Origin of the sequence: Actinocatenispora rupis (assembly GCF_016861975.1) — a bacterium.
GTDB lineage: Bacteria > Actinomycetota > Actinomycetes > Mycobacteriales > Micromonosporaceae > Actinocatenispora > Actinocatenispora rupis.
This window is the reverse complement of sequence record NZ_BOMB01000001.1, coordinates 111,756-169,426: the sequence shown is the minus strand read 5'-3', so window position 1 is coordinate 169,426 and position 57,671 is coordinate 111,756. Positions and strand designations below refer to the sequence as shown.

45 protein-coding genes (2 of these 45 cut by a window edge) are annotated in these 57,671 nt (G+C 74.3%); 21 read left to right on the top strand and 24 right to left on the bottom strand.

Annotation, left to right across the window (positions count from 1 at the left end):
* The 3 genes from Aru02nite_RS00805 to Aru02nite_RS00795 form a co-directional block, all read left to right on the top strand.
* Positions 1–627 carry the 3' portion of an AAA family ATPase gene (locus Aru02nite_RS00805; protein WP_203654563.1) on the top strand. 351 nt of this gene lie to the left of the window's left edge, so 627 of the gene's 978 nt are visible here — the last part of the coding sequence; its start codon lies off the left edge, out of view; it ends in the stop codon at positions 625–627.
* A 64-nt stretch (positions 628–691) separates the two neighbouring features.
* Positions 692–1,996 carry a DUF58 domain-containing protein gene (locus Aru02nite_RS00800; RefSeq protein ID WP_203654049.1) on the top strand — a complete coding sequence of 435 codons (1,305 nt, stop codon included), beginning with the start codon at positions 692–694 and terminating at the stop codon, positions 1,994–1,996.
* Entirely contained in the window at positions 1,993–4,467 is a 2,475-nt protein-coding gene (locus Aru02nite_RS00795) for a transglutaminase TgpA family protein (RefSeq protein WP_203654048.1), read from the top strand. Before Aru02nite_RS00800 ends, Aru02nite_RS00795 begins: the two co-directional genes overlap by 4 nt.
* A gap of 382 nt (positions 4,468–4,849) precedes the next feature.
* On the opposite strand, the gene Aru02nite_RS00790 is transcribed toward Aru02nite_RS00795, so the two are convergent.
* From Aru02nite_RS00790 to Aru02nite_RS00765, 6 genes are all read right to left on the bottom strand, one after another.
* Complete coding sequence (locus tag Aru02nite_RS00790; protein WP_203654047.1) at positions 4,850–5,254, bottom strand: SCO2097 family morphological protein; 405 nt, start codon at positions 5,252–5,254, stop codon at positions 4,850–4,852.
* Between the two features lie 358 nt (positions 5,255–5,612).
* A complete protein-coding gene (locus Aru02nite_RS00785; protein ID WP_203654046.1) occupies positions 5,613–6,887 on the bottom strand; it encodes a DNA polymerase IV in 1,275 nt (424 codons plus the stop codon).
* Positions 6,888–6,941: 54 nt separating this feature from the next.
* Positions 6,942–8,090, bottom strand: coding sequence for an alkaline phosphatase family protein (locus tag Aru02nite_RS00780; RefSeq protein WP_203654045.1), 1,149 nt, complete (start codon positions 8,088–8,090; stop codon positions 6,942–6,944).
* The gene (locus tag Aru02nite_RS00775; protein ID WP_203654044.1) at positions 8,087–8,830 is read right to left on the bottom strand and encodes a methyltransferase domain-containing protein; all 744 of its coding nucleotides are present in this window, start codon (positions 8,828–8,830) and stop codon (positions 8,087–8,089) included. Before Aru02nite_RS00775 ends, Aru02nite_RS00780 begins: the two co-directional genes overlap by 4 nt.
* 58 nt (positions 8,831–8,888) lie before the next feature.
* On the bottom strand, positions 8,889–9,950 hold the full coding sequence (locus Aru02nite_RS00770) for an NAD(P)-binding domain-containing protein (protein ID WP_203654042.1): 1,062 nt from the start codon (positions 9,948–9,950) through the stop codon (positions 8,889–8,891).
* A 57-nt stretch (positions 9,951–10,007) separates the two neighbouring features.
* The gene (locus Aru02nite_RS00765) at positions 10,008–10,790 is read right to left on the bottom strand and encodes a phosphotransferase (protein ID WP_203654040.1); all 783 of its coding nucleotides are present in this window, start codon (positions 10,788–10,790) and stop codon (positions 10,008–10,010) included.
* Between the two features lie 256 nt (positions 10,791–11,046).
* Between Aru02nite_RS00765 and Aru02nite_RS00760 the strand changes: the two genes are divergently transcribed.
* The gene (locus Aru02nite_RS00760; RefSeq protein ID WP_203654038.1) at positions 11,047–12,351 is read left to right on the top strand and encodes a cytochrome P450; all 1,305 of its coding nucleotides are present in this window, start codon (positions 11,047–11,049) and stop codon (positions 12,349–12,351) included.
* An 8-nt stretch (positions 12,352–12,359) separates the two neighbouring features.
* On the opposite strand, the gene Aru02nite_RS00755 is transcribed toward Aru02nite_RS00760, so the two are convergent.
* The 4 genes from Aru02nite_RS00755 to Aru02nite_RS00740 form a co-directional block, all read right to left on the bottom strand.
* Positions 12,360–15,710 (bottom strand): error-prone DNA polymerase, encoded by a 3,351-nt coding sequence (locus tag Aru02nite_RS00755; protein WP_203654036.1) that lies wholly within the window; start codon positions 15,708–15,710, stop codon positions 12,360–12,362.
* 21 nt (positions 15,711–15,731) lie between these two features.
* Positions 15,732–17,276, bottom strand: a complete 1,545-nt coding sequence (locus Aru02nite_RS00750; RefSeq protein WP_203654562.1) for a DNA polymerase Y family protein — start codon at positions 17,274–17,276, stop codon at positions 15,732–15,734.
* Between the two features lies 1 nt (position 17,277).
* Positions 17,278–17,985 carry a DnaE2-dependent mutagenesis accessory factor ImuA' gene (imuA', locus tag Aru02nite_RS00745; protein ID WP_203654034.1) on the bottom strand — a complete coding sequence of 236 codons (708 nt, stop codon included), beginning with the start codon at positions 17,983–17,985 and terminating at the stop codon, positions 17,278–17,280.
* A 903-nt stretch (positions 17,986–18,888) separates the two neighbouring features.
* Positions 18,889–19,356, bottom strand: a complete 468-nt coding sequence (locus tag Aru02nite_RS00740) for an SAV_6107 family HEPN domain-containing protein (RefSeq protein ID WP_203654032.1) — start codon at positions 19,354–19,356, stop codon at positions 18,889–18,891.
* 601 nt (positions 19,357–19,957) lie between these two features.
* Between Aru02nite_RS00740 and Aru02nite_RS00735 the strand changes: the two genes are divergently transcribed.
* From Aru02nite_RS00735 to Aru02nite_RS00705, 7 genes are all read left to right on the top strand, one after another.
* On the top strand, positions 19,958–21,157 hold the full coding sequence (locus Aru02nite_RS00735; RefSeq protein WP_203654030.1) for a cytochrome P450: 1,200 nt from the start codon (positions 19,958–19,960) through the stop codon (positions 21,155–21,157).
* 240 nt (positions 21,158–21,397) lie between these two features.
* Complete coding sequence (locus Aru02nite_RS00730; protein WP_203654029.1) at positions 21,398–21,781, top strand: GntR family transcriptional regulator; 384 nt, start codon at positions 21,398–21,400, stop codon at positions 21,779–21,781.
* 56 nt (positions 21,782–21,837) lie between these two features.
* Positions 21,838–22,323: a YbaK/EbsC family protein gene (locus Aru02nite_RS00725; protein WP_239076252.1), complete on the top strand. Its 486-nt coding sequence runs from the start codon at positions 21,838–21,840 to the stop codon at positions 22,321–22,323.
* Between the two features lie 208 nt (positions 22,324–22,531).
* Complete coding sequence (locus Aru02nite_RS00720; RefSeq protein ID WP_203654027.1) at positions 22,532–23,071, top strand: GNAT family N-acetyltransferase; 540 nt, start codon at positions 22,532–22,534, stop codon at positions 23,069–23,071.
* A gap of 114 nt (positions 23,072–23,185) precedes the next feature.
* Entirely contained in the window at positions 23,186–23,986 is an 801-nt protein-coding gene (locus Aru02nite_RS00715) for a hypothetical protein (RefSeq protein WP_203654026.1), read from the top strand.
* Positions 23,976–26,309 (top strand): HAD-IC family P-type ATPase, encoded by a 2,334-nt coding sequence (locus Aru02nite_RS00710; protein ID WP_203654025.1) that lies wholly within the window; start codon positions 23,976–23,978, stop codon positions 26,307–26,309. Before Aru02nite_RS00715 ends, Aru02nite_RS00710 begins: the two co-directional genes overlap by 11 nt.
* A 58-nt stretch (positions 26,310–26,367) precedes the next feature.
* The gene (locus Aru02nite_RS00705; RefSeq protein WP_203654024.1) at positions 26,368–28,065 is read left to right on the top strand and encodes an Hsp70 family protein; all 1,698 of its coding nucleotides are present in this window, start codon (positions 26,368–26,370) and stop codon (positions 28,063–28,065) included.
* Between the two features lie 43 nt (positions 28,066–28,108).
* On the opposite strand, the gene Aru02nite_RS00700 is transcribed toward Aru02nite_RS00705, so the two are convergent.
* A complete protein-coding gene (locus Aru02nite_RS00700) occupies positions 28,109–28,759 on the bottom strand; it encodes a TetR/AcrR family transcriptional regulator (RefSeq protein WP_203654023.1) in 651 nt (216 codons plus the stop codon).
* A gap of 115 nt (positions 28,760–28,874) precedes the next feature.
* Here Aru02nite_RS00700 and Aru02nite_RS00695 point away from each other — a divergent pair, with 115 nt between their 5' ends.
* Complete coding sequence (locus tag Aru02nite_RS00695) at positions 28,875–30,353, top strand: FAD-dependent monooxygenase (protein WP_203654022.1); 1,479 nt, start codon at positions 28,875–28,877, stop codon at positions 30,351–30,353.
* Positions 30,354–30,362: 9 nt separating this feature from the next.
* On the opposite strand, the gene Aru02nite_RS00690 is transcribed toward Aru02nite_RS00695, so the two are convergent.
* Both Aru02nite_RS00690 and metF read right to left on the bottom strand, forming a co-directional pair.
* Positions 30,363–31,052 (bottom strand): CDP-alcohol phosphatidyltransferase family protein, encoded by a 690-nt coding sequence (locus tag Aru02nite_RS00690; protein WP_203654021.1) that lies wholly within the window; start codon positions 31,050–31,052, stop codon positions 30,363–30,365.
* Positions 31,053–31,083: 31 nt separating this feature from the next.
* Positions 31,084–32,007 (bottom strand): methylenetetrahydrofolate reductase [NAD(P)H], encoded by a 924-nt coding sequence (gene metF / locus Aru02nite_RS00685; protein ID WP_203654020.1) that lies wholly within the window; start codon positions 32,005–32,007, stop codon positions 31,084–31,086.
* 246 nt (positions 32,008–32,253) lie between these two features.
* On the opposite strand from metF, the gene Aru02nite_RS00680 reads away from it, so the two are divergent.
* Positions 32,254–33,330: a polyprenyl synthetase family protein gene (locus Aru02nite_RS00680; protein ID WP_239076251.1), complete on the top strand. Its 1,077-nt coding sequence runs from the start codon at positions 32,254–32,256 to the stop codon at positions 33,328–33,330.
* A 15-nt stretch (positions 33,331–33,345) separates the two neighbouring features.
* Here Aru02nite_RS00680 and Aru02nite_RS00675 read toward each other — a convergent pair whose 3' ends face one another.
* On the bottom strand, positions 33,346–33,753 hold the full coding sequence (locus Aru02nite_RS00675) for a winged helix-turn-helix transcriptional regulator (RefSeq protein ID WP_239076249.1): 408 nt from the start codon (positions 33,751–33,753) through the stop codon (positions 33,346–33,348).
* Positions 33,754–34,015: 262 nt separating this feature from the next.
* Between Aru02nite_RS00675 and Aru02nite_RS00670 the strand changes: the two genes are divergently transcribed.
* A complete protein-coding gene (locus tag Aru02nite_RS00670; protein WP_203654019.1) occupies positions 34,016–34,666 on the top strand; it encodes an NAD(P)-dependent oxidoreductase in 651 nt (216 codons plus the stop codon).
* A 12-nt stretch (positions 34,667–34,678) separates the two neighbouring features.
* Here Aru02nite_RS00670 and miaB read toward each other — a convergent pair whose 3' ends face one another.
* On the bottom strand, positions 34,679–36,076 hold the full coding sequence (gene miaB / locus Aru02nite_RS00665; protein WP_239076330.1) for a tRNA (N6-isopentenyl adenosine(37)-C2)-methylthiotransferase MiaB: 1,398 nt from the start codon (positions 36,074–36,076) through the stop codon (positions 34,679–34,681).
* Positions 36,077–36,455: 379 nt separating this feature from the next.
* Here miaB and Aru02nite_RS00660 point away from each other — a divergent pair, with 379 nt between their 5' ends.
* From Aru02nite_RS00660 to Aru02nite_RS00645, 4 genes are all read left to right on the top strand, one after another.
* Entirely contained in the window at positions 36,456–37,229 is a 774-nt protein-coding gene (locus Aru02nite_RS00660) for an amino acid ABC transporter ATP-binding protein (RefSeq protein ID WP_373324833.1), read from the top strand.
* A 95-nt stretch (positions 37,230–37,324) separates the two neighbouring features.
* Positions 37,325–38,242 carry a glutamate ABC transporter substrate-binding protein gene (locus Aru02nite_RS00655; RefSeq protein ID WP_203654017.1) on the top strand — a complete coding sequence of 306 codons (918 nt, stop codon included), beginning with the start codon at positions 37,325–37,327 and terminating at the stop codon, positions 38,240–38,242.
* Between the two features lie 143 nt (positions 38,243–38,385).
* Positions 38,386–39,099 (top strand): amino acid ABC transporter permease, encoded by a 714-nt coding sequence (locus Aru02nite_RS00650; RefSeq protein WP_203654016.1) that lies wholly within the window; start codon positions 38,386–38,388, stop codon positions 39,097–39,099.
* Positions 39,096–40,034 carry an amino acid ABC transporter permease gene (locus Aru02nite_RS00645; RefSeq protein ID WP_203654015.1) on the top strand — a complete coding sequence of 313 codons (939 nt, stop codon included), beginning with the start codon at positions 39,096–39,098 and terminating at the stop codon, positions 40,032–40,034. The genes Aru02nite_RS00650 and Aru02nite_RS00645 overlap by 4 nt, the downstream gene beginning before the upstream one ends.
* A gap of 67 nt (positions 40,035–40,101) precedes the next feature.
* On the opposite strand, the gene Aru02nite_RS00640 is transcribed toward Aru02nite_RS00645, so the two are convergent.
* From Aru02nite_RS00640 to Aru02nite_RS00610, 7 genes are all read right to left on the bottom strand, one after another.
* Positions 40,102–42,249 (bottom strand): glycosyltransferase, encoded by a 2,148-nt coding sequence (locus tag Aru02nite_RS00640; RefSeq protein ID WP_203654014.1) that lies wholly within the window; start codon positions 42,247–42,249, stop codon positions 40,102–40,104.
* On the bottom strand, positions 42,250–42,912 hold the full coding sequence (locus Aru02nite_RS00635; RefSeq protein ID WP_203654013.1) for a DUF998 domain-containing protein: 663 nt from the start codon (positions 42,910–42,912) through the stop codon (positions 42,250–42,252).
* 430 nt (positions 42,913–43,342) lie between these two features.
* Positions 43,343–45,106, bottom strand: coding sequence for a ribonuclease Y (rny, locus tag Aru02nite_RS00630; protein WP_203654012.1), 1,764 nt, complete (start codon positions 45,104–45,106; stop codon positions 43,343–43,345).
* Between the two features lie 418 nt (positions 45,107–45,524).
* On the bottom strand, positions 45,525–46,196 hold the full coding sequence (locus tag Aru02nite_RS00625) for a regulatory protein RecX (protein WP_203654011.1): 672 nt from the start codon (positions 46,194–46,196) through the stop codon (positions 45,525–45,527).
* 4 nt (positions 46,197–46,200) lie between these two features.
* Positions 46,201–47,259, bottom strand: a complete 1,059-nt coding sequence (gene recA / locus Aru02nite_RS00620; RefSeq protein ID WP_203654010.1) for a recombinase RecA — start codon at positions 47,257–47,259, stop codon at positions 46,201–46,203.
* A gap of 170 nt (positions 47,260–47,429) precedes the next feature.
* Positions 47,430–47,630, bottom strand: a complete 201-nt coding sequence (locus Aru02nite_RS00615; RefSeq protein WP_203654009.1) for a DUF3046 domain-containing protein — start codon at positions 47,628–47,630, stop codon at positions 47,430–47,432.
* 61 nt (positions 47,631–47,691) lie between these two features.
* Positions 47,692–49,026: an aminotransferase class I/II-fold pyridoxal phosphate-dependent enzyme gene (locus Aru02nite_RS00610; protein ID WP_203654008.1), complete on the bottom strand. Its 1,335-nt coding sequence runs from the start codon at positions 49,024–49,026 to the stop codon at positions 47,692–47,694.
* Positions 49,027–49,075: 49 nt separating this feature from the next.
* Between Aru02nite_RS00610 and Aru02nite_RS00605 the strand changes: the two genes are divergently transcribed.
* The 3 genes from Aru02nite_RS00605 (at position 49,076) to Aru02nite_RS00595 (ending at position 55,521) form a co-directional block, all read left to right on the top strand.
* Positions 49,076–50,359: a bifunctional pyridoxamine 5'-phosphate oxidase family protein/GNAT family N-acetyltransferase gene (locus tag Aru02nite_RS00605; protein ID WP_203654007.1), complete on the top strand. Its 1,284-nt coding sequence runs from the start codon at positions 49,076–49,078 to the stop codon at positions 50,357–50,359.
* A gap of 46 nt (positions 50,360–50,405) precedes the next feature.
* Positions 50,406–55,058: an ATP-dependent helicase gene (locus Aru02nite_RS00600; protein WP_203654557.1), complete on the top strand. Its 4,653-nt coding sequence runs from the start codon at positions 50,406–50,408 to the stop codon at positions 55,056–55,058.
* 91 nt (positions 55,059–55,149) lie between these two features.
* Positions 55,150–55,521 carry a VOC family protein gene (locus tag Aru02nite_RS00595; protein WP_203654006.1) on the top strand — a complete coding sequence of 124 codons (372 nt, stop codon included), beginning with the start codon at positions 55,150–55,152 and terminating at the stop codon, positions 55,519–55,521.
* A gap of 25 nt (positions 55,522–55,546) precedes the next feature.
* Here the strand turns inward: Aru02nite_RS00595 and Aru02nite_RS00590 are convergent, their stop codons facing one another.
* The gene (locus Aru02nite_RS00590) at positions 55,547–57,361 is read right to left on the bottom strand and encodes a bifunctional metallophosphatase/5'-nucleotidase (protein WP_203654005.1); all 1,815 of its coding nucleotides are present in this window, start codon (positions 57,359–57,361) and stop codon (positions 55,547–55,549) included.
* A gap of 83 nt (positions 57,362–57,444) precedes the next feature.
* Positions 57,445–57,671 carry the 3' portion of an LLM class F420-dependent oxidoreductase gene (locus Aru02nite_RS00585; RefSeq protein ID WP_203654004.1) on the bottom strand. It continues 706 nt past the right edge of the window, so the window shows 227 of its 933 coding nt (coding positions 707–933); the start codon falls outside the window, past its right edge; it ends in the stop codon at positions 57,445–57,447.

The window sequence follows — 57,671 nt, the reverse complement described above, 5'->3', positions numbered from 1 at the left end:
CAGTCCGCGCTGCTGGAGTGCATGGAGGAACGGCAGGTCACCGTCGACGGCACGACGTACCAGTTGCAGACGCCGTTCATGGTCATCGCCACCCAGAACCCCATCGAGATGGAGGGCACGTACCCGCTGCCCGAGGCGCAGCGCGACCGGTTCACCGCGCGCATCGCCATGGGGTACCCGAACGCGCGGGCCGAGCTGGCGATGCTGGACCTGCACGGGGCGAGCGACCCGCTGGCGGCGCTGCGCCCGGTGTCCGACGCCGACACGATCCGCCGGCTGATCGCCACGGTACGGCGGGTGCACGTGGCCGAGCCGCTGAAGCAGTACGCGGTGGACATCGTGGGGACCACCCGGGAGGCGCCCGACCTGCGGCTCGGCGCGAGCCCGCGGGCCGCCCTGCAACTGCTGCGCACGGCCCGCGCGGTCGCCGCCCTGGACGGCCGGGAGTACGTGACGCCCGACGACCTGCAGGCGCTGGTGGTGCCCGTCCTGGCGCACCGGGTCATCCCGACGCCGGAGGCGCAGCTCGCCCGGCGTACGACGGACGCGATCATCGCGGACCTGGTGCACCGCATCCCGGTGCCCGGCGACCGGCACGGGGACCGGCACACGCACTGGCGCGGCTGAGCGCCCGCGACGGTCGGCCGAGGACTGCGACGGGGAGGGACACGGCGATGAACGAGGTCGGCTCGTGAGGTCCGCGTTACGTGGCCTGACCACCCGCGGCCGCTGCTTCCTGGCCGCCGCCGCGGCCGCCGCGGTGTCGGCCCTGATCCTCGGCGAGAAGGACCTGCTGCGGGTCGCCGTCCTGCTCGCCGTGGTGCCGCTGCTGTCCGCCGCGGCCGTCGCCCGTACCCGCTACCAACTGCGGTGCAGCCGGGTACTGGAGCCGCACCGGGTGTCGGTCGGCGCCACCGCGCGGATCGTCCTGCGGCTGACGAACACGTCCCGGCTGCCCACCGGCACCCTGCTGATCGAGGACCGCCTGCCGTACGCGCTGGGTAGCCGGCCCCGGCTCGTGCTGGAACGGTTGCCCGGGCACAAGGCGAGTTCGGTGGCGTACACGGTGCGCGCCGACGTGCGCGGGCGGTACGAGGTGGGGCCGCTGGTGGTGCGGCTGACCGACCCGTTCGGGCTGTGCGAGCTGACCCGGGCGTTCCCGGCGGTGGACACGCTGCGGGTGGTGCCGAAGGTGGTGCCGCTGTCCCCGGTACGGCTGGCCGGGGAGTACGCGGGGGCCGGCGAGAGTCACGCCCGGTCGGTGGCGGTGCACGGCGAGGACGACGTCGCGACCCGGGAGTACCGGTACGGCGACGACCTGCGCCGGGTGCACTGGCGGTCCACCGCGAAGGCCGGCGAGCTGATGGTGCGGCGCGAGGAGCAGCCGTGGGAGAGCCGGGCGACGATGGTGCTCGACACCCGGCTGCGCGCGCACCGCGGCGAGGGGCCGACGGCGAGCTTCGAGTGGGCGGTGTCCGCGGCGGCGAGCATGGCGGTGCACCTGCGGCACGGCGGGTACCGGCTGCGGCTGGTGACCGAGACCGGCACGGACATCGACACCGGTGAGGGCGACGGCAGTTCGGTGGGCGAGCTGCTCGACCACCTGGCCGAGGTGAAGCTGTCCCAGCGCGGGGACCTGACCCGGATGGTCCGCCAGGTGCGTACCCGGGAGGACGGCGGGCTGGTCATCGCGCTGCTCGGGATGCTCACGCCGGAGGAGGCCGAGGCGGTCGCCGCGTTGCGTACGTCCGGGACCACCTGCATCGGGTTCCTGCTCGACACGTCCACCTGGCTGCACCTGCCCGAGGCGCAGCGAGCCCGGCACGACCGGGAGTACCAGGCGAGCGCGTTGGCGTTGCTGCGCGGCGGCTGGCGCGTCATCCACGTACCGCACGGGAGTGCGCTGGGGCCGCTGTGGCCGCAGGCGGCGCGGGGTTCGCGGGGCTTCGCGGTGCGCGCCACGTTGGCCGACACCGTGACCGGGAGGGTGCGATGAGCCAGCGGCGCGGGGTCGCGCTCGTGGCGGCGGCGGCCACCTTCCTCGCCACCTCGGTGCTGTCCACGATCTTCCAGCTGTACAGCTGGGTGCTCTACTCGTTCCTCGCGATCGCGGTCGTCGTGGTCGTCGCGATCCTCGCCCGGACGGTACGGATCCCGGTGTGGGGTCAGGTGCTGGCCATGCTCGGCGGGCTGCTGCTGCTCGTCACCTGGACGTTCCCGTCCGGGCACGAGCTGCTCGGGTTCCTGCCCACCGGGCACACGTTCCGCCACTTCCACAGCCTGCTCACCGCGGCCGGGCAGGACATCCAGACCCTGTCGGTGCCCGTACCGGAGCGGGTGTCGCTGGACTTCCTGACCACGGTCGGCGTCGGCCTGGTCGCCGTGGCCGTCGACGTCCTCGCCGTCGGCATGCGGCACCCGGCGCTCGCCGGCCTGCCCCTGCTCGCGCTCTACTCGGTGCCCGTCGCCGTACAGAACGGCAGCGTGTCGTGGCTGCCGTTCGTGCTCGGCGCCGCCGGGTACCTGTGGCTGCTGATGACCGACCACATCGAACAGGTGCGCCGGTGGGGCCGCCGGTTCACCGGCGACGGGCGCGACATCGACACGTGGGAGCCGTCGCCGCTGGCCGCCGCCGGCCGCCGGGTCGGCTTCGCCGCGCTGGTGCTCGCCGTCGTCGTACCGCTGGCGGTGCCCGGCTTCTCCAGCAACCTGCTCAGCCGGATCGCCGGGTACAACAACGGGACCACGACCGGGACGGGCACCGGCACCCAGCTCGGTACCAGCATCAACCCGATCTCCACGCTGCGCGGCAACCTCACCCAGGGCCAGCCGATCAACCTGTTCACCGTCGAGACCGACGACCCGGACCCCGGCTACCTGCGGACCGCGGTCGCCGACCAGATCACCGACAACGGGTTCCAGCCGAGCCCGCCGCCGCACCCGCAGCCGCTCACCGCCGGGCTCGACGCGCCGACCACCGGCGTGTCCGTCTCCCTCAAGTACGACCGGTACACCGCGTCGGTGAAGGCGCAGCGCCTCAACGACCGGTACCTGCCGCTGTTCGCGGGGCCGACCCAGGTGCGCGCGCCCGGCGGCACCGACTGGCGGTACGAGCCGTCCACCGGCGTCGTGTACACCGACCATCCGGCGACCGCCGGGGCGAACTGGTCGGTCGGCTACGACAGCTTCCGGTACCAGCCCGCGCAGCTCCGGCAGGCGCCCGAGCTGCAGCCCGGCGACCCGATCGTGCGGGACAACACCGAGGTCCGGCACATCGCGCAGATCAGCGACCAGGTCGACGCGCTCACCGCCGGCAAGGCCACCGAGTACGACCGGGTCCGGGCGATCCTCGACTTCTTCTCGCCGAAGAACCACTTCAAGTACAGCCTGCAGACGAAGGCGGGCACGAGCGGCAGCGCGATCGTCGACTTCCTCAAGGGCCGCCAAGGCTACTGCGAGCAGTACGCGTCGGCGATGGCCTGGATGACCCGCGAGGCCGGCATCCCGGCCCGCGTCGTCGTCGGGTACACGCACGGCACCCGGCTCGGCAACTCCGCCACCTGGCAGGTCACCAGCCACGAGGCGCACGCCTGGGTCGAGGTCTGGTTCCCCGCGTTCGGCTGGGTGCCGTTCGACCCGACGCCGTCGACCGAGATCACCGGCGCCGCGGTGTTCGGCTGGGCGCCGAACCCGAGCACCCCCGACACGTCCAGCGGCCCCGCCGACAACGGCAAGGACAAGCCCGGCAGGTCCGCCGGCAAATCCGCCGACCAGGGCCAGCACGGCGGCCCCGGCCTGGCCCGCTCGGCCGCCGCGCACAAGACCCGGACCACCACCTGGCAGTACTGGGTGCTCGGCGTGCTCGTGCTGCTCGTCCTGCTCGCCGTACCGGCCGGGCGGCGCGGGCTGCTGCGGCGCCGCCGGGACCGTACCGAGGTCCGCGCGGTCACCGGGTTGACCGTCGACCCGGCGGGCGGTCCGCCGGACGTGACCGTCGACGGCGGCGACACCGCCCGCAGTGCCGCCGCCCGCAGCGCCGCGCACGCCGCCTGGGACGAACTGGTCGACAGCCTCGTCGACTTCCGGTACGAGGTGATCGGCTCGGAGACACCGCGCGGCACCGCCGAACGGCTCATCCGCACGCCCGGACTGACCGGCGACGCCGCCGACTCGGTACGACGGCTCGCCGAAGCCGAGGAACGCGCCCGGTACGCGCCGACCCCCGCCGACCCGACCGGCCTGCGCGCCGCGTCCCGGGACGTCCGCACCGGCCTGTCCGCCGGCGTACCCCGGCACCGCCGGATCGCCGCCGTACTCCTGCCCCGCTCCGTACTCCGCCGCTGGCGTGGCGCCGTCGCGGACAGCGCCACGGGCCTCACCGGCCGGCTCGGCGCGGCCCGGGACCGGGCGTACCGGACGGTCGTGCCGCGCCGGCTCTTCGGCCCCCGTACCGACCGCTCCGCCTGACCGCCCGCACGGCAGCGTCGCCGAGCACCGCGGCCGAGCGCGCAACAGGACCGGGACCGCGCCGCGCTGGCCTCCTCGAAGGCGCCGGGACCTGAGCAGACCCTGACGCAGGACGCGCGCCGGGCCGGGCGCAGGGCGGCTGCACACGCCGGGCGGGCGCCAGACCCCCGGGCGGACCGGGACGCGGGGCCGGCGCAGGACACCAAGGCGCGGAGCGGGAGCACGCTGCCGAGCCGGGGTGGGCCCGGCGGCAGGGCCGTTCGAACACGTGCACCGCTGGTCCGCCTACCCGGTACGACAGGGCGCGGATCGGTGGGGACAGCACGATCGGGCCGGACGTGCCGGCCCGATCGTCGTCACGTACGGACGAGCGAGGTACGCGTCAGCGGTGGCCTTCGGGCCGGTTGCGCCACCGGTCTTCGAGACGGTCGATGACGGAGTTGCGGCCGCCGCGGGTGCGGGTGCGGCGGCTCCGGCGGGTCTTGGGTGCCGACGCCCCGCCGACGACGTGCAGGCGCGGGGAACGCCGACGCCGGGACTGGAGTGCGAAGGCCGGGCCGCCGAGCATGATCACGAAACCGATCACGCCGAGGACGGTGCTGTGCCGCATCACGCCGGCGACGAGCACACCCAGGCCCACGACGAGAATCACCGCGGCGATCAGCAGCCGACGGCGCGCATGATGCCGCGGATCGTTCGCGCGCACGGCCGAAGCGAACTTGGGATCGTCAGCAAGCGACTTCTCGATCTCCTCGAACAGTCGCTGCTCGTGCTCGGAGAGCGGCACGGCACTCCTCCCGGTCGACGCGGCCGGCGCACGGCCGGCTGGACCGAGCAGCCAACCGGCTGCCTACTGGCCAGTCTACGAGGGGGTCAACGCCGCGGAAAGCGGGAGTTGGCCCGGCGGTGTGAAGGTTGTCGCCCTCACGCCTCACATGCTCTCACCGGCGCGGGGTGTGCGCCCACTTTCCCTGCGGACCTGCCCGATTCGTCCGCCAACGGAGCGACCGCGACACCCCTGCACCGCCCTGACCCGACGCGGACGGCACTGCCGGGCACCGCGGCACAGCACCGGGAGCCGCCCCGAACCGCCATCGACACGCCCGAAGCCGCCCGGGACGCGACGCGGACGCCGCCCGGGCGGTTCAGCTGCCGGGCCGGGTGGGCCCGGGACGGTCGGTCGGGGTGTCCGGGTGCAGCAGGCTCGCCGGCCGAACCGCGGCGGACCCGAACCGCTCGGCCGCGGCGTCCATCGCCCGCTCGGCGTCCCGCCAGCCGTGCTCCCGCTCGCCGAGCATGAGCTGGCGCGGCGCCCCGCCCTCGGTGTCGAGGCCCTCCAGCCGCAACCCGACCAGGCGTACCTGCTCGTCGGTGGCGAGGGCGGTGAACAGCGACCAGGCGGTCTCGAACATCTCGCGGGCGACGTCGGTCGCGGCCGGCAACGTACGCGAGCGGTTGATGGTGCGGAAGTCGGCGAACCGGACCTTGATCGTCACGGTACGGCCGACGACGCCGGCGCGGCGGGCGCGGGCGGCGCACCGGCCGGCCAGGCCCAGCATCGCCCGGCGGATCACGTCCGGGTCGGCGACGTCGGTGTCGAACGTGGTCTCCGCGCCGACCGACTTCTCCGCCACCCGGGGCGTCACGGCGCGCGGGTCGCGGCCCCAGGACAGCTCGTGGATGTGCGTACCGGCGGCCTCGCCGAGCGCGGCGACCAGCGTGGCGGGCCGGGTGTGCGCGATGTCGGCGACGGTGGCCAGGCCGAGCCGGTGCAGCAGCGCCGCCGTACGCTCCCCCACGCCCCACAGCGCCGACACCGGCAGCCGGTGCAGGTACTCCACGACGCGGTCGGCGGGGACGACGAGCAGACCGTCCGGTTTCGCCCGGCCGGACGCCAGCTTCGCCACGAACTTCGTCGGCGCCACCCCCACCGAGCAGGTCAGCCGCAGCTCGTCGCGGACCCGGGCGCGGATCAGCCGGGCCACCGCCGCGGCACTGCCGAGCCGCCGCCGGGCGCCCGACACGTCCAGGAACGCCTCGTCCAGCGACAGCGGCTCGACCAGCGGGGTGATCTCACCGAAGATCGCCATCACCGCGCGCGATGCCGTCGAGTACTCCTCGAAGTCGGGTGGGAGGAAGACGGCCTGCGGGCAGAGGCGGCGGGCGCGAACGGTCGGCATCGCGGAGTGCACCCCGAACCGGCGCGCCTCGTAGCTCGCGGAACTGACCACGCCGCGGCCGCCGACGCCGCCGACGATCACCGGGCGGCCGCGCAGCTCGGGACGGTTGCGCACCTCGACGGAGGCGAAGAACGCGTCCATGTCCACGTGCAGGATGCCGCAGCCGGTGTCGTCGGCGTCCGGTCCGAACCCGTCGGCGCCGCCCGGCCCCTCGCCCTGCTCCAGTTGCTGCCGTCCCATGCACCGCCCCCGTGTCGTACTCCGAGGCTAGCGGCGGGGTGTGACAGCGCCCGGTCAGGTACGCAGCAGGAGCAGCGGGACGGCCAGCTCGGCGGCGGTGAGCGAGCCGTGGTAGCCGAGGAACGCCGACTCGACGGGTTCGGCGACGCTGCGGACGAGCACGTACCGGTCGGCGCAGACGGCGACGACGTCGCCGATGCGGGACGCGGCGGCCGGCGTGGTCGGGCCGTACCAGCCGGCGGTGACCGCCTCGTCGCGGGTGACGACCAGGGCGCGGTCGCCGAGCGTCCCGCGCCAGGCGGCGAGGACGTCGGCGAGCGCGCCGGGCTGGGTGTGCACGTACCGGACGCGGGACTCACCGGTGACGAGCGTGGTACCGGCGAGCAGGTCGGGTGCGGTGTCCACGTCGATCCGGTCGGCGTCGTCGACGCGGACCGCACCGTGGTCGGCGGTGACCAGCAGCGCCGCGTCCGGCGGCAGCCCGGCGGCGATGCCCGCGACCAGCCGGTCGGTCTCGGCGACCGCGGCGAGCCACTCCGCCGAGCCGGGTCCGTGCAGGTGGGCGGCCCGGTCCACCTCCGACCGGTACGCGTAGACCAGCGTGCGGTCCGCGGCGCCCAGCGCGGCCAGTACCGCCGCGGCCGTGGCCTCGACGTCCGCCGCCGGCCGGTACGCACCGCCCCGGTACGCGGCGACGGTCAGGCCGGACTCCGCGAACTGCGGCTGCCCCACCACGTACGGGTGGACGCCCGCGGCGGCGGCCCGGTCGAACTGCGTGTCCAGCGGCTGCCACACCCGCGGGTCGACGTCGGCGTTCCAGGTGATGTGCGTGAACGTCCGGTCCGTACCGGGAAGTCGGACGGTGAAGCCGACGACGCCGTGCGCGCCGGGCGGCGCCCCGGTGCCGAGCGACACCAGGCTGGTCGGCGTCGTCGACGGGAACCCCGCGGTCAGCACCGGCAGCCGGGGCGCGGCGGCGATCGCCGGCGCGACCGGCGCGGCGAGCGGCAGCAGATGGTGGCCGAGACCGTCGACCAGCAGTACGGCGACGCGGCGTGTCCCGGCCAGCCGGTCGGTCAGCCCGAGCGGATCGGTCCCGCCGGCGCCGAGCGCGCACAGTACCGAGGGGAGGACGTCGGCGAGGCTGCCCGACCCGTACCGCGGGGCGGTGAAGGGGCCGGGCTCGGTCGCCGTCGGCGTCATACCGGCCGGCGGGCGAGCAGGTGCAGCTGCGTGGCGATGTCCCGGTACGGCGGGAGCCCGGCGGCGGCCAGCTCGAACGCGGCCAGCGCCTCCGTCGACCCCGGCTCGGCGTCCAGCAGCGCGCCCGGTACCAGGTCGGCGACCACCCGGACGCCGTGCACGCTCTCCACCACCAGGCCCGCCGCGGCGAGCAGGTCGGTGGCCGAGCCCGTGTCGTACCGGCGCTGGAGGGTGTCGCGGGGGCCGGCGATGCCGTCCGGGTCGGCAAGCAGGGCGGTGGCCGCGCCGAGGTGCCCGCCGACGGCGCGGGACAGCACCGCCGCGGCCCGGTTCGCCACCAGGACGCTCGCCGCGCCGCCCGGCCGCAGCGCGCCGGCGAGCGCGGACGCCACCCACTCCGGCGCGTCCACCACCTCCAGCAGGCTGTGGCACAGCACCACGTCGACGCTGCCGGGCGGTACGAGGCTGGGCAGGTCGCTCGCGTCACCCTGCTGGGCGTCGACCCGGTCGGCGACCCCGGCGTCCGCGGCGCGCCGGGTCAGCGCGGCCAGCGCGTCCGGACTCGCGTCGACGACCGTCACCCGGTGCCCGGACTGCGCCAGCGGTACGGCGAAGCCACCGGTGCCGCCGCCGACGTCCACCACCGACAGGGGCGCGCCGTCGCGGCGGGCCAGCTCGGCCCGCAGTACCTGCCAGACCACCGCGGTCCGCGCAGTGCCGTACGCCTGGCTGCGCTCCACCCACGCCCCCTCGATCTCCGCGGGGCCCGACCGGTGCGCGAACGGTCCCCGTGCTCGATCATGAGCCTACCGGGGTGGCCGGACGCACCAGGTCACGGACACCACGGGCGGCGAGCCGGCCGGCCCGGTTCGCGCCGATCGTGCTGGCCGACGGGCCGTACCCGACGAGGAACAGCCGCGGCTCCGCGACCACCCGGGTGTCGACGACGCGGATCCCGCCGGACGGTGCGCGCAGGCCCAGCGGCGCCAGGTGGTCCAGCGCCGGCCGGAACCCGGTGCACCACAGGATCACGTCCGCGGCCACCGCCCGGCCGTCCGCCCACTCGACGCCCGTCGGCGTGATCCGCCGGAACATCGGGTACCGGTGCAGCACGCCGCGCGCCATCGCGGCACGTACCGCGGGGGTGGGCACCAGGCCCGTCGCACTCACCACGCTGCCCGGCGGCAGTCCCGCGCGGACCCGGCGGTCCACCTCGGCCACCACCGACCGGCCCAGTTCCTCGGTGAACGGGCCCTCCCGGAACTCCGGCGGCCGGCGCGTCACCCACGTCGTGGTGGCCACCTGCGAGATCTCAGCCAGCAGCTGCGTGGCCGACGCGCCGCCGCCGACCACCACCACGTGCCGCCCCGCGAACTCCGCCGCGCTCCGGTAGTCCGCCGTGTGCAGCTGCCGCCCACGGAACGTCTCCCGCCCCGGGTACCACGGCCAGAAGGGTCGCTCCCAGGTACCGGTCGCGTTGACCACCGCGCGCGCCGCGTACGCACCGGCGGAGGTGTCGACCAGCAGCCGGTCGTCCGGGCCGCGCCGTACGGCGGTGACGTCGACGGGGCGGCGGACCGGCAGCGCGAACGCCCGCTCGTACCGGTCGAAGTACGCGGGCACGGCCACCGACGCGGGCAGCTCCGGATCCGGCGTACCGAACGGCAGGCCCGGCAGGTCGTGGATCCGGTGCGTACGGCCCAGCACCAGTGAGTCCCAGCGCTGCCGCCACGCGCCGCCCGGCCCGTCCCCGTGGTCCAGCAGCTCGAACGGCACCCCGTAGCCACGCAGGTGGTACGCGGCCGACAACCCCGCCTGCCCGCCGCCGATCACCAGCGCGTCGATCTCCCGGTACGTCACGACCGGTGCAACGCGCCACCCCGTACGGCCCTTCCGTCTGGTTGCCCACACGCCGGGTCAGGCCAGCGCGTTCGCCAGTACGCGACGGTGCCGTACCAGGAAGTTGGCGGCCCGGGCCCGCCACGCCATCCCCCACAGCGCCACCGGATGCGCCGTCACCTCCGGCGAGGTGACGCCGGCGTCGTCCGCCTCCCACGCCACCTCCGACACCACGAACTCGATCATCGTCTCGACCAGCCGGTGCCGACCGGCCGCCGCCAGCCGGTACCCCTCGGCGAACGCCCGCAGCTGCCGGGCCCGCTCGGCCAATGGCGGCAGTCCCTCGCGGGCGGCGACCAGGTCGTCGTGCAGCTTCACGTGCAGCCAGGCGGCCTGCGCCACGGCGACCAGTTCGTCGGTCGGGCCGGCGAACTCCCAGTCGATCAGCGCGACCGGCAGCCCGTCGCGGGCCACCACGTTCCACGGCGCGGCGTCGCAGTGGCTGATCACGCGCGGTCCGTCGCCGAGCCCGCGGGCATGCCAGTCGTACCAGCGCGCGTCCGGCGGCGGGCGGAAGTCCGCGGTGGCATCGTGCAGGTCGCGCAGCAGCGCCCCGACGGCCGTGACGCCGTCGAGACTCCACGGGCCGGGATGCGTGAACCCGCCCGGCACGTACGTCAGGGTCTCGCGGCCGTCGGTGGCGAACCCGGTGCCGACAAGCCTTGGGGCGCCGGCGAACCCGGCCGCGGCCAGGTGCCGCAGCAGGGCGTGCACGGCGGGCGTCGCCGGCGTCGGCCGCCGGTACACGACGTCGCCGTCGAGGTGCACGACGGACCGTCCACCGCCGGTGAGCTTGCGCATGGCACCGATCCTCCGGGTACGGCCGCCGCGACCCAACCGGTTTGTACGCGTTGTTCCGGGGACGCCCGGCCACGGATCGATTGTGGCGGGGACGGCCGGCCACGGATTGACTGTGCGGCGAGATCTCGGTACGAAGGGGCATCTCCTCGCACGGAGGTACGCCGGAGACGATCCGGTGGCGCGTGGGGCGCGTCGCCGCCGGGCACGACGACGGCGACGGCGGAATCCGGCGCGGATGGAGGCGAAGGGGGTGGCCGTGGCGACGACGAGGGCCCTGCCGGGGCCGCGCGGCAGCGCGTTGGCCGGCAACGAGCCGGCGTACCGGCGCGACCGGATCGGGTTCCTGCGTCGGTGCCAGCGGCAGTACGGCGACGTGTTCCGGCTGGACGCCACCGCGGTCGCGGTGTGCGACCCGGACCTCGCCCGCCGGGTACTGACCGACGACGGTGAGGAGTTCCGGGCGGAGGGCACGCTGCTGGCCGGGGCGCGACCGACGGCCGGGCTGGTCGACTGGCCCGCCGCGGGTGACGTGGTCGACCGGGGGCCGTCCGCGGCGCTGTTCACCGGGCACGCGGAACGGTTCACCGCCGCGCTGCCGGCGCTGCTCGGGGCGCTCGCCGGCCGCATCCTGCCGGGCGTGTCGGCGCTGCAACGGCTGTCCGCGGCCGCGGTCGCCGACTTCTGCCTCGGCCGGCCGGCGGGGCCCGACCCCGACCTGGCCGACGCGATCGGCGAGTCGGCGCTCGCGCTGCTCGCGGTCCTCGACTCGGGCGCCCGGCTGCCCCGCTGGGTGCCGGATCCGCGCCGCCGACGGCTGCGGGCCGCGGACCGGGCGCTGTCCGGCCGGCTGACCGCGGCGGTGACCGCGCGGCTCGACGCGCCCGCCCCGGACGGCCCCGGCGACCTGCTCGACCAGGTGCTCGCCGAGGGCGCCGGGCGGGGCAGCGCGACCCGGGCGCTGGTCACCACGCTCGCCGGCCTGCACGCCGTACCGGGTGTGGCGTTGTGCTGGTTGCTCGCCACCGTCGCCGAGCACCCCGAGACGTACGAGCGGATCCGGGCCGAGGCGGTGGAGGGGCTGGACCGGGCCGTCGCGGGCGCCGACCCCGACCGGCTGCGGTACACGGCGGCGACGGTGCGCGAGGTGCTCCGGCTGTACCCGCCGACCTGGTTGCTGTCCCGGCAGGTCGCCACCTCCGTCGTACTCGACGGGTGGCGGCTGCGGCCGGGCGAGCAGGTCCTCGTCAGCCCGTACCTGATCCACCGGGATCCGCGGCGCTGGGACGACCCCGACACGTTCTCCCCCGAGCGTTTCCTCGGCCCGGGTACGCACGGCCACGCGTACCTGCCGTTCGGGGGCGTGCCGCACCGGCGCGCCACCGGCGGCCGTACGTCGGGCGGGTTGCTCGGCGCCCGGCTGGCGATGCTGCAACTGACGCTGATCGTCGCGGTGATCGCCCGGGACTACGAGCTGACCACCCGGCCGCGGCCGGTGGTCCCCCGGTTCAGCACCCTGCTGACCCCGACGGAGTTGCGGCTGCGCCTCACCGCCCGGCCCTGACCCCGGCGTCACCGGAAGTCGCGGGAGGCGGTGCGGACGGCGAGGGTCAGCGGCTCGATCCGTTGCGCGACAAGGTTCGTGACCCCGTCGGCGCGTTCCAGCCGGCCGCGGACCAGCAGCGCCGCCGACGTGCGGGCGGCGCGGCGGTGCCGCTGCCACACCCCGGCCGTACAGATCACGTTGAGCATCCCGGTCTCGTCCTCCAGGTTGACGAACGTGATGCCGCCCGCGGTCGCCGGCCGCTGCCGGTGCGTCACCACGCCGCCGACCAGCACCCGGTCCCCGTCGTCGTGCCGGGCCAGCTCCGCGATCCGGACCGCGCCCGCCGCGTCGAGCCGATCCCGGGCGAACTCGGCGGCGTGGCTGTCCGTGGACAGGCCGACCGCCCAGACGTCCGCGGCGATCCGCTCCACCGCGTCCATCCCGGGCAGGGTCGGCGCGCGGGCACCGCTGCCGGTACCGGGGATCCGGTCGACGCGTTCGGTCGCCGCGGCGCCCGCCGCCCACAGCGCCTGCCGCCGGGTCAACCCCAGCGAGTCGAACGCGCCGGCCGTGGCCAGCGCCTCCAGCGGCGCCGCGGTCAGCTCCGCCCGGCGCGCCAGATCCGGCAGGTCCCGGTACGGGCCGCCCTCCTCGCGCGCGGCCACGATCCGTTCCGCCAGGTCGTCGCCGACGAGCCGGACACCGGACAACCCCAGCCGTACGGCGGGACCGGGTGCGCCCCAGCGGTCCGGCGGCGCCTCCCGGGCGGCACCGGGCGCACCCGCCCGCCCCTCCAGTACGGCGTCGGCGGCGGACCGGTTGATGTCGGGGCGCAGCACCGTGACGCCGTGCCGGCGGGCGTCGGCGACGAGGGTCTGCGGCGAGTAGAACCCCATCGGCTGCGCGTTGAGCAGGGCGGCGCAGAACGCGGCCGGGTAGTACCGCTTGAGGTAGGAGCTGGCGTACACCAGGTAGGCGAAGCTGATCGCGTGGCTCTCCGGGAAGCCGAAGCTGGCGAACGCGGACAGCTTGGCGAAGATGTCGTCGGCGAGCGCGCCGGTGATGCCGTTGGCCCGCATCCCCGCGTACAGCCGGTCGCGCAGTTCGGCCATCCGGCGGGTGGACCGCTTCGCGCCCATCGCCCGGCGCAGCTGGTCGGCCTCCGCGCCGGTGAACCCGGCCACGTCGATGGCGAGCTGCATGAGCTGCTCCTGGAACAGCGGTACGCCGAGCGTCTTGCCCAGCGCGTTGACCATCGACGGGTGCGGGATGTCGGCCCGTTCCCGCCCGTTCGCCCGCTCGATGTACGGGTGCACCGAGCCGCCCTGGATCGGCCCCGGCCGGATCAGCGCCACCTCCACGACCAGGTCGTAGAACTCCTTGGGCTTGAGCCGGGGCAGGGTGGCCATCTGCGCCCGGCTCTCCACCTGGAACACGCCCACCGAGTCGGCCCGCCGCAGCATCGCGTAGACCTCCTCGTCCGCCTTCGGCAACGTGTCCAGCGTGTACTGCCGGCCGTGGTGGTCGGCGACCATCCGCAGCGCGCCGCTCAGCGCGGTCAGCATCCCCAGCCCCAGCAGGTCGAACTTGACCAGCCCGACCGACGCGCAGCCCTCCTTGTCCCACTGGAGCACCGTGCGGCCCGGCATCCGGGCGTGCTCGACCGGGCAGACCTCGCTCACCGGCCGCTCGCAGATCACCATCCCGCCGGAGTGGATGCCCAGGTGGCGCGGGAAGTCCTGGACCGCGCCGGCCAGCTCCGCCACCTGCTCCGGTACGCCCTCCGCGTCGGCGACCGACGCCGACCAGCCGTCGAGCTGCTTGCTCCACGCGTCCTGCTGGCCCGGCGAGTATCCGAGGGCGCGGGCCATGTCGCGCACCGCCGACCGCGGCCGGTACGAGATGACGTTGGCGACCTGCGCGGCGTGCCGCCGGCCGTGCTTGTCGTACACGTACTGGATGACCTCCTCGCGGCGGTCCGACTGGATGTCCACGTCGATGTCCGGCGGCCCGTCGCGCTCCGGCGCCAGGAACCGCTCGAACAGCAGCGTGTGGAAGACCGGGTCGGCGTTGGTGATGCCGAGCGCGAAGCAGACCGCCGAGTTGGCCGCCGACCCCCTGCCCTGGCACAGGATCCCGTGCTCGGTGCAGAACCGGACGATGTCCCACACGACCAGGAAGTATCCCGGGAAGCCCAGCCGGCCGATGATCTCCAGCTCGTGCTCGATCTGTTGGTACGCCTGCGGGTTGTCCGCGCGCGTGCCGTACCGCGTGGCGGCCCCCGCGTACGTGAGGGCGCGCAGGTACGACAGCTCCGTGTCGTACTCCGGGGGCAGGTCGAAGTCCGGCAGCCGCGGTGCCACCAGCCGCAGGTCGAACGCGCAGTCCCCGGCAATGTCCACAGTGGACTCCACCGCCCCCGGGTACGCCCCGAACCGGGCGGCCATCTCCGCACCCGACCGCAGGTACGCGGAGCCCGCCGCGGGCAGCCAGCCGGCCAGCTCGTCCAGCGAGCTGCGCGCCCGTACCGCCGCCAGCGCCGTCGCCAGCCGCCGCCGCGCCGGCTGGTGGTAGTGCACGTTGTTCGTCGCCACCACCGGCAGCCCGGCCCGCGCCGCCAGCGCCGCCAGCTCGTCGTTGCGCTCGTCGTCGTCCGGCTGGTCGTGGTCGGTCAGCTCCACCGCGACGTGCTCGCCGAACAGCTCGACCAGCGTCGCCAGCTCCCGGGCCGCCGCGTCCGGCCCGCCCGCGGCCAGCGCCGCCGGCACCGCGCCCTTCCGGCACCCGGTCAGCACCCACCAGTGCCCGCGGCCCAGCCGGGACAGCTCGGCCATGTCGTACACCGGGTTGCCCTTCCGGCCGCCGCGCAGGTGCGCCTCGCTGATCGCGGACGCGAGGCGCGCGTACCCCTCGGCGCCGCGGGCCAGCACCACCAGGTGCCGCCCCACCGGATCCGGCCGCGGTACGGCACCGCGCGAGGACGGGCCCGGCGCCAGATCCAGCGTCAGCTCCGCCCCGAACACCGTCGGCAGCGCCACCTCGCCGGCCGCCTCCGCGAACTCGACCACCCCGTAGAACCCGTCGTGGTCGGTCACCGCGAGCCCGGCCAGCCCCAGCCCCGCCGCCTGCTCCACCAGTTCCCCCGGAGTACTCGCCCCGTCCAGGAAGCTGAAGTTGGTGTGGCAGTGCAGCTCCGCGTACGGCACGCGGTCCGCCGGCGGAGTCCACTGTGGACTGTTCGACGCCGACGGCGGCGGCACCGCCCGCATCCCGTGTCGTACCACGGGATCCGGGTGGTCGGGATCGGGTGGGAGCGGACGGCCGGACAGGTGCCGGTGGTACTCCGACCACGGCACCGGCGGATTGTTCCACCCCATCAGCGGCCTCCCCCCGGTACGTCAGTCATAGGTCGCCTCCACCCGCCAGTGGCCCGCCTCCAGGGCGAGCAGCAGGGTGCGCGTGTCGGCGAGCACCACCTGGATCCGGGCCAGCCGGCGCGACTCCCCCGCGCTCCACCAGCGCTCCTCCACCGGCCACGGCCCGGCCCAGCGCACGACCTCCACCGGCGCGGCCGTACCGGTGGCGACGGTCGCGGGCGGCGCGGTGATCTCGTGGCGGCCCGTGACGCCGACGGCGGCACCGTCCGCGGCACGTACCACGGCGTGGACGGGCGGGGCCGCCGCCGCGACCGGCACCGGGACCGGCACCGGCAGATGCCCCGGCCACGGCGCGTCGACCGGCAGCGTCGGGATCCGCTCGTCACCCCACGGCACCGGCCGGATCCGGTCCCCCTCGGTACGGCCACCGCTCGGCACGGCGGTGAACACCTGCTCCGGGCCCAGCAGCCCCTGTACCCGGGTCATCGACCGGTGCGCCCGGTCGGCGTCCTCCCCGGTGTCGCCCCACAGCCGGCGCTGGAACCCGGCGTGCGCCACCAGACCCTCCGGTACCAGCCGGAGCGTCTGGATCCCGGCGGTGGGCCGGCGCGCGCCGGTCAGCCAGCCCTCCAACTGCCAGCGCACCCGGTCGGCGACCTCGGCCGGGCCGAGCACCCCGTCGTGCCGCCAGGTGCGGGTCAGCTCCTCGGCGTGCCCGGTGACCGCCGTGATGGTCAACCGGGTGCAGCCCGTCGCGTGCCGCAGCAGCAGCTCGTGCAGCTCCTCGGCCAACGTCCGGGCGGTGAACGCGGCCGTGTCCACCCGCTCGACCGGCGGATCGTACTCCGCGGACACGGTCAGGTCGGGCGGCAGCGAACGCGGCGCCAGCAGCCGCTCGTCCAGGCCGCCGGCCAGCCGGTGCGCCAGCGCCGCGTCGAACCCGAACCGGGCCAGCACGTCACCCGGCGGCAGCGCCGCGAACGCGCCGAGCGTACGGATGCCGAGCCGGCGCAACAGACCCACCAGCTCCGGACGGCCCAGCACCCGGACGTCCAACCCCGCCAGGAACGCCGGCGTACGCCCCGGCTCGACCAGGACGCCGGCGCGCGCGGCGAGCACCGCACCGAACATCCCGTCCGCCACGCCCACCTGCGCCTCCACCGCGCACGACTCGGCGATCCGGTCCACGATCCGCTCCGCCGCCGCGGCCTCGCCACCCACATGCCCCGCCGGGCCGCGCGCGGCCGTCGCGCAGACACCCGGCCGCAGCACCTCCACCCCGGCCGCGACGTCGGCCACCGCGTCCACCACCGGATCGAACACCCGCACGTCCCGGACCGGGTCGTACGGCACGACGACCAGCTCGGGGCAGGCGGCCTGCGCGTCCCGGCGCCGCTGCCCGCGTCGTACCCCCTCGGCGCGCGCCGGCTCGGAGCACGCGTACACCGTGCCGGCGTCGAGAACGGCGATCGGCAGATGTTCGGGCAGCTCGCCGTCGGCGTCCCGGACCGCCGCCGTGACCGGCCAGTCCGGGCACCAGACCACCAGGGTGCGCACCGGATCCACGTCACCCCACCGCCTCGTCCGCCGCACCGAACCCTTCCGGAACGGTGACCTCCGGCGCCGCGGCCGGCAGCGGCGCGACCGACCCCGGACCCGTCCGCCCCGACGGCAGCAGCACCCGGGTCGACCGGGGCCGGGCGGCCGCACCACGCCCCGTCGCCTCGATCGTCAACGCGCGCCGCCGCAACCGGCCCCGCCCCGCGTCGAGCCCCTCCCACACCGGATCCGAACACCGCATCGCCACGTCCGCACCGGGCCAGTCGCCGTGCACCAGCAGGACCGCACCCCGCTGCCGGGTACGCGCCGCCAACCGCCGCGCCAGCACCGGCGACACCGGCCCGGCCGGACGGGCCACCACCAGACCGAACCCGTCCAGCAGCGCGGCCACCACCGTCCACCACTCCGGCCCCGGGTACGGCACCAGCGCGAACCGCTCCGGCACCACCCCGTACTCCGCCGCCGACAGCACACCCACCTCCGGTACGCCCGCCATCGCGCACCACTCCCCGCCGCTCGACGCCGCCCCCAGCAGCGCGAACAGCAGCGACATCCCGCCCGTCGCGGCCGCCACCGACACCGTCGCGCCCCGCCGCAGCCCGCCCTCCGGCAGCAGCGACCGCAACTCCCCGTGTACCGGCAGCAGCCGGTCGACGCCGTCCCGCAGCGCCGACCCCGCCCGTACCCCACCGGAACGCACCAGGTGCGCCGGCACCGGTCCCCGGCCGGTACCCCGGTCCGCCGGGCCACCGTCCACCGTTGCGGCCCCGCCCGGGTACGCCGGTCGCAACCCCGCAACGGCGCGCGTGCCGTCCGCATCCGGCGACGCTTCCGGTACGGGTTCCGCCAAGCGGCCACGCCGGGGCCCAGCCGGCAGCACGGCCAACGATCCCCGCGCAGGGGCCGCGGCACTGGAATCCTCGGGCAGGGCCCCCTGCGCCGGGGTGCCCGCGTCGGCATCCCTGGTCAGAGTCCCTTGCGCCGGGCGAACGGGGCTGGCGCTCCGGGAACGAGGTCCCCGCGCAGGGGCCGCGGCACTGGAATCCCCGGGCAGGACGCCTTGCACGGGAACGCCCGGGCCAACGTCCCCGAGGGATCCCTGCGCTGGGCGGCCGGGGCTGGTGTCCCGGGAAGGAGGTCCCTGCACAGGAAGCGCGTGGCTGGCGCCCCGTCCCCGCGCAGGGGGTACGGAGCTGGCGTCCCGGGGCGGCGCGATCGGGAGCGGCTCGGGAGGAAGCGGCATGCCCGGAAGCGGCGCAGGAGGGAGCGACCCGGACGGTAGCGGCATGTCCGGGAGCGGCTCGGGAGGGAGCGGCGCGGTCGGGAGCGGCGGGGGTGGAATGTCTTGCGGGGCAAGGGATCGGGAGGTGGCGGGGCGGGGGTCGGTGACCGGTCCGTCGGCGACCGTACGGTCACTGTCGCGCACCCGGCCGCGGGTCGGCCGGGTGGCGCGTCCCGCCCGTCCCGACCGGACCAGCCGTACGGCTGTGCCCCCCATGAGTGTCGTCCCCCCGCTGCGCTGTGCCCTCCCCGACGGTGCGTACGCCTCGGGAAGGTGGATCCACCGACCGCGCCGGCCCGGTCCGTACCCCGTGGTGACGGACCGGCGGCGGTCGGGTCAGCTCGCTCTGGTGGTGAGCAGGGGCTGGTGGGGCAGGCCGAGGGAGATCTCCACCGCGGCGACGAACCGTTCGGCGTCGCGGCACAGGTCGTCGGCCTGCCGGGGGGTGACCACGCGCAGGATGCCGGCCTCGGCGGCGGACCGCTTGGCGGCGCCGGCCGCGAACCGGTCGGCCCATTCGGTCATCTCCGGCGCGACGCTGCTCAGCAGCGCCCACACGCTGGTCGGGCGGCCGCGGCGGGACGACACGGGTCGGGCCCGGGCGACCAGTACGGCAGCGGCGGCGCGCAGCGCGGCGAGGTGGGCCGTGGCGTACCGCTGGCCCTCGGCGCGGGTGCCGGCCGCCTCGATCAGGCCGTGTCGGGCGAGCGCCAGCAGCTCCCGGGGCGACCGGTGCGGCAGCGCGTGCGCCGGCACGGTGGGCTTGTCGGCCCGCTGCTGGCCGGGCGTCAGAACCTTCGGCATCTCGGTCGTCCCCTCCGCCTGCGGTGGCGCCAGGCAGCTCAGTTGCGATCCAACGTCGCCGTACGCCCACCGCCGCAGGGGAAGAACCAGCGGGAGGCGCCAGCCGGCCGGGCGGGATGCTTCCCCTCACCTCGTCCGGCCGACCGGCCGGCAACGGCCCCGCCCACCTACCTGGGGGTCAGCCGGCAGGCGGGCGGAAGCCGCAACCAACCCGGAACGATGCCGCGATTCACCATTCCGGGCCAGTTCGAACATACGTTCGAACCGAGTCCCAGTAAAGCGCGTTTCCCGGCCGAGCGCAACAACCGGCCCCGCGCCGTGTCCCGGAGCACCACCCCGGCCCACCGCGACCACCGCCCGGCGACACACCCCGACCGTTCGGAACGGTCCGGCCGCGCACCGTGGCCGCCAGGGCGTGTCTGTACAGGTTGCCGGCCGGCTGCGCCGGGCCCCTTCGCCGCGTTGTCGGCGCGAGCGCAGACCACACCGGTACCTCCGCCTTGCGAGACAACGAACGGACTCCGGCTCGCTCGACCGAACCTGTGCAGACACGCCCTAGGCTCGGAAACCGGTCGACCGAGCCGAAACCGGGAGTGGCCACATGAGCTGTCCGTACGAACACGGGGCCGACGACGTGCCCGACATCCCGTTCCCGGACGCCTTCCGGTTCGACCCCGGGCCGCGCTGGGCGCACCTGCGCGACGAGGCACCCCTCACCCGGGTACGGACGCCCGCCGGTGACGTGGTCTGGCTGGTCACCCGGTACGACGACGTGCGCACGGTCCTGACCGACCCGCGCTTCTCCCGCGCCGGTACGGTCGCGCCCGGCGCGCCCCGGGTGGCGGTGTCGAGCCCGCTGCCGGGCACCCTGCCGACCACCGACCCGCCGGAGCACACCCGGCTACGGCGACTGGTGTCGGCCGCCTTCGCGTACCGGCGGGTGGAGACCTACCGGCCGTGGATCCGGGAGCTGGCCGGGCAGCTGGCCGACGGGCTCGCCGCGGACGGGTCGCCGGCGGACCTGCGGGCCGCGCTGGCGTTGCCGCTGCCGATCCGGGTGATCTGCCGGCTGCTCGGCGTCCCGTACGAGGACCGGGACAGGTTCCGGGAGTGGACGGAGCTGGCGTACAGCATGGTGCCGGCGGAGGCGGACCGGGTGCACGCCGCGATGGCCGCGCTGACCGACTACCTGGCCGGGCTGGTGGCGGCGAAGCGGGCCGACCCGGGCGACGACATCCTGTCCGAGCTGGCCGCCGACCCGGCCGGACTGAGCCCCGGCGAACTGACCGCGTTCGGGCTGAACCTGCTGGTCGCCGGGCACGAGACGTCCGCGAACCAGATCACCGGATTCGTCGCCGCGCTGCTGCGCGACCCGGCGCTGTGGGACCGCCTCGTCGCCGAACCCGCGCTCGTCGGTACCGCCGTCGAGGAGCTGCTGCGGCACACCCGGCTCAGCGAGACGGGCCAGCTGCGGGTGGCCGTCAAGGACGTCCCCCTCGCCGGCGGTACGGTCCGCGCCGGTGACGGCGTGATGGCCGCGATCGCCGCCGCCAACCGGGATCCCCGCGCGTTCGACCGGCCGGACGAGATCGTGCTGGACCGGGAACCGGGGCGGCACCTGGCGTTCGGGGTGGGGCCGCACTTCTGCCTCGGCGCGCACCTGGCCCGGGTCGAGCTGCAGGAGGCGCTGACCGCACTGACCTCCCGGTACCCGGGGCTGCGGTTGGCGGTGCCGGCCGACGACCTGCGCTGGCGCCGCGTACTGGTCAGCGGCGTCGACGCGCTCCCCGTCCGCTGGTGAGCCACTGTGCCGGGACGCGACTCCGGTCGGAGCTGGCGGGACGCGCTCCCGGTCCGCGGGCGAGGGGCGTTCCCGTGCGCCGGTGCGGGGCGCTCCCGTCCGGCACGGTCCGTTGGCGGTCGCGGCCGGGGCTGCCGGGCCAGATGACGGGACGGTCACGCGGGCCCGGACGGATCGCCGAAACCCTGTGGTACTGCCAGAATTGGCGGCACGGCCTGCCTCAGCGACGGGAGTGCAACGATGCGGCTGCGGGTGGAATCGTCCTCGTCGGTACCGCCCTACGAACAGTTGCGGCGGCAGCTCGCGCAGCTCGCCGGCAGCGGTGAGCTGCCCGCGGGCACCCGGCTGCCGACCGTACGGCAGCTGGCGGCGGAGCTGGGGCTGGCGGTGAACACCGTGGCCCGGGCGTACCGGGAGCTGGAGTCGTCGGGGCTGGTGGAGACGCGCGGCCGGGGCGGGACGTACGTGGCGGCCGGTGCGGACCTGACCGCGCAGCGGGCCCGCGAGCTGGCCGACCACTACGCCGAGCAGACCCGCCGGTTGGGCCTGTCCCCCGACGTCTCCCTGCGGTACGTGCGGGCGGCGCTCGGCCTGATCGAGGTCACCGCCGCCGACCGCACCTGACCACCGCGGGTACCCCGGCGTCGGGTGCGCCGCGGGGCGCGTCGAAGATGGAACGCGTGAGCGCCGAACACCCCAACGTCCTCGCCGTCCGTGCCGCGTTGCGCGATGCGGGCGCGACCGGTGACGTCGTGATCCTGCCCGACGCCGTACACACCGCCGCCGCGGCGGCCGCGGCGCTGGACGTCCAGGTCGGCCAGATCGCGAACTCGCTGATCTTCGCCGCCGAGCTGGCCGACGGCCCGGAGCCGCTGCTGGTCCTCACGTCCGGCGCGCACCGCGTCGACACCGACCGGGTACGCGAGCGGCTCGGTGCGACGGCGCTGCGTCGCGCCACGCCGGAGTTCGTGCGGACGCACACCGGGCAGCCGATCGGCGGGGTGGCGCCGGTCGGTCACCCGGCGCCGGTCCGCACCCTGGTCGACTCGGCGCTCGCCACCTACGACGTGGTGTGGGCGGCGGGCGGGGTGCCGCGTGCGGTGTTCCCGACGACGTTCGCGGAGCTGGTACGGATCACCGGCGGCGAGCCCGCGGACGTGGCGTGACGGGCGACGCGCCGACCGTACGTGGCGTGAACCGGCCCGGTCGTTGATCGCTTCGCGTACCGTCCTGGCAAGACCGGTCGCGCCCGCGAGGGTTGCGACGCGCTGATCGACCTGCGGGCCGACGGTCGGGTCCGAGTTCTCGGCGGGCAGCCAGCCGAGGGGTCGGTGCCCGGCGCCGGCCCCGACCGGAAGGAAACCCCCTGTCGCAATGACGCTCGTGCACTGGGCCCCGGAGGACCTGCTCGCCCGACTCGACGACGTGCTGACCGTGTACGCCGAGGCCATGGAGTACCCGGCGGATCTGGTCGCCGCGCGTCGCGGGTTCGTCGCCGCGCACACGCACTACCAGGGTTTCCGGGCGGTGGCGACGCTGGACAACGACGACCGGCTGCTCGGCTTCAGCTACGGCTACCTGTCGTCACCCGGCCAGTGGTGGCACGAGCAGGTGCGGTCCGGGCTGTCCCGCGGCGACGCGCGGCGCTGGCTGTCCGACTGCTTCGAGCTGGTCGAGCTGCACGTCCGGCCGGACGCGCAGGGCCACGGCCTGGGGTACACGCAGCTCGGCGCGCTGTTGGAGGGGGCGACGGAGGCGACGGTGCTGCTGTCCACCCCGGAGGCGCCGCAGGAGGACTCGCGGGCCTGGCGGCTCTACCGGCGTACCGGGTTCACCGACGTGCTGCGGCACTTCCACTTCCCCGGCGACGACCGGCCGTTCGCGGTGCTCGGCCGGGCCCTGCCGCTGGACTGATTCTCGCGATTCGCCCGGCCGGCCGGCCCGGTGGCGGTATGAAACACCTGTCAGGCCGCCGCCGGAGGGAGCGCCATGTCGTACCGCGGGCTCCGTCGTCCCGGGTGACGGGGCATGGGGCGCTGGTTCCACGACACGGTCATCGCGACCGGCCGACTGCCGCTGTTCTGCTTCTTCTGCGGTTTCGTCGTCGCGTTCGTGTTCATCCGGTTCAGCGTGCGGATGATCCGGGCGCAGGTGAGGTGGTGGCCGGGCAACGTGTCGTCCGGCGGTACGCACATCCACCATGTCGTGTTCGGGGTGGTGTTCATGCTCGTCGGCGGCGTACTCGGGCTGGCCGTACCGGACGATCTGGTGGGGTGGTCGTCCGGGTTCGCCGCGCTGTTCGGTGTCGGCGCCGCCCTGGTACTCGACGAGTTCGCGCTGATCCTGCACCTGGACGACGTGTACTGGAAGGAGGCGGGGCGCACCTCGATCGACGCGGTGTTCGCGGCGATCGCGCTGACCGGGCTGATCCTGCTGCGGATCACGCCGATCGGGGTGTCGGACGTCGCCGACGCGCGGAGCCAGTACCCGGGGGTGGCGGGGTGGGTGGTCGGCGCGGGGTACACGGTGCTGAACCTGGGGCTGGTGGTGGTCACGCTGCTCAAGGGCAAGATCTGGACCGGGCTGGTCGGCATCTTCGTACCGGTGCTGACGATGATCGGAGCGATCCGGCTGAGCCGGCCGGAGGCGCCGTGGGCCCGCTGGCGGTACCGGAACCGGCCGAAGAAGCTGGCGCGCGCCCGCCGCCGGGAGGAGCGCATCCGCCGGCCGCTGATCCGCGGCAAGATCGCGTTGCAGGAGTTCGTCGCGGGGCGGCCGGACCGCGACCCGGCGCCCCCGGCGGAACGGGAGGGCCCGGGTGACGACTGACCTGGCGGTGGGGCTGAGCGACGCCGAGGTGGCACGGCGGCGGGCCGCCGGCGAGGGCAACGTACGGCCGGATCCGACGGGGCGGACCGTCGCGCAGATCGTCCGGGCCAACGTGGTCACCCTGTTCAACGTGCTGCTCGGTTCGCTGGCCGTACTGATGCTGGTGGTGGGGCCGTGGCAGGACGCGCTGTTCGGGCTGACCGTGGTCGCCAACACCGGCATCGGGATCGTCCAGGAACTGCGCGCCCGGCGTACGCTGGCGCGGCTGAGTCTGTTGGCGCGCAACGACATCCGGGTACGCCGGGGCGGCGCGGAGCGGGCCGTGCCGGCGGACGAGCTGGTGCGCGGCGACGTGGTGCTGCTGGCGACGGGCGACACCGTACCGGTGGACGGCACGGTCCTGTCGGCGGACGGGCTGGAGATCGACGAGTCGCTGCTGACCGGCGAGACCGACCCGGTGGCGAAGCAGCCGGACGCCGAGGTGCTGTCCGGGTCGTTCGCGGTGGCCGGCTCCGGGGCGTACCTGGCGACGAAGGTCGGCGCGGACGCGTACGCGGCGCGGCTGGCGGCGGAGGCCGGCCGGTTCCGGCTCACCGACTCGGAACTGCGGCTGGGCATCAACCGGCTGCTGCGCATCATCGTCTGGCTGCTCGTACCGATCGGGCTGCTGCTGGTGGTCAGCCAGCTCCTCGCGCACACCGGGTTCCGCGGCGCGGTGTCCGGTTCGGTCGCCGGCGTGGTCACCATGGTCCCCGAGGGTCTGGTACTGCTGACCAGCGTGGCGTTCGCGGTCGGCGTCATCCGGCTCGGCCGCCGCCGCTGCCTGGTGCAGGAGCTGGCCGCGATCGAGGGCCTGGCCCGGGTGGACGTGGTGTGCCTGGACAAGACCGGCACGCTCACCGACCCGGCGATGCGCCTCGGCGAGATCCGGCCGTACGGGCTGGCGCCCGAGCGGGCCGCCGAGGTACTCGGCGCGCTGTCCCGGGCGGAGCCGCGGCCGAACCCGAGTACCCGGGCGATCGCGGCGGGCACCGGCGACCCGGGCTGGCGCGCCACCGACACGGTGCCGTTCTCCTCGGCCCGCAAGTACTCCGGCGCCGACTTCGGTACGGCCGGGCGGTTCCTGCTGGGCGCGCCGGAGATCCTGCTCGCGGCGGACGACCCGGCGCGGGTCGACGCGGACGGGCTGGCCGGCGCCGGTTCCCGGGTACTCGCGGTCGTCCCTGCGGTCGCCGGGCTCGCCGCGCCGGACGACGGGCACCGGGCCGTCGCGCTCGTCGTGCTGGCGCAGGCGATCCGGCCGGAGGCCCGCGCCACCCTCGCGTACTTCGCGGCGCAGGGTGTCGGGATCCGGGTGATCTCCGGCGACAACCCGGCGACGGTCGGCGCGATCGCCGGACGCCTCGGCGTACCCGGGGCGGACGAGCCGGTCGACGCGCGGACGCTGCCCGCCGATCCGGCAGTGCTCGCCGACACGCTGTCCGCCCGCACCTGTTTCGGCCGTACGACGCCGCACCAGAAGCGGGACTTCGTCGGGGCGCTGCACGCCCGGCGGCACGTGGTGGCGATGACCGGCGACGGCGTCAACGACGTGCTGGCGCTGTCCGACGCGGACATCGGCGTGGCGATGGGGTCCGGATCGGAGGCGGCGAAGTCGGTCGCGCAGGTCGTCCTGCTGGACGACTCGTTCGCGACGCTGCCGCACGTGGTCGCCGAGGGCCGCCGGGTACTCGCCAACATCGAACGCGTCGCCAGCCTGTTCCTCACCAAGACCTGCTACGCGATGCTGCTGGCCGTACTCGTCGGCATCGCCGGCCTGCCGTTCCCGTTCCTGCCGCGGCACCTGACGCTGATCGGCGCGCTGACCATCGGCATCCCGTCGTTCCTGCTGGCGCTGGCGCCGAACACGCGGCGGGCCCGGCCCGGCTTCGTACCGCGGGTGCTGCGCTTCGCGGTCCCGGCCGGGGTGGTCGCGGCCGGCTGCTCGTTCGCCGCGTACGCGCTGGCCCGGACGGACGACGGCACCGACCTGACCGCCGACCGTACGTCCGCGGCGCTGGCGCTGTTCGTGGTGACGTTGGGGGCGCTGGCGTTCGTGGCACGGCCGTTGCGGGGCTGGCGGCTCGCGCTGGTCGCCACCATGGGCGGGCTGTTCGTGCTGACCCTCGCCGTACCGGCCGGGCGGACGTTCTTCGCGCTGTCGCCGGTGAGTACGGTCGGGGACGTGGCCGGCGTGGCGATCGGGGCGGCCGGGCTGGTCGTCCTGGCGGGGCTGCTGCGGCTGACGCACGGCTGGCCGTCGGCGGCACAGACCGTACGGTGACGGACGTACCGGGCGTGGCTTCCCCCTCACTGGCCGGGACTTTGTACGCTCTGCGGCCGTGAACGGTTTCCGCCTGTCGATCGACTACGGCACCTCCAACACGGTCGCGGTGCTGCGCGGCCCGGACGGTCGCGCCACCCCGCTCGTGTTCGACGGGGCTCCCCTGCTGCCGTCCGCGGTCTACCTCGGTACCGACGGGCAACTCGGCACCGGACGGGACGCGGCACGCAGCGCCCGGCTCGACCCGGGCCGGTACGAGCCGCATCCCAAGCGCCGCATCGACGACGGCGAGGTACTGCTCGCCGACCGTGCCGTACCGGTGGCGGAGCTGGCGGCGGCGACGCTGCGGCGGGTCGCTGCCGAGGCCCGGCGCGTCGCCGGCGGCCCGGTCGCCTCGCTGGTGATGACCTGCCCGGTGGCGTGGGGGCCCACCCGGCGCGCGATGCTGTCCGACGCCGCGGCCCGCGCCGGCCTGCCCGCGCCGACGCTGGTACCGGAGCCGGTCGCCGCCGCCACGTACTTCGTGTCCGCGCTCGGCCACCAGGTCCCGCCCGGCCGCTCCGTCGTCGTGTACGACCTGGGTGGCGGCACGTTCGACGCCTGCGTGGTGCGGCGTACGGCGACCGGCTTCGAGCCGCTGGCGTACCTGGGGCTGGACGACGTGGGCGGGGTCGACCTCGACGGGCTGGTCCTCGACCAGGTGGGCCGGTCGGTGTCGGCGGCGGCGCCGGACGCGTGGCGGCGGCTGAGCCAGCCGGCCGACCAGACCGACCGGCGCGCGTTCCGCACGCTGTGGGACGACGCGCGCACCGCCAAGGAGGGGCTGTCCCGCCAGCCGTCCGTGACCCTGTTCGTACCGCTGGTCGAGCGGGACGTGCACGTGGCCCGGGAGGAGTTCGAGCGGGCCGCCCGGCCGATGCTGGCCCGTACGGTCGAGACCACGATGGACACGATCCGCGCCGCCCGGGTCCAGCCCGCCGACGTCGCCGGGATCTTCCTGGTCGGCGGCTCCACCCGGGTACCGATGGTCGCGACGATGCTGCACCAGGCGACCGGCCGCGCCCCGGCCGTACTGGAGCAGCCGGAGATCGTCGTCGCCGAGGGCGGCCTGCACGCCACCGCCCCGGCCGCCCCCGCGCAGCGCCCGACCTCCCCGCCGACCGGCCCACCCATGTCCGGGGCACCGATGTCGGGGGTACCGATGTCCGGGGCGCCGGTGTCCGCGCATCCCGCCGCGGTCGCGCCGTACTCGGCGGTCCCCGGCCCGCCTACGGCTCCCGGCCCGAGGACGGCGCCGGTGACCGCGCCGTACGCGCCGCCGGGGCCGAAGCGGCGGATGACCCCGCAGATCCGCAAGTTCCTCATCGCGGGGGTGGCCGCGGCGCTGCTCATCGTCGTCGGCACGGTCGGCGTGATCCTGCTGAACCAGAACGGCAAGCGCAACGACACCCTCGCCCTGTACCACAAGGTCGGGCTGCCGGCCGGGTTCAGCGAGCAGGGCGACCCGACGATGAAGAGCAACACCTGGCTGACCGCGAAGGCGACCAGTTCCTCGTCGGATGCGGCGGCGAAGACGCACGACTGGCTGACCGGCGTCATGGACAACGCGCCGAGCACCGAGGACCTGGAGAAGAACTACTACGGTCGGACGCCGCCGCAGTTCGTCGCGGCGGGCAGGTTCGAGCCGCACTCGGTGTCGTTCCACCTGAGCAAGTCGGGCTCCACGTACGTGATCGAGACCGAGATCATCTACTGACCGTCCACAGTGGACGCCCGCGTGGTCGGCCCGCGGCGGCCGGCTAGCGGGCCGACGCCGCCGGCTGTCCGAAGTGGACGGACAGGCCGCCGGCCAGCAGCGCGAACGCGTGGTCGGCCGCGGCGGCGGCCTCCGCGTGCAGGTCGTCGGCCCGGCCGCCGCCGGCGACCCGCCGCCAGTTGTCCTCCGCCAGCGCCAGCAGTACGACGGTGATCTGGGCGGCGGCGAGCCGGCAGGTGAGCGGGTCTGCCCCGGTCTCGGCGAGCGCCTCGGCGAGCGCCGCCTCGCTGGCCCCCGCGTACCGCATGAGGTGGGCGGCGAGGCTGGGCGTGCCGTACAGGATGTCGCGCAGGGCGATGGTCTCGGGCGCGTCGTTGAGCCCGGTGACCGGGTCGCGGTCGGCGAGCCGGTCCCGGAAGTGCCGGTGCAGCGCGTCGAGCGGGTCGACGCCGGCGGGCCGGTCGCGCACCACCCGGGCGGTCTCCTCGCGGTGGTCGGCGATGCGGTCGAGGAGCAGGTCCTCCTTGGTCGCGAAGTACTTGAAGAGGGTCGGCTTGGACACCTCGGCCGCGGCGGCGATGTCGGCCACCGAGACCTGCCGGAAGCCGCGCGCCAGGAACAGGTCCATCGCCGCGTCGGAGATGGCCTGCCGGGTGCGCCGCTTCTTCCGTTCCCGCAGTCCCTCGTCCGTCATGCCGCCAGCCTAACTCATCCTTGACCGGGAAAGTATCTTGTCCAGAACAAAAACTTGACTCGGTTAACTCTTAGCTGGCACGGTGTCCCCGACACCGACCGAAGGAGTACGTCCGATGGACGCCGACGTGATCATCGTGGGAGCCGGGCCGACCGGCCTCACCCTCGCCGCCGAACTGGGCCTCGCCGGGGTCCGCACCCTGCTGCTCGACGCCGCCACCGAACGCAGCCGCCAGTCCCGCGCCGGCAGCATCCAGCCGCGCACCGCCGAGGTGTTCGCCTCGCGCGGCCTCCTCGCGCCGATGCTGGCCGGTCGACCGCCCCGCGGCACCGTCGGCGGGCACTTCGCCGGCCTGCCCGTCCCGCTCACCGCGGACGGCTGGCGCACCCGCTTCCCCCACCCCGTCTCGATCCCCCAGTACGAGCTGGAGACGTTCCTCGCGGGGCACCTGGCACGCTTCCGCACCGTCGCCGTACGCACCGGATGCGCGGTGATCGCGCTGGAGTCCGACGACGACGGCGTCACCGCGACACTCGCCGACGGCGGTACGGTCCGCGGCCGGTGGCTCGTCGGCTGCGACGGCGGGCACAGCACCGTACGGCGGCTCACCGGGGTGGACTTCCCCGGCCGCTCCGGCCGGTACGGGATGGTCGCCAGCGACATCACCCTGACCGGCCCCGGCGCCGCCGAACTGCCCGCCACGCTGCGCCACTTCAGCCAGGCCGTACGCGGTGACGCGGAGCAACAGGCGCTGCTGTCCCCGCTCGGCGACGGGGTGTACCGGTTCATGTTCGGCGGTCGCGACCAGCTCGGCGTACCGCGGGACGCGCCGGTCACCGCCGACGAGATCTCCCGCGCGCTGACCGCCGCGTGCGGCACCGACGTCCGCCTCGACACCGTCCGGTACGCGTCGCGCTTCTCCGACGCCACCCGGCAGGCCGCCGCGTACCGGACGGGTCGGGTGCTGCTGGCCGGCGACGCCGCGCACATCCACCTGCCCGCCGGCGGTCAGGGCATCAACCTCGGCGTACAGGACGCGGCGAACCTCGGCTGGAAGCTCGCCGCCCGGGTGCACGGCCACACCGACCTGCTCGACACGTACCACGACGAGCGGCACCCGGTCGCCGCCCGCGTCCTCGCCAACACCCGCGCCCAGGGCGTACTGATGGGACCGGGCGACCCGGACGTCGGCGCGCTGCGCGACCTGCTCACCGACCTGCTGCGACTGCCCGCCGCGAACCACGCGGTCACCGGGATGATCAGCGGCCTCGACGTCCGGTACGCGCTGGCCGGAAAACCGCACCCGCTGCTCGGCGCCCGGATGCCCGACCTCGACCTCGACACCACCACCGGCCCGGTACGCCTCAGCACGCTCCAGCACGACGGCCGCGGCATCCTGCTCGACCACACCGGTCGGCTGGCCGCGACCGCGCGCCCCTGGTCCACCCGCATCCGGTACGTCGCGGCCCAGGTCGCCGAGCCCGACGCCGACGCGCTGCTGATCCGCCCGGACGGGCACGTCTGCTGGACCGCGGCGGACGACGACCCCACCGACGCCCTCACGTACTGGTTCGGCGCGCCCGACCCGGCCTGACCGGCGCGGCTACCGCAGGTCGCGGTGGATCGCGGCGAACAGCTGGACGAAGCCGGTCAGCCCGAGCAGCAGCCAGATCGACACGGCGAGGGTGCCGGCGCCGGCCGCGAACGTCGGCGACAGCAGCCCGCACACCCCGGCCAGGGCCAGGCCGAACGCACAGATCAGCACCCGGACGGGACGCTCGGCCACGCTCACCACGGCCAGCCCGGACAGCCCCGCCGCGACTGCCCGCGCCCGCAGGTACTCGTGCAGGTACGCCAGGCAGGCGGTCAGCGCGACCAGCCAGCCCGGCACGCCCACCAGCCAGAACGCCACCAGCCACGCGGCTTCACCGAGCCGGTCGACGACCGCGTCGTACACGTAGCCGAAGCGGGTGACGCGGCGGGAGACGACGGCGACCGCGCCGTCGAGGCTGTCGAACAGGCCGGCGAGCACCACCAGGACGCCGGCGGTCACCGGCCACAGTCCGCCCTGCGCCGCCACCGCCGGTACGAACAGGCAGGTCACCAGGCCGATCGCGGTGACCGTGCCGGGCGAGACGTGCACCCGGGTCAACCCGCGGGCCAGCTGGTAGACGAGTTTCAGCCAGACCCGGACCGGCACCGCCGCCGTGTCCGGGTCGAAGCCGCCGTGCAGTGCCTTCCACCGGGTCGCGTACGCACCCCAGTCGCTCTGGATCCCCCCGCTCGCCACCATGGCGGTGACTACCCCCCGGCCATGGCGGTGACTACCCGCCGACCGGCGTGGGCAGGGTGAGGTTGCGCCAGACCTCCCGCGTCGCGGTGGAGCGGTTGAACGTGATGAAGTGGATGCCGGGCACCCCGCCGTCGAGCAGCGTCTGGCACAGCTCGCTGGCCTGCTCGATGCCGAGCCGCCGCACCGCCTCCGGGTCGTCGGCCACCCGCTCGAACTGGGCGGCCAGCGCCGGCGGGAACGGCGCCCCGGACAGCTGCTCCGACCGCTCCAGCGTGCTCATCTTGGTGACCGGCATGATGCCCGCGACGATCGGTACGTCGCAGCCGAGCGCGGCCACCCGGTCGCGGAGCCGGAAGTAGTCGTCGGCGTCGAAGAACATCTGCGTGATCGCGAAGTCGGCACCGGCCCGGCACTTGCGCACGAAGTGGCGGGTGTCGCTGTCCACATCGGACGACCGCGGATGCTTGTACGGGAAGGCGGCCACACCGACGGAGAAGTCGCCGGACTCGCGGATCAGCCGCACCAGGTCCGCCGCGTACGACACGCCCTCGGGGTGCTTGACCCACTCACCCATCGGGTTGCCGGGCGGGTCGCCGCGCACCGCGAGCAGGTTACGGATGCCCGCCGCGGCCATCCGGCCGACCAGGTTGCGCAGCTCCGCGTTCGAGTGGTTGACGGCGGTCAGGTGCGCCATCGCGGTCAGCGTCGTCTCCGTCGCGATCCGCTCCACCACGTCGACGGTCCGGTCGCGGGTGCCGCCACCCGCCCCGTACGTCACGGAGACGAACGACGGGTGTAAGACCTCCAACTCCCGGATCGCCTGCCACAGCAGGCGGTCACCCTGCTCGGTCTTGGGCGGGAAGAACTCGAACGAGAACGTCGGCGCCGAGTCGCGCACCAACTGCCCGATGGACGGGTCGCCACCGGGCATCACCGAAGGGGTACCGAGAGCCACCCGGACACTGTACCGGCCACACCTTCAGGTTCGCTCGTGTTGGCACGCCCGGGATGTCGGGTACGGCGGCGGCAGGACGTTTCGGCGGCTTTCGCGCGGTCGGTACCCCGGCGCGACGGTGATACCGGCGACAACGGACGCCGGGCGGGACGCCGCGACAGCCGGTGGGGCGACTACTTTCGAAGGCAGGACGGCCCCCGCCGGAGGTGGCCGAATCGACCAGGGAGACCAGCGCAGGTGCCGACCGTGCCCGCCACCGTACCCACCGACCAGGCCGCGTTGCGGACGGTGGTGGAGGCAGCCCTCGACCGGTTCCTCGCCCGGCAGCGGGACCGGCTGGCCGACATCGACGCCGACCTGGCGCCCGTCGCCGCGGCCCTGCGCGACTTCGTCCTGAACGGTGGGAAGCGGCTGCGCCCCGCCTTCGCGTACTGGGGGCACCGGGGTGCCGGCGGCGCGCACTCGGACCAGCTCGTCGGCGCGGTCGCGTCGCTGGAGCTGCTGCAGGCGTGCGCGCTGATCCACGACGACGTGATGGACGCGTCCGACACCCGCCGCGGCGAGCCGGCCGTGCACCGCCGGTTCGCCGGGCTGCACGCGGCCCGCGACTGGACCGGCGACCCGGACGCCTTCGGTACCGGGGCGGCGATCCTGCTCGGCGACCTGTGCCTCGGCTGGTCCGCCGAGATGTACGACGCGTCCGGGCTGCCGCCCGCGGTGCTCGCCGCCGCGCGCCGCGAGTACGACCTGATGCGGACCGAGGTGATGGCCGGGCAGTACCTGGATCTGCTGGCGCAGGCCGACGTGCGGCACTCGTCCCGGGAACGCGCCGGCAAGGTCGCCCGGTACAAGAGCGCGAAGTACACGGTGGAGCGGCCGTTGCTGCTGGGCGGCCGGCTGGCCGGGGCGACGCCGGACGTTCTCGCCGCCTACTCGGCGTACGGGCTGCCGCTGGGCGAGGCGTTCCAGCTGCGCGACGACGTGCTCGGGGTGTTCGGCGACCCGTCGTCGACGGGCAAGCCGGCCGGCGACGACCTGCGCGAGGGCAAGCGGACCTACCTGGTGGCCGCGGCGTACGAGACGGCGACGCCGACCGGGCGCGCGTTGCTCGACGCGCGGCTCGGCGACCGGGCGCTGACCGCCGCGGGCGTGGCCGAACTGCGGTCGCTGATCATCGACACCGGCGCGCTGTCGGACACCGAGTCGCGGATCGCCACGCTGACGGCCGCCGCGTTGGACGCGCTGACCGGCGCCGCGATCGAACCGGCGGCGGCCGAGGTCCTGACCCGGCTCGCCGCCGCCGCCACGAACCGCGCCTTCTGACGACCGCGGGCGTCGTCAGGCCGGCCCGCGGCCGGGGCCGGGCGAGGCAGCTGCCGGGCTCCGTCGACCGGACACGCCGGCCTCGCGGGCGTCGAGCAGCTCCTCCCAGTGCTCGGCCGCCCACGCGCACGCGGCGTCCAGCGGCCCCAGCAGGCTCCGCCCCAACGGCGTCAGCTCGTACTCGACGGTCCGGTCCGGGTGCGCGGTGCGCCGGACGAACCCGTCGCGTTCCAGTCCACGCAGCGAAGCGGTCAGGACTTTCGCGGTCACGCCGCGCAGCGGTACGCGCAGCTCGGAGAACCGGCGCGGGCCGCCCTCCAGGCAGCGGACGACCATGCCGGCCCACTTGTCACCGAACCGGATCGGGGTCAGGTCGGACGGGCACACCTCGTCGAACATGTCGACCGGAAGCGGAGTACGCACCCGGTCGAGTCTAGGGCGTGTCTGTACAGGTTCGGTCGAGCGAGCCGGAGTCCGTTCGTTGTCTCGCAAGGCGGAGGTGCGAGTGCATACCGGTGTCGTATGCGCTCGTGCCGACAACGCGGCGAGGCGGCGAAGGGGCCCGGCGCAGCCGGCCAGCAACCTGTGCAGACACGCCCTGGCCGGTATCCGACCGGAAACCACCTGCCCGGCTACGGTTCCGCCGCGACGCACGGTGACCGGCACCGGCCGCGGAAGGGGAGCGATGAACGGGATCGGGCAGGACGGGATCGTCGTGTACGGAGCGGGCGGCCGCGCCGGGCGCGCGGTGGTGGCGGAGGCGCGGCGGCGCGGGCGGCCCGTCACCGCGGTGGTACGGGTGCCGGACCGGCACGCCGACCTGGCCGCCGCGGGCGTACGGCTGGTCGCCGGGGACGTCGGCGACGCGGACGCGGTCGCCACGACGGCGGCCGGACACGCCGCGGCCGTCAGCGCCGTGTACGACGGCGGCGCCGACCAGTCGACGTTCTTCGCCGCGGCGGCCCACGCGCTGGTCGAGGGCCTGACGGCGGCGGGCGTACCGAGGCTCGTCGGGGTCGGACTCGCCGCCGTACTGCCGGATCCGGCCGGCGTGCCGCTGATGGACACGGCCGGCTACCCGCGGGAGTACCGGGAGTTCTTCCTGGGGCACGCGGCCGGGACCGACGCGCTGCACGCCGCCGGGCCGGCGCTGGACTGGGTGGTGCTCAGCCCGTCCGGCGACTTCGACCACGACGGAGTACGCATCGGCCGCTACCGGGTGGCGCCGGGCGACGCCACCGCGCGCATCTCGTACGCCGACTTCGCGGTCGCCGTACTGGACGAGGTGGAGACGCCGGCGCACCACCGCACGCACGTGGGCGTCACGGGGGTGTGACCGCCGGTCGGCTCAGCGGGCGGCCGGCGCGCCGACGCCCGGCATGCCCAGCAGGACGCCCGGGGTGGTCGGGGTACGCCCGGCCGCCCAGGCGTCACCCGCCGCGGTACGCCGGTGCGCGCGGACCGGGCCGTCGGCGACGAGGTGGTGCGGCGCCCCGTACGTCACCTCGGTGGTGACGATGTCGCCGGGCCGGATGCCGTCGGCGCCGGTGAAGTGCACCAGCCGGCCGTCCCGGGCGCGGCCGGACAGCCGGCCGGTGGCGTCGTCCTTGCGGCCCTCACCGAGCGCGACCAGCACCTCGACCTCGCGGCCCTCGATCGCGCGGTTCTCCTGCCAGGAGATCTCGTCCTGCAACGCGACCAGCCGCTCGTACCGCTCCTGCACGACCGCCTTCGGCACCTGGCCGTCCATCGTCGCGGCGGGAGTGCCGGGCCGGATCGAGTACTGGAAGGTGAAGGCGGAGGCGAAGCGCGCCTCGCGGACGACGTCGAGGGTGGCGGCGAAGTCGTCCTCGGTCTCGCCGGGGAAGCCGACGATGATGTCGGTGGTGATCGCCGCGTCCGGCATCGACTCGCGCACCCGGCGCAGGATGTCCAGGTAGCGCCCCGACCGGTACGAGCGGCGCATCGCCTTGAGCACCGCGTCCGACCCGGACTGCAGCGGCATGTGCAACTGATGGCAGACATTGGGTGTCTCGGCCATCGCGGCGATCACGTCGTCGGTGAAGTCGCGCGGGTGCGGGCTGGTGAAGCGCACCCGCTCCAGCCCGTCGATCTCGCCGCACGCCCGCAGCAGCTTCCCGAACGCCTGCCGGTCACCGAACTCCACCCCGTACGAGTTGACGTTCTGCCCGAGCAGCGTCACCTCCAGCACGCCCTCCGCGACCAGCGCGCGGACCTCGGCGAGGATGTCGCCGGGCCGGCGGTCGGTCTCCTTGCCGCGCAGCGACGGCACGATGCAGAAGGTGCAGGTGTTGTTGCAGCCGACCGAGATCGACACCCATCCCGCGTACGCCGACTCGCGCTTGGCCGGCAGCGTGGAGGGGAAGACCTCCAACGACTCCAGGATCTCCACCTCGGCCTGCTGGTTGTGCCGGGCCCGCTCCAGCAGCGTCGGCAGCGACCCGACGTTGTGCGTGCCGAAGACGACGTCGACCCAGGGGGCCCGCTTGACGATCTCGCCGCGGTCCTTCTGCGCCAGGCAGCCGCCGACGGCGATCTGCATGCCCGGGTGCGCGTCCTTGGTGGGGCGCAGGTGGCCGAGGTTGCCGTACAGCCGGTTGTCGGCGTTCTCCCGGACCGCGCAGGTGTTGAACACGACCAGGTCGGGCGACTGCTCGTCGTCGGCCCGGACGTAACCGGCCGATTCGAGCAGCCCGGCGATCCGCTCGGAGTCGTGCACGTTCATCTGGCAGCCGTACGTCCGGACCTGGTACGTGCGGCCAGCGGAGGCTGGGGTACTCACGGGTGCGCTCATGTCAACTCACCAGGGTAGCCGCCACGGTGCGTACGCTCCGCACCGCCCGCCGGGCGACCCGCTCCCCCATCGTCCCCCGCCGGAACGTCACCCGCGTACCGCGGACGTACCGGAAGTCCGGGCGCCTGGTGGCTTTTGCACGATTGGCCGCGACACGTTCCGAGGCCGTTACCGCCCCGTGACTGCGGTCACCGCCCGCGATCATGACAGCTACCGTTACAGTGGCCGCCACGGTGCGCAACGGGCGTCGCCGATCCCCCAGGCTTCCAGCAGGAGCGAGGACGAAGCAGTGGCAACCGAGACCGAGCCCATGGCGTCGGAGCCGACGAACCCGGCCGCGGCGACGGGCGACCCCCTGGTCGTGTTGGAGAACGTCAACAAGCACTTCGGCCCGCTGCACGTGCTCCAGGACATCAACCTCTCCGTCCGGACCGGCGAGGTCGTCGTGGTGATCGGCCCGTCCGGCTCGGGCAAGTCCACCCTCTGCCGCACCATCAACCGGCTGGAGCCGATCGACTCGGGCACCATCACCGTGTCCGGCGAGGTGCTGCCCGAGGAGGGCAAGGGGCTGGCCCGGCTGCGCAGCGAGGTCGGCATGGTCTTCCAGTCGTTCAACCTGTTCGCGCACAAGACGATCCTGGAAAACGTCATGCTCGGGCCGATCAAGGTCCGCAAGGAGAAGTCGGCCGTGGTCCGGGAACGGGCGATGGCCCTGCTGACCCGGGTCGGCGTCGCCAACCAGGCCGACAAGTACCCGGCGCAGCTGTCCGGTGGGCAGCAGCAACGTGTCGCGATCGCCCGGGCGCTCGCGATGCAGCCGAAGGTGATGCTCTTCGACGAGCCGACCAGCGCGCTCGACCCGGAGATGATCAACGAGGTACTGGACGTCATGACCTCGCTGGCCGGCGACGGCATGACGATGATCGTGGTGACGCACGAGATGGGCTTCGCCCGCCGTGCCGCCAACCGGGTGGTGTTCATGGCCGACGGCCAGATCGTCGAGCAGAACACGCCCGAGGAGTTCTTCACCAACCCGCAGTCCGAGCGGGCGCAGGACTTCCTCTCCAAGATCCTCACGCACTGATCCGACCCCCCGGCACCGGCCCGACCGTGCCGTCGTACATCCGCGCGCCCCGAGCTGTCGGCCCGGGGCGGCACGTCATCACGAAAGAGGCACTGATGAAGCTCAAGCGACTCCTCGCGGTCGCCGCCATCGGCGCGCTCGCCCTGGGCGGGTCCGCCGCCTGCGGCAAGAGCAAGCTGGACGAGAAGGCCAAGGACGACGCGAAGAACGCCGGCGCGTACACCATCGTCAAGAACCCGAAGTTCGCCGCGGGCTCGACGATGGAGAAGCTGTACAAGGCCAAGCACATCAAGATCGGCGTCAAGTTCGACCAGCCGGGCATCGGGTACAAGAACCCGACCAGCGGCAAGATCGAGGGCTTCGACGTCGAGGTCGGCAAGTACGTGGCCGGTCAGCTCGGGCTCGACTACAACAACCAGAAGCAGGTCGAGTTCGTCGAGACCGTGTCGAAGAACCGGGAGACGTTCCTGGAGAACGGCACCGTCGACCTGGTCATCGCGTCGTACTCGATCACGCCGGAGCGCAAGCAGCTCGTCGGCTTCGCCGGGCCGTACTACGAGACCGGTCAGGACCTGCTGATCCGCAAGGCGGACAAGGACAAGATCAAGAGCCCGCAGGACCTGGCCGGCAAGAAGGTCTGTTCGGTCACCGGCTCGACCCCGCTGGCCAACATCGAGAAGAACTACCCGAAGGCCAAGCCGGTCGCGCTCGCGCAGTACTCCGACTGCGTGACCCAGCTGCAGAACTCCACGGTCGACGTGCTCACCACCGACGGCGCGATCCTGCTGGGCTACGCCGCCTCCGACCCGGAGCACCTGATGGTGGTCGGCAAGCCGTTCTCCACCGAGAAGTACGGCATCGGCATGGCCAAGGACCGCAACGACCTGCGCGGCTTCGTCAACGACAAGCTGGACGCCGCGTTCAAGGACGGGCACTGGAAGAAGGCGTACGACCTGACCCTCGGCAAGTCCGGGTCGGACGCGCCGAACCCGCCCACCCTGGACCGCTACTAAGAACCGGCCGGGTGCCGGCCTGACCCCGTCGGGCCGGCACCCGCGTCCCATCCGGCGGCGTGTGCCGCCGCTGTCCCCATCCGGGTCCCCGGCCGGCGCGGAACGCAGCACCGATCCGCGGTCCGGCGTCATGTGGAGGAGACGTGGCTCTCGCCGAATCCGGCAACCTCGCGGTTGGCGGCGTGCAGTACCTGTGGCAGGAACACAACGCGTTCCTCGACGGCCTGCTCGGTACCGTCAAGCTGTCGCTGATCGCGGGCATCCTGTCGACCATTCTCGGGCTGATCGTGGCCGCGATGCGGGTGTCCCCGATCCCCGCGCTGCGGATCGCCGGCACAGCCTGGTCGGGGTTCTTCCGCAACACCCCGCTCACCCTGGTCTTTCTCGGTACCTCCGTGGTCCTGCCGATCGTCGGCATCCGGTTCGCCTGGGCCGACGCGATCGGGCTCGACACGTTCTTCATCTTCGCGGTCATCGCGCTGTCGACGTACACGTCGTGCTTCGTCGCCGACGCGATCCGGTCCGGCTTCAACTCCGTACCGGTGGGGCAGGCGGAGGCGGCGCGGGCGGTCGGCATGACGTTCGGCCAGACCCTGCGGCTCGTCGTACTGCCGCAGGCGCTGCGTACCGTGCTGCCGCCGCTGGCCAGCATGTACATCGCGATGATCAAGAACTCGGCGATCGCGGAGTTCTTCAACGTGGGTGAGCTGACCAAGTTCTTCGACGACTCGGTCCGCGACCACCCCGAGCACCTGTACGCCGAGTTCATCGCGGTGGCGCTCGGGTACATCGTGCTGACGCTGCTGGTGTCCGCGGCGTTCAACCTGGCCGAGCGGAAACTGGCGGTGACCCGATGACGAGCGTGCTGTACGACAACCCGGGGCCGAAGACGCGCCGGCGGATCCGCTTCTGGACCGCGGTCAGCGTCGTCGCCCTCGCCGCGATCGTCGGGTTCGCGATCTGGCAGGTGGCCCGCAAGGGTCAGATCTCCGCCGACATGTGGACCCCGTTCGCGGACTCCGGCCTGTGGAACCAGCTGTTCAGCGCGCTGTTCTCGACGATCAAGGCGGCGCTGCTGTCGATCGTGCTCGCGCTGGTGCTCGGTGCGGTGCTCGCCGCGGGGCGGCTGTCCAACCGCGGTTGGCTGCGCTGGCCGGCGTTCGTGGTCATCGAGTTCTTCCGGGCCGTACCGCTGCTGCTGCTGATCCTGTTCGGCCTGTTCACCTGGGGCCAGCCGCTGGCGTTCATCGGCGAGGCGATCGGCGCGAGCCCGCCCGACGCGTTCGCCGCGCTGGTCGTCGGCCTGACCCTGTACAACGGGTCGGTGCTCGCCGAGGTGTTCCGTGCCGGCATCAACGCGGTGCCGCGCGGCCAGTCCGAGGCGGCGTACGCGCTGGGCATGCGCAAGACCGCGGTGATGCGGATGATCCTTGCGCCGCAGGCGATCCGGATGATGCTGCCGGCGATCGTCGCGCAGTGCGTGGTCGCGCTGAAGGACTCGGCGCTCGGCTTCATCGTCGGGTACCAGGAGCTGTTGAGCTTCGGCAAGCGCATCTACCAGGGTGCCGCCGAGATCTGGCAGCTGTCCCAGCCGCCGGTGGTCACCACCCTGGTCGTCATCGGCGCGATCTACATCGCCATCAACCTGGTGCTGTCCTGGTTCGCCGGCTGGTTGGAGCGGCGGATGTCCCGGTCCACCAAGCTCGCCGGCAAGCCGCTGACCGCGGCGCAGACCGGGGACGAGGTCGCCGCGGCCGATGCCGTGCCGGCCGGTGTCGAGCCGCCGAACTGACGAGACCCGCCACCACGACGGCCCGACGGAGTGCGCTCCGTCGGGCCGTTCGTCGTTCACGGGGTTCTCAGGCCGCCGCGGCCAGGACCGGCTCGGCGCCCGCCACCGGCACACCCAGTACCTCGCCGTAGATCTCCTCGTACCGGCGGAGCGTGGTCGTGACGCCGTGCTCGGCGATCCGCCGCCGACCCGCCTCGCCCATGCGTACGCGCAGGTCGGGGTCGGTGAGCAGGGCGGCGAGGCGGTCGGCGAGGCCGGGCACGTCGCCCGGGGTGTACAGCCAGCCGTTCTCGCCGTGGTGGACCAGGTGCGGCAGCGCCATCGCGTCGGCGGCGACGACGGGGCGGCCGGCGGCCATCGCCTCCATCGTCACCAGGCTCTGGAGTTCGGCGACGCCGGGGATGCAGAACACGTCGCACCCCTCGTACGCGGCGGGCAGGTCCTCGTCCGGTACGAAGCCGCGGAACGTGATCCGCTCGGTGACCCCGACGGACGCGGCCAGCCGCTCCCACTCGGCGCGTCGGGAGCCGGTGCCGATCAGTTCGATCCGGAACGGCAGCGACGGCGGCAGCATCGACGCCGCGCGGATCAGTTCGTCGACCCGCTTCTCCGCGTCCAGCCGACCCACGAACAGCACCGTCGGTACGTGCGCGTCCGGTGCGCGCCGCGCGCCGAAGCGCTCCAGGTCGATCCCGCACGACACCGCCTCACCGTGCTCGATTCCGTTGGCCTGCAACAGATCCACCGCACGCTGGGTCGGCGCGGTGACCGCCTTCGCCCGGCCGAACACGCGGGCCGCGTCGCGCCAGGCGGCGTCCCGCGCGGCGCGGTGCAGCGGCCCGGGGAGCCGGACGTACCCGAAGAGGTTCTCGGGCATGAAGTGGTTGGTGGCCACCAGCGGGATGTCGTGCGCGACGGCCGCCTTGGACAGCGCCCGGCCGACGAGGAAGTGCGACTGGATGTGCACCAGGTCCGGCGCCAGCTCGGTGAGCAGGTCGTCGGCGGCGCGCGCGGCCTGCCACGGCGTGCAGAACCGGAACGTCGGGTGGAACGGCGTGCGCCGGGCACGTACCCGGTGCACCGTGACACCGTCCATCATGGACACTCCGGGCGCGCCGTCCGGGGACGGGGCGAGCACGTGCACGTCGTGGCCCCGGGCCGCCAGCCCCGTCGCCAGCCGGTACGAGAAGCGTGCCGCGCCGTTGACGTCCGGCGGGAACGTGTCCGCGCCCACCACGATCCGCAGCCGACCGTCGCCGAGCCTGTCCGAAACCTTCACCGTGTTCTCCTCCGTCGAGGCGACCCCCGCGGCCGCCGGATGCGTCAGTACGTCGTGCTCGTCGTGCGTCCGACCGCGGCCCGGCCCACCCCGCCGGGTCGTCGCGTCCGGATGGAACCTGGCCAGCAGCGCCACCCCGGCCGCCGCGACACCGGCGAGACCGAGCTGGCCGGCGGCCACCGGCAGCGGCGTCGTCGCGCCCTCGCCCAGCAGCAGCGCGCCCACCGCGACCGCGAAGAACGGATCGGCCATCGTCAAGCAGGCGACCACCACCGTCGGCGGGCCGCTGGCGTACGCGAGCTGGATGGCGGTGCCGCCGACCGCCAACGCCACCCCGATGCCGAGTACGGTCGCGAGCGGCACCGCGCCGAGCCCGCCCGTCGTCAGCCGCTGCACCACGACCCGCGTCGACACCGACACGAAGCCGTACGCCACGCCGCCGGCCGTGGCCAGCAGCAGGCACCGCGGCCGGCCACGCCACAGCAGCGCCGCGGCCCCGAGTACGGCGACGGCCGCCGCCGCCAACACCGCCGTACGGCCCTGCGCCGCGTCCGAGATCAGCGTCGACCGCGCGTCGCCCGCCGCCACCGCCACGAACCCGCCGACCGACAGCGTCGTCGCCGCGATCGCCAGTACGGTGCGGCGCCCCAGACCCGACCGGTGCGACCGGGCCTGCAACACCGCCACCAGCACCACCGCCAGCACCCCGACCGGCTGTACGACGGTCAGCGGGGCCAGCCCCAGCGCGGCGGCATGCAGCCCCGCGCCCGTACCGATCAGGGCCAGTCCCGCCAACCAGCGCCGCTGCCGGAGCAGCCGGGCCACCGGCCGCGCCCCGCGGTCCAACGCGGTCCGTACCGCGCCGTGCTGCAGCTGCGCGGCCAGCGCGTACGCCACCGCGCCGAGTACCGCCAGGCCGATCGCCAGCGCCGTCACTCAGACCACCTCCCGTGTCGGTGTGCGCCAGACCGGAACCGGGCGCGTCAGCCGCACCGCGACCAGGACCACCAGCGCCAGTTCCGGCAGCAGGACCAGCCGCTCGGCCAGCCCCTGCACGTCCACCAGCGCCGTACCGCCGGGCAGCGGAACCCCGAACAGCGGCAGGTACGTCACCAGGAACAGCGCGAACAGACCACCCGCGACCACCGCCAGCCGGCGTACCCGGGTGGCGAGCGGACGCCAGCCGTACCGGTCGGCGAACCGGCGCGCGAGCAACCAGCCCGCCACCGGCATCGACCCGAACAGCAGCCCACCCGCCGCCTTGTGCACCAGCCCGGTGGCCGTCGGCGCCGCGCCCGCCGGATCCGCCCGGAAGAACGCGATCAGCGCCGCACCGAGCGCCGCCGTCAGGAGCAACCAGCCGGTACCGCGGCACGACACGCCCGTGGCCGCCAACCCGCGCCGCAACACCATCAGCCCGCCCGCCAGCGCCAGTACCGCGACCGGCAGCAGGACCGCGCCGACGTGCGTGAACACGTAGTCGCTGATCATGCCGCTGACCGGGCTGATGCCGGTGGTCAGATGCAGGTAGCCGATGACGGCCACCGCGACGGCCAGCAGCGACAGCGACACCACCGCCGCTCCCCTGACCGACCGCACGCCGACCTCCGATGTCCCGACAGGGGCGGTCCCGCCGCCCACTTCACGGTCACATCGCGACGGCTCGTACACACTGCCGTGCGCCCCCGGATCCGAGGTGGTGCTGTCCCCACCGCGGGCCTGGCGCCGGCCGCTCCGTGGCTCTCGGTGATCAACTGGCATAACGCTGAGCCTGCCGGCCCGGCGGATGCCGCACATCGGGGACGCGGCCCCGGTTCGCCCCCGTACCGGTCCCCGGGCGGGGCTCGGGGTTACCCCCTAGCCGCGCCGCCGGTCACGACCCCGTACTCGCCGGCCGGGTCGTCGACGCGATCGTGCACCGTCCACCCGGACGGCCGGTCACGACCGTCGCCCCTCGCCCGACCCGCCCCGGACACGACGAACGGATCCGTTGCGGCACAACGGATCCGCTCGTACCCCTCGGCTGTCGTCAGCGGGCGATCTCGGTGGCGCGCGACTCCCGCACCACCGTCACCCGGATCTGCCCCGGGTACGTCAGCTCCTCCTCGATCTGCTTGGCCACGTCCCGGGCCAGCACCGCGGAGCCGATCTCGTCCACCTCCTCCGGGCGCACCATCACCCGGATCTCCCTACCCGCCTGCATGGCGAACACCTTGTCCACGCCCGCCTTGCCGCCGGCGATCTCCTCGATCCGCTCCAGCCGCTTGACGTACGCCTCCAGGCTCTCCCGCCGGGCACCCGGCCGCCCGCCCGAACACGCGTCCGCGGCCTGCGTCAGCACCGCCTCGATGGTCTGCGGGGCGACCTCGTTGTGGTGCGCCTCGATCGCGTGCACCACCCCCTCGTCCTCCCCGTACTTCCGGGCCAGGTCGGCGCCGATCAGCGCGTGGCTGCCCTCCACCTCGTGCGTCAGGGCCTTGCCCACGTCGTGCAGGAACGCGCAGCGCTTGATGAGCACCGGGTCGAGCCGCAGCTCGGCCGCCATGATGCCGGCGATGTGCGCCGTCTCCACCAGATGCTTCAGTACGTTCTGCCCGTAGCTGGTTCGGTAGCGCAGCCGGCCCAGGTGCGTCACGAGTTCCGGATGGATCTCGGTGATGCCGACCTCGACCAGCGCGTCCTCCGCCGCCCGGATGCACAGCCGCTGCACCTCCTGGCGCGCCGACTCGTGTACCTCCTCGATCCGGTGCGGGTGGATCCGGCCGTCCAGGACCAGCTTCTCCAACGTCAGCCGGCCGATCTCCCGCCGTACCGGATCGAAGCAGGAGAGCAGGACCGCCTCGGGCGTGTCGTCGATGATGAGGTTGACCCCGGTCACCGACTCGAACGCCCGGATGTTGCGGCCCTCGCGGCCGATGATGCGGCCCTTCATCTCGTCCGACGGCAGGTGCAGCACGCTGACCACGCTCTCCGCGGTCTGCTCGCTCGCCACCCGCTGGATCGCGTCCACCACCAGGGACCGGGCCCGCTGCTCCGCGGTCGACCGCGCGTCCGACTCGATGTCGCGGACCAGGATCGCCGCCTCGCGCTTCGCCTGCGTCTCGATCGACTCCACCAGCTCGGCCTTCGCCGCCTCGGCGGTCAGGCCGGCCACCCGCTCCAGCTCCCGCTGCCGGGCCTCGGCGACCTCCGCCACCGCCGACGCCCGCTCGGCCAGTTCAGCCTCGGCGGCCACCAACCGGCGGTCCCGGTCGGCGAGCCGCTCCGCCTCCTCCGACAGCCGCTGCTCACGCTCGTCCGTACGCTGCTCGCGGCGCTCCAGGTCGGTGATGCGGTCCTTCGCCGACGCGAGGATCTGCGCCTGCTCCTGCTCCCCGGTACGCCGAGCCGCGGCAACGGTCTGCTCGGCCTCCTGCTCCGACCGCCGTCGGGCCCGGTCCAGCAGATCGTCGGCCTCCTTGCGCGCCGCGCCGAGCACCCGCTCCGCCTCCGTACGCGCCGCCGTCACCTCGGCGCGCGCCGCCGCCACATCCGCCTGTACGGCCACGGTCTGTGACCGGATGCGCTCCAGTTCCTCGGCCGCGTCGTCCGCCGCCTTGCGCACCGACGCCAGCGCCGCCTCGTGCCGCTTGCGCTCCGCGGCGACCGCCGGGTCCTCCTCCGGCAGGGTCGCCGGCGTGGTCCGGACCGACGTCTGCATGCGGCGCACCAGGACGACGGCGACCACGACCGCGACAACCGCAACGACGACGAGGACCAGCGCGATCAGCACCAGCAACTCGTTCGCGGTCATGACCGCCTCCTCCCTTCGGCGCCGTGGCACAGCACGGCGTGCGGAAAGGAGAGTCCGGCCATGAGCACGCGGCCAGTGGCGCCCCGCAGCGCCGTGCTGGACGGAGGGTAGCCAACACTCGCGCGCTACCCGCGGTTGCTCCTGCTCTTTCCGGACGTATGACGTTGTGTCGCTGCTCTATGGCGCGGGCCCGTTGCCCGCATGGTTCGGACTGCTCCTTTGGTACGGCTGAGGCTAAGTCCCCGTACCGGCCCGGTCAAGGATCCACGATTCGCGCCTCACGGCACGTACCGCCCGGACCGTGCGGCGCGGTCACGCCCGGCGCACGACCCGCCGGTCGGGCCCCTCGACTCCGGGCCGGACCGGAACCGCTGGTCGATGGGGCGGCGCGTCACCCGATCGGGGCGCTCCGCCAGCCTCAGCCCGGACCGCCGGACCCCGACTCCTCGGTACTGTCCGTGAGCGCGTCGACGTCGAGTCCGTCGGCGAACTCGGCGGCGTCGGCACGCTCGGCCAACAGGTCCCGCACCGTACGCATGGCCAGCCCCGGCGCGTATCCCTTGCGGGCGAGCATGCCGACCACGCGCCGGAACGCCACGTCCGGCGGCACCGACGACATCGACCGGAGCCGACGCTCCGCCAGGCTGCGCGCCGTGGCGGCTTCGGTGTCGCCGTCCAGCTCGGTCAGCGCGTCGCCGATCGTCTCGCCGTCCACGCCGCGCTGCCGCAGCTCACGGGCCAGCGCGCCGCGAGCCAGGCCGCGCCCGGTGTGCCGGGACGTCACCCAGGCCCGCGCGAACGCCTCGTCGTCGATCATGCCGACCTCGCCGTACCGCTCCAGTACGGCGGTCGCGTCCTCATCGGCGATTCCCTTGCGGGCCAGCGCCCGCGCCAGCTCCAGCCGGGTACGCGGGCGCACGGCCAGCAACCGCAGGCAGATGTCGCGTGCCTGCTGACGGGGGTCGGGCGGTGGGCCGCCCCGGCCGCCCTCCCCCGCCTGCCGACCGGACCCGTCGGCCCGGTCGCCGGAACGGTCGGCCCGAGACGAACCCGACCGGTACGCCCGGCGGCCCTGCTGCCGCTCCGTCATCGGCTCAGAAGTCCACCGGCTCGGCCGCCGCGTCGACGGGGGCCTCGGCATCCAGGGCCGGACCGATGCTCATCTTCTCCTTGATCCGCTTCTCCACCTCGTTGGCCACGTCCGGGTTGTCCCGCATGAACTGCCGGGCGTTCTCCTTGCCCTGGCCGAGCTGGTCACCCTCGTACGTGTACCAGGCGCCGGACTTGCGGATGATCCCCTGCTCGACGCCGACGTCGATCAGCGAGCCCTCGCGGCTGATGCCCTTGCCGTACATGATGTCGAACTCGGCCTGCTTGAACGGCGAGGCGACCTTGTTCTTGACGACCTTGACGCGGGTACGGTTACCGACCACGTCGCCGGCGTCCTTCAGCGACTCGATGCGGCGCACGTCGAGGCGGACCGACGCGTAGAACTTCAGCGCCTTACCGCCGGTCGTGGTCTCCGGCGAGCCGAACATGACGCCGATCTTCTCGCGCAGCTGGTTGATGAAGATCGCGGTGGTGCCGGCGTTGTTGAGCGCGCTGGTCACCTTGCGCAGCGCCTGGCTCATCAGCCGGGCCTGCAGACCGACGTGGCTGTCTCCCATCTCGCCCTCGATCTCGGCGCGCGGCACCAGGGCGGCCACCGAGTCGATCACGACGATGTCGATCGCGCCGGAGCGGATCAGCATGTCCATGATCTCCAGCGCCTGCTCACCGGTGTCCGGCTGGGACACCAGCAGGGCGTCGGTGTCGACCCCGATGGCCTTCGCGTACTCCGGGTCGAGGGCGTGCTCGGCGTCGATGAACGCCGCGATGCCGCCGGCCGCCTGCGCGTTGGCCACCGCGTGCAGCGCGACGGTGGTCTTACCCGAGGACTCCGGGCCGTAGATCTCGATGATCCGGCCGCGCGGGTAGCCCCCGATGCCGAGCGCCACGTCGAGCGCGATGGACCCGGTCTGGATCGCGGAGATCGGCTGGGCGGCGCGGTCACCGAGCCGCATCACCGAGCCCTTGCCGAACTGCTTGTCGATCTGGGCGAGCGCCATATCCAGCGCCTTCGCCCGGTCGGGGCTTGCTCCCCCTGCTGCCATGCCTGCCACCCCTACTGCTGCCTTGGCGTTCGATCGCTTGGTCACGGCTGACACGCTATGCGCCGGGTCCGACAGAAACGACCCGACGCCCCGCGCCTGTGGACGACGACCTGTCGCTGTGGACAGTACCCGAACGTCTGTTCGAACGTGGTAGACACGCGCGGGATGATTCAGCGCAGCCGCGAAGGCACCCGATCGGAGTACGCCCGGCAGACCGCGCGCCAGACCGTCACGGTGTCCTCGCCGCCGGCGAGCGCCTCGTCGACGGTCCGCCCGGACAGCTCCGGCAGCGTCTGGTCGGCGGCGACGCTCGCGGCGTACGCCGGGCCGAAGACCTGCTCCATCCGGCTCCAGAAATCGGTCCGCCGCACCGGGTCCTCCCGTCCTCGCAACGCGTCGCCATCGACGGTATCCCGTCGCCGCGGCGGTCCGTCAGGCGCCGTACCGCGCCGGGCGGTGGGTGAGCGCGGCCGCGACCGCGTCGGCCAGCGGTACCAGGTCCGTGTCGTCCAGCCCGCTCACCGTCAGCCGGATCGCCGGCCCACTGACCAGCCGGTACGCCGCGCCCGGTGCCGCGACCCAGCCGGCGTCGCGGAGCCGGGTCAGCGCGGCGGTCTCGTCCGTGACCGGGATCCACACGTTGATGCCGCTCCGCCCGTACCCGGTGACGCCGCGGTCGGCGAGCGCGGCGACCAGGCCGTCCCGGCGTGCCGCGTACTGCTCGCGGGCGTGCCGGATGCCGCGCGCGACGTCGGGGTCGGACCACAGTTCGCAGACGAGCCGTTGCAGCACGGTGGAGACCCAGCCGGCGCCGAGCCGCTGCCGGCCGACGATCCGGTCGACGGTCGCCTCGTCCCCGGCGACCACCGCGAGCCGCAGGTCCGGACCGTACGGCTTGGAGACGGAGCGGACGAACACCCACGCGGCCGTACCGCCGACCACGGGGGTGAGCGGTTGCTCGGACAGCTCGGCGGCGTGGTCGTCCTCGATCACGAGTACGTCGGGGCGGTCGGCCAGGACGGCGCGCAGGGCGGCGGCCCGGTCGGCGGAGACGGCGGCGCCGGTCGGGTTCTGCGCCCGGCTGGTGACGACGACGGCGCGGGCCCCGGCGGCGAGCGCGGACCGGAGCCCGTCGACGGTCGGGCCGTCCCGGTCGAGCGGGACCGGCACCGGGGTCAGGCGCAGCGCGGCGAGCAGGTCGAGCAGGTTGGCCCAGCCGGGGTCCTCGACGGCGACCCGGTCACCGGGGCCGAGGTGGGTGGCGAGAGCGCGCTCGATGCCGTCGAGGGCGCCGCTGGTGACGGTGAGCGCGGGGGCGTCGACCCCGTCGGCGGCGAGCCGGTCGCGGGCGGCGGTGAGCAGCTCGGGCAGCGCTCCGGCGCGGTCGTACCCGGTGGTGGGGGTGTGCCAGACGGGGCTGGCGGCGAGACGCGCGAGGGGGCCGTCGAGCCGGGGCAGCAGGCGAGGGTCGGGGCCGCCCTCGGCGAGGTCGCGGGCGCCGGCAGGTACGTCGAGCCGCAGCGCCATCCGCCCCACGGTGGGCCGGGCGCGGATCCGGGTGCCGGCCCGCCCGGCGGTCTCGATCACCGCCCGGTGCCGCAGTTCCCGGTACGCCGAGGCGACGGTGGCGGCGCTGACGGACAGCTCCGCGGCGAGCGTACGGACGGGGGGCAGGGGGTCGCCGGGGCCGAGCCGACCGGCGCGCAGGTGTTCCTCGACGCCGGCGACGATCTCCGCCGCGGTCTTCCCGTGATAACGTACTGGCACAGTTGAAAGACTGTACTAGAACAAAACCCCTGCGGCAAGGACGACACCCATGAGCTACCCCGCCACCCCGGTGACCACCCCGACCCGGTACCCGGACCGGATGCGCCGCGACGCCGACACCGTGCACGCGATCCTCGACGAGGCGCTGTACTGCCACCTGTCGTTCGTGGTCGACGGCCGCCCGCGGGTCCTGCCCACGCTGCACGTCCGGATCGGCGACACGCTCTACGTGCACGGCTCCACCGGCTCCCGGCCGATGCTCGCCGGCCGACGCACTCCGCTCCGCGAAGGCCGCGGAGAAACCGGCCGCGCCGCCGGCATCCCGGTGAGCGTCGCCGTCACGCTGCTCGACGGGCTGGTGTTCGCGCGGTCCCAGTTCCACCACTCGGCGAACTACCGGTCCGTGGTCGCGCACGGCACCGCCGTACCGGTGGCGGACGAGGACACCCGGCGGCGGGTGCTCGCCGCGCTCGTGGACAAGATCGCCGCCGGTCGCGCCGCCGACAGCCGCCCGCCGACCCGGCAGGAACTCGCCGCGACCGCGGTGCTCGCGCTGCCGCTGACCGACGCCGCCGCCAAGGTACGGTCCGGCGGCGCCAACGACGACGAGGCCGACCTGGCCCTGCCGTACTGGGCGGGGGTGTTGCCGCTGCGCACCACCGCGGGCGCACCGGAACCGACCGACGAGGGCACCGTGCTCCCGGCGTACCTGCACGGCTGGCGGCGGGGCGACGCGGGCGAGCGTTCCCCGTGGTACGAGGCGGCGCCGATGGCCGGGCGGCTGGTGCGGCTGGAGCCGCTGTCCACCGCGCACGTCGACGACCTGTACGCGGCGAGCCGGGACCGCGAGGTGTGGCGGCACCTGACCGGCCCGTGGCCCGAGACGACCGCGGACATGGCGCGGGAGGTGGACACCGCGCTGCGCGCGCAGGCCGCCGGCAGCCGCGTCACGTGGGCACAGATCGACCGGGCGACCGGCCGCGCCGTCGGCATGACCTCGTACTACGACATCGCGCCGGACTCGCGCCGGGTGGAGATCGGGTACACGTGGCTGGGGCGGGCCGCGTGGCGGACGGGGATCAACACCGAGGCGAAGCTGATGCTGCTGACCCGGGCGTTCGAGGAGCTGGGCGCGATCCGCGTGAGCCTGCGTACGGACACGGCGAACGAGCGGTCGCAGCGCGCGATCGAACGGCTCGGCATGAAGCGCGACGGAGTGTTCCGCAACTACGTGATCCGGGCCGACGGGACGCCACGCGACAGGGTGGTCTATTCCATGACGGACGTCGAGTGGCCGGACGCCCGGGACCGGCTGCGCGGCCTGCTGCGCTAGCCGTACCCGGCGGGAGCGGCGACGGGTGTCGGACCCCCGCGGCAGGATGGTCGTCGTGGACACCGAGGAGGGGCTGGCCGGGTTCGGGCCGGCGACGCGGGCGTGGTTCGGCGGGGCGTTCGCCGGGCCGACCGCGGCCCAGGCCGGCGCGTGGGCGTCGATCCGGACCGGGACGAACACGCTGGTCGTGGCGCCGACCGGGTCGGGCAAGACGCTGGCCGCGTTCCTCTGGTCGCTGGACCGGATCGCGGCCGAGCCGGCGCCCGACCCGGCCCGCCGCTGCCGCGTGCTGTACGTGAGCCCGTTGAAGGCGCTGGCCGTCGACATCGAGCGCAACCTGCGGGCGCCGCTGGCCGGGATCGGGCAGGCGGCGCAGCGGCTGGGCGCGGAGCGGCCGGACATCACCGTCGGGATGCGTACCGGGGACACGCCGGCGGCGGAGCGGCGCGGGTTCGCCCGCCGGCCGCCGGACATCCTGATCACCACGCCGGAGTCGCTGTTCCTGCTGCTCACCTCGGCGGCGCGGGAGTCGCTGCGCGGGGTCGAGACGGTCATCGTCGACGAGGTGCACGCGGTCTGCGCGACGAAACGCGGCGCGCACCTCGCGCTCTCCCTGGAACGGCTGGACGAGCTGCTGGAGCGCCCGGCGCAGCGCATCGGCCTGTCCGCCACCATACGGCCGGTCGAGGAGACGGCGCGGTTCCTCGCCGGCAGCCGGCCCGTCGCGGTGGTGGCGCCGCCGGCGGAGAAGACCGTCGAGCTGTCCGTACAGGTGCCGGTGGAGGACATGACGGCGCTGGACGAGCTGCCCGCCGAGGACCCCGACGAGTCGTACGATCCGGCCGCCGCGCCGACGCGCCGCCCGTCGATCTGGCCGGCGGTGGAGAGCCGGGTGCTGGACCTGATCCTGGCGCACCGGTCCACGATCGTCTTCGCGAACTCGCGGCGCCTGGCGGAGCGGCTGTGCGCCCGGCTCAACGAGCTGCACGCCGAGCGGCTGGCGGGCGGTCCGCTGCCCGATCCGGCGAAGGTTCCGAGTCCCGGGCGTGATGCATCAAGGGAGTCGGGACCTTCGTTCGTGTTCCCGGCGGAGGCGATCGCCGAGTCGGGGGTGGCGGCGGGCGCGGAGGCGGTGATCGCCCGCGCGCACCACGGTTCGGTGTCCCGGGAGGAACGCAAGCACATCGAGGAGGAGCTGAAGTCGGGCCGGCTTCCCGCCGTGGTCGCCACGTCGAGCCTGGAGCTGGGCATCGACATGGGCGCGGTCGACCTGGTCGTACAGGTGGAGGCGCCGCCGAGCGTGGCGTCCGGGCTGCAGCGGGTCGGCCGGGCCGGGCACCAGGTGGGCGCGCCGAGCGTCGGCGTGGTGTTTCCCAAGCACCGCGGGGACCTCGCGCCGTGCACGGTGGTCGCGACCCGGATGCGCGCGGGCGCGATCGAGGAGCTGCACTATCCGCGCAACCCGCTCGACGTGCTCGCGCAGCAGATCGTCGCGATGGTCGCGCTGGACGACTGGTCCGTGCCGGAGCTCGCCACTCTGGTACGCCGGGCCGCGCCGTTCGCGGAGCTGCCCGCCTCCGCGCTGTCCGGGGTACTCGACATGCTGGCCGGCCGGTACCCGTCGCAGGCGTTCGCGGAGCTGCGGCCCCGACTGGTCTGGGACCGTACGGCGGACCGGATCTCGGGCCGGCCCGGCGCCCAGCGGCTCGCCGTGATCTCCGGCGGCACCATCCCCGACCGCGGCCTGTTCGGGGTGTACCTGGCGGGTGCGGAGAAGGCCGCCCGGGTCGGCGAGCTCGACGAGGAGATGGTGTACGAGTCGCGCGTCGGCGACGTGTTCCTGCTGGGTTCGACGAGTTGGCGGATCGAGGACATCACGCCGGACCGGGTGCTGGTGTCCCCGGCGCCGGGTGCCGCGGCCCGGATGCCGTTCTGGAAGGGCGACACGGTGGGGCGGCCGGCGGAGCTGGGCAAGGCGATCGGCGGGCTGCTGCGCGGCCTGTCGCGCGCCGACGACGAGCAGGCCGGTGCCCGGCTGCGCGACGCGGGCCTGGACGACTGGGCCACCGGCAACCTCCTGCGGTACGTGGCGGAGCAGCGGGAGTCCGCGCGGCACGTACCGGACGACCGGACGGTGCTGGTGGAGCGGTTCCGGGACGAGCTGGGCGACTGGCGGCTGGTGGTGCACTCGGTGTTCGGCCAGCGGGTCAACGCGCCGTGGGCGCTGGCGATCGCCGCCCGGCTGCGCGAGCGGTACGGGCTGGACGCGCAGGCGCAGCCCGCCGACGACGGCATCGTCGTACGGTTGCCGGACACGGCGGACGAGCCGCCGGGCGCCGACCTCGTCGCGTTCGACCCGGACGAGCTGGACGAGCTGGTCCGCACCACCGTCGGGACCTCCGCGCTGTTCGCGGCGCGGTTCCGGGAGTGCGCGGCGCGGGCGTTGCTGCTGCCCCGCCGCGACCCCCGCCGGCGTACTCCGCTGTGGCAGCAACGGCAGCGGGCGGCGCAGCTGCTCGACGTGGCGCGGGACTTCGCCGACTTCCCGATCACGCTGGAGGCGGCCCGGGAGTGCCTGCGCGACGTGTTCGACCTGCCGGCCCTCACCGACCTGATGCGCTCGGTCGCCTCCCGGTCGGTACGCCTGGTGGAGGTGGAGACGCCGCGCCCGTCGCCGTTCGCCCGCTCCCTGCTGTTCGGTTACGTCGGCGCCTTCCTGTACGAGGGGGACGCGCCGCTCGCCGAGCGCCGGGCCGCCGCGCTGGAGCTGGATCCGACGCTGCTGGCGGAGCTGCTGGGCGCGGCCGAGCTGCGGGAGCTGCTGGATCCGGCGGTGGTGGCGGAGACCGAGCGCCGGTTGCAGTGGCTGTCGGCGGACCGGCGGGCGCGCGACGCGGAGGACGCGGCGGAGATCCTGCGACTGGTCGGCGATCTGTCCACTGTGGAGGCTTCGGAGCGGGGCATGGACGTCGACTGGCTGACCGAGCTGGTCGCCGCGCGCCGCGCCATCGTCGTCCGGATCGCCGGTACGGACCGGTTCCTCGCGATCGAGGACGCCGGCCGGGTCCGGGACGCGCTCGGCGTGGCGCTGCCCGTCGGCGTACCGGAGGCGTTCACGGAGCCGGTCGCCGATCCCCTCGGTGACCTCCTCGTGCGGTACGCGCGCTCGCACGGCCCGTTCCACGCGGCGACCTGTGCGGCCCGGTTCGGGCTGGGTGTCGCAGTGGTCGAGGAGGGGCTGCGCCGGCTGGCCGCGTCGGGCCGGCTGGTGACCGGCGAGTTCACCCCGGGCGGGACGGGCACCGAGTGGTGCGACGCGGAGGTGCTGCGGATCCTGCGGCGGCGCTCGCTCGCCGCGCTGCGCAAGGAGATCGAGCCGTCGCCGCCGCGCGCGCTGGCCGCGTTCCTGCCGCGCTGGCAGCACGTCGGCGAGGGTGCCCGCGGGGTGGACGCGGTGGCGGGCGCGATCGAGCAGCTGGCCGGCGTGGCGCTACCGGCGTCCGCGCTGGAGCGGCTGGTACTGCCGGCCCGCGTCGCCGACTACACCCCGGCATACCTGGACCAGTTGTGCGCCTCGGGCGAGGTGGTGTGGGCCGGCGCGGGCGCGTTGCCGTCCTCCGACGGGTACGTGGCGCTCGCGTTCGCCGACACCGCGGAGCTGGTACTGCCGCCGCCGGAGCCGGGCCTCGCCGAGGGCGTACTGCCGGCGGCGCTGCTGGACGCGCTGGACGGCGGGCAGGCGCTGTTCTTCCGTGACCTGGCCGACCGGGTCGGGACCGCGCTCGGCGCGCCGGTCACCGACGAGGAGCTGACCGGGGCGCTGTGGGACCTGGTCTGGGCCGGGCACCTGTCGAACGACACGCTCGCGCCGCTGCGCGCCCTGCTGTCCGGCGGCGGCGCGCACCGGTCGCGACCGGCACCTTCGCGCTCCCGGTACCGCCGGCCCGCGCCGCTGCGCCGGGGTGCGCTGCCGACCCGGGCCGGGCCGCCGATTGCCGCGGGCCGCTGGTACCGGTTGCCGGACCGGGATCCGGATCCGACCCGCCGGGCCGCCGCACGCGCCGAGGCACTCCTGGAGCGGCACGGCGTCCTGACCCGCGGCGCGGTGGTCGCCGAGCAGGTACCGGGTGGCTTCGCCGGGGTGTACCCGGTGCTCGCCGCGTTGGAGGAGCGGGGAGCCGCGCGCCGGGGGTACTTCGTGGAGTCGTTGGGGGCGGCGCAGTTCGCGGTGCCGGGGGCGGTGGACCGGCTGCGCGCGCTGGCGGACCGTTCGTCCGATGTGGACAGTGTGGGGTGGGGGCGGCGGCCGGAACGGCCGGTGGATCCGCTGGTGCTGGCGGCCACCGACCCCGCCAACCCGTACGGGGCGGCCCTGCCGTGGCCGGACCGTTCCGCGGTCGACGGCGAGGCGTCGGGGCACCGGCCGGGGCGTAAGGCGGGCGCGCTGGTGGTGCTCGTCGACGGCGACCTCGCGCTGTACGTGGAGCGCGGCGGCCGCACCCTGCTGTCGTTCACCGACGACGAGCCGACCCTGTCGGCGGCGGCGACGGCGCTGGCCGGCGCGGTCCGGTCCGGCGTACTGGGCGCGTTGGCGGTGGAGCGGGCGGACGGCGCGCCGGTGCAGTCGACGCCGCTGTCCGCCGCGTTGACCACGGCCGGTTTCCGGGTCACCCCGCGCGGCCTGCGCCTCCGCGCCTGACCCCCGTGACCACCGTACGGGCGGAACCGGTTGCACGTGGGCGCGTGCAACCGGCATACTGCGTTCACTGGTTACAACGGAGGGACTCATCATGACCGGCATCGCCCGCCTGAAGGCGGTCGTCCTGGACTGCCCGGACCCGCAGGCGCTCGCGGCGTTCTACGCGGAACTCACCGGCGCGCCGATCGTCGAGGTCGAGGACGACTGGGTGGACCTGGCCGACGACGGCGCCGGCGTACGGCTGTCGTTCCAGCTGGCGCCCGACTACCAGGCGCCGACCTGGCCCGACCCGACCCGGCCGCAGCAGTTCCACCTGGATCTGGACGTGCCGGCGGACGGCGTGGACGCCGCGGAGGAGAAGCTGCTCGCGCTGGGCGCGACGAAGCCGGAGACGCAGCCGGGTGGCCAGTGGCGGGTCTACCTCGACCCGGTCGGCCACCCGTTCTGCCTCTGCTGGGACTGACCATCCACTGTGGACGGTCCGGCGGTCAGCGCAGGATCGTCACCCGGTCCAGCGGCGACGGGCCGATCGACGGGCGCGACCGCAGGTACGCGATGAACTCCTCGTGGTCGCGCCCGTTCCGGTACGGGTCGGTGAAGCCGCTCAGCGCCTTGTACCCGTCGGCGCCGATGAGCGTGTACCCCAGCCCCGCGACACGGTACGAGCGGGCCGGGTCGAGCGGCACGCCGTCGATGAGGAACGCGGCCGGGTCGACCCGGTCCCCCACCGGACGCCGCACGTCGAACGTGGCGCGCACGTTCGCCGAGAAGTTCAGCGGACCGTACTTCACGGTCCCGTTCGCCTGCGTCTGCCACTGCTGTTCGAGCGCGTCGTGGATCTGCTGCCCGGTCAGCGTCACCGACAGGATCGGGTTCTCGTACCCGAGCTGCGCGTACGCCTCGCCGTACAGGATGACGCCGTCGGCGTCGGCGGCGGACGTCGTGCCCTTGGCGTAGGAGAGGGTGCCGGCGAAGGCGTTGGAACCGGTGATCGGCTTGGCTGCGGCGATCGCGAAGTCGGCGTGGCCGTCCCGGTGCCGGTTGGCCGACCAGTAGAGGAGGTCGGCGCCGAGCTCACCCATCGAGCTCTCCCCCGTCGACGACAGCGTCGGGGTGATGTCGGCGGTGAGGTGACCGGCGACGGTGTCGTACCGTTCCTTGCCGCGGGCGGTCCAGTAGTCGACGATGCGGGCGATCCGCGGGTCCGGGTCGACGTCGAGGGTGACCGCGTGGTTGGTCGACACGGTCAGGTCGCGCAACGGCGCACCGGTGTCCGGGTCCAGCCGCAGCAGGATCTCGTTGATCATCTGCCCGGCGTGGCTGGCCTCGACGACGGGGCGCGGGTTGCCGGCCGGGTCGGGCAGCATCGCGTTGAACCACCAGTGCCAGTGGCCGGTGACGATGGCGCACACGTCCGGGTCGATGGTGGCGGCGAGCTGCAGCGCCGGTCCGGTCGACATGTCGGACCCGTTGATGGGCGCGTGCCAGTTGTCGTTCTGCTGCGCCCCGTCGTGCACCACCACGACGATCGCCCGGATCCCCTTGTCCTTCAACACCTTCGCGTACCGGTTGGCGGCCTCGGCCTCGTCGATGCTGGTCAGATCCGGGTTGTACGAGCTGGATCCGGTCGGCGTACCGGTGAGCGTGAGGTGGATGAACCCGATCGGGTATCGCCGGCCGTCCGCACCGACCGCCCACTCGACGTTGTACGGCGCCAGCACGGGCTTGCCGGTCGAGCGCCACAGGATGTTCGCCGAGTAGTACGGGAAGGCGAGGCCACGGAAGCGCCGGCCGGTGGAGTCGACGAAGTCCGAGTCACGCCCTGGTACGCCGACCGGCCGCCCGTCGATCATGTGGTCGAGCAGGTAGTCGACGCCGTAGTCGAACTCGTGGTTGCCGAGCGCGGAGAACTGCAGCCCGAGCGCGTTGAGTACCTCGACGGTCGACTCGTCGGACAGCATCTTGTTGTCCAGCGGCTGGCTGCCGCAGAAGTTGTCGCCGGCCGAGAAGAAGATCGAGTTGCGCGGCGCGCGCAGCCGCGCGAGGTGCGTCGCCAGGTACGCGGCACCGCCGACGTTGATGCTCTCCCCGTTGGGGCCGGCCGGGATCCAGCCGTCCGCCGCGGACGTCGGCGTGCGGTTGTTGCCGTGGAAGTCGGTGATGTCGAGGAGCTGCACCTCGACGTACTCCCGGCCGGTGGTGTCCCGTGCCGCGTCGCTCGCGTACGCGGGGGTGCCGATCGCCGTGGCCGCGGCCATCGCGCCGGCCCCGCCCAACAGTGCCCGTCTGCTCAGTACGGTCATCCGACCTCCTCGTCAGGTTGCCGGCATACTGCACCAGCGCCCCATGACGATCAAGAGGCCGGAAAAGGTACCGGTCGTGAAGCTCAGCCGAGGTGCGGCAGGACCTCCGACGCAACCAGGTCAAGATGGTCCAGGTCGGACAGGTCCAACGTCTGGAGGTACATCCGGGACGCGCCACGCTCGGCGTACGTGCCGATCTTGTCGACGATCTCGGCGGGCGTCCCGGCCAGCCCGTTGGTACGCAACTCCGCGAGGTCGCGGCCGATCGCGTCGGCCCGGCGGCGCAGCTCGGCGTCGGTCGCGCCGCAGC

Bases quoted from the DNA above. Each gene is read 5' to 3' on its own strand.
- Aru02nite_RS00795 (WP_203654048.1), top strand. From the start codon at position 1,993: ATGAGCCAGCGGCGCGGGGTCGCGCTCGTGGCGGCGGCGGCCACCTTC.
- Aru02nite_RS00785 (WP_203654046.1), bottom strand. From the start codon at position 6,887: ATGGGACGGCAGCAACTGGAGCAGGGCGAGGGGCCGGGCGGCGCCGAC.
- Aru02nite_RS00780 (WP_203654045.1), bottom strand. From the start codon at position 8,090: ATGACGCCGACGGCGACCGAGCCCGGCCCCTTCACCGCCCCGCGGTAC.
- Aru02nite_RS00765 (WP_203654040.1), bottom strand. From the start codon at position 10,790: ATGCGCAAGCTCACCGGCGGTGGACGGTCCGTCGTGCACCTCGACGGC.
- Aru02nite_RS00755 (WP_203654036.1), bottom strand. From the start codon at position 15,710: ATGGGGTGGAACAATCCGCCGGTGCCGTGGTCGGAGTACCACCGGCAC.
- Aru02nite_RS00740 (WP_203654032.1), bottom strand. From the start codon at position 19,356: ATGCCGAAGGTTCTGACGCCCGGCCAGCAGCGGGCCGACAAGCCCACC.
- Aru02nite_RS00735 (WP_203654030.1), top strand. From the start codon at position 19,958: ATGAGCTGTCCGTACGAACACGGGGCCGACGACGTGCCCGACATCCCG.
- Aru02nite_RS00730 (WP_203654029.1), top strand. From the start codon at position 21,398: ATGCGGCTGCGGGTGGAATCGTCCTCGTCGGTACCGCCCTACGAACAG.
- Aru02nite_RS00720 (WP_203654027.1), top strand. From the start codon at position 22,532: ATGACGCTCGTGCACTGGGCCCCGGAGGACCTGCTCGCCCGACTCGAC.
- Aru02nite_RS00715 (WP_203654026.1), top strand. From the start codon at position 23,186: ATGGGGCGCTGGTTCCACGACACGGTCATCGCGACCGGCCGACTGCCG.
- Aru02nite_RS00700 (WP_203654023.1), bottom strand. From the start codon at position 28,759: ATGACGGACGAGGGACTGCGGGAACGGAAGAAGCGGCGCACCCGGCAG.
- Aru02nite_RS00695 (WP_203654022.1), top strand. From the start codon at position 28,875: ATGGACGCCGACGTGATCATCGTGGGAGCCGGGCCGACCGGCCTCACC.
- Aru02nite_RS00690 (WP_203654021.1), bottom strand. From the start codon at position 31,052: ATGGTGGCGAGCGGGGGGATCCAGAGCGACTGGGGTGCGTACGCGACC.
- Aru02nite_RS00670 (WP_203654019.1), top strand. From the start codon at position 34,016: ATGAACGGGATCGGGCAGGACGGGATCGTCGTGTACGGAGCGGGCGGC.
- miaB (WP_239076330.1), bottom strand. From the start codon at position 36,076: ATGAACGTGCACGACTCCGAGCGGATCGCCGGGCTGCTCGAATCGGCC.
- Aru02nite_RS00660 (WP_373324833.1), top strand. From the start codon at position 36,456: ATGGCGTCGGAGCCGACGAACCCGGCCGCGGCGACGGGCGACCCCCTG.
- Aru02nite_RS00655 (WP_203654017.1), top strand. From the start codon at position 37,325: ATGAAGCTCAAGCGACTCCTCGCGGTCGCCGCCATCGGCGCGCTCGCC.
- Aru02nite_RS00645 (WP_203654015.1), top strand. From the start codon at position 39,096: ATGACGAGCGTGCTGTACGACAACCCGGGGCCGAAGACGCGCCGGCGG.
- rny (WP_203654012.1), bottom strand. From the start codon at position 45,106: ATGACCGCGAACGAGTTGCTGGTGCTGATCGCGCTGGTCCTCGTCGTC.
- Aru02nite_RS00625 (WP_203654011.1), bottom strand. From the start codon at position 46,196: ATGACGGAGCGGCAGCAGGGCCGCCGGGCGTACCGGTCGGGTTCGTCT.
- recA (WP_203654010.1), bottom strand. From the start codon at position 47,259: ATGGCAGCAGGGGGAGCAAGCCCCGACCGGGCGAAGGCGCTGGATATG.
- Aru02nite_RS00605 (WP_203654007.1), top strand. From the start codon at position 49,076: ATGAGCTACCCCGCCACCCCGGTGACCACCCCGACCCGGTACCCGGAC.
- Aru02nite_RS00600 (WP_203654557.1), top strand. From the start codon at position 50,406: ATGGTCGTCGTGGACACCGAGGAGGGGCTGGCCGGGTTCGGGCCGGCG.
- Aru02nite_RS00595 (WP_203654006.1), top strand. From the start codon at position 55,150: ATGACCGGCATCGCCCGCCTGAAGGCGGTCGTCCTGGACTGCCCGGAC.
- Aru02nite_RS00590 (WP_203654005.1), bottom strand. From the start codon at position 57,361: ATGACCGTACTGAGCAGACGGGCACTGTTGGGCGGGGCCGGCGCGATG.